The organism is Streptomyces sp. NPDC003042, assembly GCF_053591315.1.
Genome location: NZ_JBSFTP010000031.1, coordinates 1 through 53,769 on the forward strand (window position 1 = coordinate 1; position 53,769 = coordinate 53,769).

Annotated in this window: 54 protein-coding genes (1 of these 54 only partly in view); 25 read left to right on the forward strand and 29 right to left on the reverse strand. The window is 73.7% G+C overall.

The genetic code is table 11. The annotated features are described in order from the left end of the window. Positions 1-476: 476 nt before the first annotated feature. Positions 477-1,043, forward strand: coding sequence for a YdeI/OmpD-associated family protein (locus ACWDYJ_RS17410; protein ID WP_451566415.1), 567 nt, complete (start codon positions 477-479; stop codon positions 1,041-1,043). 222 nt (positions 1,044-1,265) lie between these two features. On the opposite strand, the gene ACWDYJ_RS17415 is transcribed toward ACWDYJ_RS17410, so the two are convergent. The 4 genes from ACWDYJ_RS17415 to ACWDYJ_RS17430 all read right to left on the reverse strand — a co-directional run bounded on the left by ACWDYJ_RS17415 (position 1,266) and on the right by ACWDYJ_RS17430 (position 4,528). Next, positions 1,266-1,877, reverse strand: coding sequence for a HutD/Ves family protein (locus ACWDYJ_RS17415; RefSeq protein WP_451566416.1), 612 nt, complete (start codon positions 1,875-1,877; stop codon positions 1,266-1,268). A 32-nt stretch (positions 1,878-1,909) separates the two neighbouring features. Next, positions 1,910-3,319: a VWA domain-containing protein gene (locus tag ACWDYJ_RS17420; protein WP_451566417.1), complete on the reverse strand. Its 1,410-nt coding sequence runs from the start codon at positions 3,317-3,319 to the stop codon at positions 1,910-1,912. Between the two features lie 140 nt (positions 3,320-3,459). Continuing rightward, a complete protein-coding gene (locus ACWDYJ_RS17425) occupies positions 3,460-3,663 on the reverse strand; it encodes a cold-shock protein (RefSeq protein WP_030228921.1) in 204 nt (67 codons plus the stop codon). A gap of 199 nt (positions 3,664-3,862) precedes the next feature. Then, the gene (locus tag ACWDYJ_RS17430) at positions 3,863-4,528 is read right to left on the reverse strand and encodes an NADPH-dependent F420 reductase (protein ID WP_451566418.1); all 666 of its coding nucleotides are present in this window, start codon (positions 4,526-4,528) and stop codon (positions 3,863-3,865) included. A 222-nt stretch (positions 4,529-4,750) separates the two neighbouring features. On the opposite strand from ACWDYJ_RS17430, the gene ACWDYJ_RS17435 reads away from it, so the two are divergent. Further along, the gene (locus ACWDYJ_RS17435; RefSeq protein ID WP_451566419.1) at positions 4,751-5,209 is read left to right on the forward strand and encodes a hypothetical protein; all 459 of its coding nucleotides are present in this window, start codon (positions 4,751-4,753) and stop codon (positions 5,207-5,209) included. A gap of 62 nt (positions 5,210-5,271) precedes the next feature. On the opposite strand, the gene ACWDYJ_RS17440 is transcribed toward ACWDYJ_RS17435, so the two are convergent. The 9 genes from ACWDYJ_RS17440 to ACWDYJ_RS17480 form a co-directional block, all read right to left on the reverse strand. Further along, positions 5,272-6,633: an FAD-dependent oxidoreductase gene (locus ACWDYJ_RS17440; RefSeq protein WP_451566420.1), complete on the reverse strand. Its 1,362-nt coding sequence runs from the start codon at positions 6,631-6,633 to the stop codon at positions 5,272-5,274. Between the two features lie 164 nt (positions 6,634-6,797). Further along, the gene (locus ACWDYJ_RS17445) at positions 6,798-7,910 is read right to left on the reverse strand and encodes a hypothetical protein (protein ID WP_451566421.1); all 1,113 of its coding nucleotides are present in this window, start codon (positions 7,908-7,910) and stop codon (positions 6,798-6,800) included. Continuing rightward, positions 7,907-8,530 (reverse strand): ankyrin repeat domain-containing protein, encoded by a 624-nt coding sequence (locus ACWDYJ_RS17450; RefSeq protein ID WP_451566422.1) that lies wholly within the window; start codon positions 8,528-8,530, stop codon positions 7,907-7,909. Before ACWDYJ_RS17450 ends, ACWDYJ_RS17445 begins: the two co-directional genes overlap by 4 nt. A gap of 174 nt (positions 8,531-8,704) precedes the next feature. Beyond that, positions 8,705-9,238: a GNAT family N-acetyltransferase gene (locus tag ACWDYJ_RS17455; RefSeq protein ID WP_451566423.1), complete on the reverse strand. Its 534-nt coding sequence runs from the start codon at positions 9,236-9,238 to the stop codon at positions 8,705-8,707. 162 nt (positions 9,239-9,400) lie between these two features. Beyond that, positions 9,401-11,806 carry an ATP-binding cassette domain-containing protein gene (locus ACWDYJ_RS17460; protein ID WP_451566424.1) on the reverse strand — a complete coding sequence of 802 codons (2,406 nt, stop codon included), beginning with the start codon at positions 11,804-11,806 and terminating at the stop codon, positions 9,401-9,403. A gap of 17 nt (positions 11,807-11,823) precedes the next feature. Further along, positions 11,824-12,240 carry a VOC family protein gene (locus tag ACWDYJ_RS17465; protein ID WP_451566425.1) on the reverse strand — a complete coding sequence of 139 codons (417 nt, stop codon included), beginning with the start codon at positions 12,238-12,240 and terminating at the stop codon, positions 11,824-11,826. A 10-nt stretch (positions 12,241-12,250) separates the two neighbouring features. Further along, positions 12,251-12,688, reverse strand: a complete 438-nt coding sequence (locus ACWDYJ_RS17470) for a helix-turn-helix domain-containing protein (RefSeq protein ID WP_451566426.1) — start codon at positions 12,686-12,688, stop codon at positions 12,251-12,253. Positions 12,689-12,779: 91 nt separating this feature from the next. After that, a complete protein-coding gene (locus ACWDYJ_RS17475) occupies positions 12,780-13,850 on the reverse strand; it encodes a GNAT family N-acetyltransferase (RefSeq protein ID WP_451566427.1) in 1,071 nt (356 codons plus the stop codon). A gap of 200 nt (positions 13,851-14,050) precedes the next feature. Further along, positions 14,051-14,587, reverse strand: a complete 537-nt coding sequence (locus tag ACWDYJ_RS17480) for a hypothetical protein (protein WP_451566428.1) — start codon at positions 14,585-14,587, stop codon at positions 14,051-14,053. Positions 14,588-14,799: 212 nt separating this feature from the next. Between ACWDYJ_RS17480 and ACWDYJ_RS17485 the strand changes: the two genes are divergently transcribed. Together ACWDYJ_RS17485 and ACWDYJ_RS17490 are read left to right on the forward strand one after the other, a co-directional pair. Further along, entirely contained in the window at positions 14,800-15,360 is a 561-nt protein-coding gene (locus tag ACWDYJ_RS17485) for an HPP family protein (protein WP_451566429.1), read from the forward strand. Positions 15,361-15,468: 108 nt separating this feature from the next. Continuing rightward, positions 15,469-16,266, forward strand: a complete 798-nt coding sequence (locus ACWDYJ_RS17490; protein WP_451566430.1) for a VOC family protein — start codon at positions 15,469-15,471, stop codon at positions 16,264-16,266. Positions 16,267-16,273: 7 nt separating this feature from the next. Here the strand turns inward: ACWDYJ_RS17490 and ACWDYJ_RS17495 are convergent, their stop codons facing one another. Beyond that, positions 16,274-17,113, reverse strand: coding sequence for a class II glutamine amidotransferase (locus tag ACWDYJ_RS17495; protein ID WP_451566431.1), 840 nt, complete (start codon positions 17,111-17,113; stop codon positions 16,274-16,276). A 108-nt stretch (positions 17,114-17,221) separates the two neighbouring features. Between ACWDYJ_RS17495 and ACWDYJ_RS17500 the strand changes: the two genes are divergently transcribed. After that, positions 17,222-18,265 (forward strand): PHP domain-containing protein, encoded by a 1,044-nt coding sequence (locus ACWDYJ_RS17500; protein ID WP_451566432.1) that lies wholly within the window; start codon positions 17,222-17,224, stop codon positions 18,263-18,265. Positions 18,266-18,273: 8 nt separating this feature from the next. Here ACWDYJ_RS17500 and ACWDYJ_RS17505 read toward each other — a convergent pair whose 3' ends face one another. After that, positions 18,274-19,161 carry a UbiA family prenyltransferase gene (locus ACWDYJ_RS17505; protein ID WP_451566433.1) on the reverse strand — a complete coding sequence of 296 codons (888 nt, stop codon included), beginning with the start codon at positions 19,159-19,161 and terminating at the stop codon, positions 18,274-18,276. Positions 19,162-19,249: 88 nt separating this feature from the next. Between ACWDYJ_RS17505 and ACWDYJ_RS17510 the strand changes: the two genes are divergently transcribed. The 4 genes from ACWDYJ_RS17510 (at position 19,250) to ACWDYJ_RS17525 (ending at position 22,624) form a co-directional block, all read left to right on the forward strand. Further along, the gene (locus ACWDYJ_RS17510; protein ID WP_451566434.1) at positions 19,250-20,311 is read left to right on the forward strand and encodes a type III polyketide synthase; all 1,062 of its coding nucleotides are present in this window, start codon (positions 19,250-19,252) and stop codon (positions 20,309-20,311) included. Positions 20,312-20,319: 8 nt separating this feature from the next. Next, positions 20,320-20,868: an isoprenylcysteine carboxyl methyltransferase family protein gene (locus ACWDYJ_RS17515; protein WP_451566435.1), complete on the forward strand. Its 549-nt coding sequence runs from the start codon at positions 20,320-20,322 to the stop codon at positions 20,866-20,868. Continuing rightward, positions 20,865-21,896 carry an NAD(P)/FAD-dependent oxidoreductase gene (locus ACWDYJ_RS17520; RefSeq protein ID WP_451566436.1) on the forward strand — a complete coding sequence of 344 codons (1,032 nt, stop codon included), beginning with the start codon at positions 20,865-20,867 and terminating at the stop codon, positions 21,894-21,896. The genes ACWDYJ_RS17515 and ACWDYJ_RS17520 overlap by 4 nt, the downstream gene beginning before the upstream one ends. Before the next feature lie 110 nt (positions 21,897-22,006). Beyond that, complete coding sequence (locus tag ACWDYJ_RS17525; RefSeq protein WP_451566437.1) at positions 22,007-22,624, forward strand: flavodoxin family protein; 618 nt, start codon at positions 22,007-22,009, stop codon at positions 22,622-22,624. A 60-nt stretch (positions 22,625-22,684) separates the two neighbouring features. On the opposite strand, the gene ACWDYJ_RS17530 is transcribed toward ACWDYJ_RS17525, so the two are convergent. Then, positions 22,685-23,683, reverse strand: a complete 999-nt coding sequence (locus tag ACWDYJ_RS17530) for a hypothetical protein (protein ID WP_451566438.1) — start codon at positions 23,681-23,683, stop codon at positions 22,685-22,687. Between the two features lie 235 nt (positions 23,684-23,918). On the opposite strand from ACWDYJ_RS17530, the gene ACWDYJ_RS17535 reads away from it, so the two are divergent. Continuing rightward, a complete protein-coding gene (locus ACWDYJ_RS17535; RefSeq protein WP_451566439.1) occupies positions 23,919-25,586 on the forward strand; it encodes a carboxylesterase/lipase family protein in 1,668 nt (555 codons plus the stop codon). Between the two features lie 21 nt (positions 25,587-25,607). On the opposite strand, the gene ACWDYJ_RS17540 is transcribed toward ACWDYJ_RS17535, so the two are convergent. Further along, a complete protein-coding gene (locus tag ACWDYJ_RS17540; RefSeq protein ID WP_451566440.1) occupies positions 25,608-26,951 on the reverse strand; it encodes a M64 family metallopeptidase in 1,344 nt (447 codons plus the stop codon). Positions 26,952-27,114: 163 nt separating this feature from the next. Between ACWDYJ_RS17540 and ACWDYJ_RS17545 the strand changes: the two genes are divergently transcribed. Beyond that, positions 27,115-28,551 (forward strand): tetratricopeptide repeat protein, encoded by a 1,437-nt coding sequence (locus ACWDYJ_RS17545; protein ID WP_451566441.1) that lies wholly within the window; start codon positions 27,115-27,117, stop codon positions 28,549-28,551. A gap of 24 nt (positions 28,552-28,575) precedes the next feature. Here the strand turns inward: ACWDYJ_RS17545 and ACWDYJ_RS17550 are convergent, their stop codons facing one another. Further along, positions 28,576-30,099: an MFS transporter gene (locus ACWDYJ_RS17550; protein ID WP_451566442.1), complete on the reverse strand. Its 1,524-nt coding sequence runs from the start codon at positions 30,097-30,099 to the stop codon at positions 28,576-28,578. Between the two features lie 195 nt (positions 30,100-30,294). Here ACWDYJ_RS17550 and rpmG point away from each other — a divergent pair, with 195 nt between their 5' ends. From rpmG to rpsR, 4 genes are all read left to right on the forward strand, one after another. Beyond that, entirely contained in the window at positions 30,295-30,459 is a 165-nt protein-coding gene (gene rpmG / locus ACWDYJ_RS17555; protein WP_030162346.1) for a 50S ribosomal protein L33, read from the forward strand. A 68-nt stretch (positions 30,460-30,527) separates the two neighbouring features. Further along, entirely contained in the window at positions 30,528-30,776 is a 249-nt protein-coding gene (locus tag ACWDYJ_RS17560; RefSeq protein ID WP_451566443.1) for a type B 50S ribosomal protein L31, read from the forward strand. Further along, positions 30,773-31,918: a CobW family GTP-binding protein gene (locus tag ACWDYJ_RS17565; protein WP_451566444.1), complete on the forward strand. Its 1,146-nt coding sequence runs from the start codon at positions 30,773-30,775 to the stop codon at positions 31,916-31,918. The genes ACWDYJ_RS17560 and ACWDYJ_RS17565 overlap by 4 nt, the downstream gene beginning before the upstream one ends. Before the next feature lie 54 nt (positions 31,919-31,972). Next, on the forward strand, positions 31,973-32,218 hold the full coding sequence (gene rpsR / locus ACWDYJ_RS17570; RefSeq protein WP_451566445.1) for a 30S ribosomal protein S18: 246 nt from the start codon (positions 31,973-31,975) through the stop codon (positions 32,216-32,218). Between the two features lie 149 nt (positions 32,219-32,367). Here the strand turns inward: rpsR and ACWDYJ_RS17575 are convergent, their stop codons facing one another. After that, a complete protein-coding gene (locus ACWDYJ_RS17575; RefSeq protein ID WP_451566446.1) occupies positions 32,368-32,613 on the reverse strand; it encodes a DUF6158 family protein in 246 nt (81 codons plus the stop codon). A gap of 104 nt (positions 32,614-32,717) precedes the next feature. After that, positions 32,718-33,074, reverse strand: a complete 357-nt coding sequence (locus ACWDYJ_RS17580; protein ID WP_451566447.1) for a hypothetical protein — start codon at positions 33,072-33,074, stop codon at positions 32,718-32,720. Positions 33,075-33,268: 194 nt separating this feature from the next. Here ACWDYJ_RS17580 and ligA point away from each other — a divergent pair, with 194 nt between their 5' ends. Continuing rightward, the gene (gene ligA / locus ACWDYJ_RS17585; protein ID WP_451566448.1) at positions 33,269-35,356 is read left to right on the forward strand and encodes an NAD-dependent DNA ligase LigA; all 2,088 of its coding nucleotides are present in this window, start codon (positions 33,269-33,271) and stop codon (positions 35,354-35,356) included. Here ligA and ACWDYJ_RS17590 read toward each other — a convergent pair. The 3 genes from ACWDYJ_RS17590 to ACWDYJ_RS17600 form a co-directional block, all read right to left on the reverse strand. Beyond that, positions 35,346-35,621 (reverse strand): hypothetical protein, encoded by a 276-nt coding sequence (locus tag ACWDYJ_RS17590; RefSeq protein ID WP_451566449.1) that lies wholly within the window; start codon positions 35,619-35,621, stop codon positions 35,346-35,348. The two genes, ligA and ACWDYJ_RS17590, sit on opposite strands and share 11 nt — an antisense overlap. A 142-nt stretch (positions 35,622-35,763) precedes the next feature. After that, entirely contained in the window at positions 35,764-36,432 is a 669-nt protein-coding gene (locus ACWDYJ_RS17595; protein WP_451566450.1) for a response regulator, read from the reverse strand. Next, positions 36,432-37,703, reverse strand: a complete 1,272-nt coding sequence (locus tag ACWDYJ_RS17600) for a sensor histidine kinase (RefSeq protein WP_451566451.1) — start codon at positions 37,701-37,703, stop codon at positions 36,432-36,434. The genes ACWDYJ_RS17595 and ACWDYJ_RS17600 overlap by 1 nt, the downstream gene beginning before the upstream one ends. A gap of 266 nt (positions 37,704-37,969) precedes the next feature. On the opposite strand from ACWDYJ_RS17600, the gene ACWDYJ_RS17605 reads away from it, so the two are divergent. Then, the gene (locus ACWDYJ_RS17605; protein WP_451566452.1) at positions 37,970-40,126 is read left to right on the forward strand and encodes an MMPL family transporter; all 2,157 of its coding nucleotides are present in this window, start codon (positions 37,970-37,972) and stop codon (positions 40,124-40,126) included. Positions 40,127-40,166: 40 nt separating this feature from the next. Here ACWDYJ_RS17605 and ACWDYJ_RS17610 read toward each other — a convergent pair whose 3' ends face one another. Beyond that, a complete protein-coding gene (locus ACWDYJ_RS17610) occupies positions 40,167-41,102 on the reverse strand; it encodes a SigB/SigF/SigG family RNA polymerase sigma factor (RefSeq protein WP_451566453.1) in 936 nt (311 codons plus the stop codon). A 145-nt stretch (positions 41,103-41,247) separates the two neighbouring features. Between ACWDYJ_RS17610 and ACWDYJ_RS17615 the strand changes: the two genes are divergently transcribed. Next, positions 41,248-41,634 carry a MarR family transcriptional regulator gene (locus tag ACWDYJ_RS17615; protein WP_451566454.1) on the forward strand — a complete coding sequence of 129 codons (387 nt, stop codon included), beginning with the start codon at positions 41,248-41,250 and terminating at the stop codon, positions 41,632-41,634. A gap of 5 nt (positions 41,635-41,639) precedes the next feature. On the opposite strand, the gene ACWDYJ_RS17620 is transcribed toward ACWDYJ_RS17615, so the two are convergent. Beyond that, complete coding sequence (locus ACWDYJ_RS17620; protein ID WP_451566455.1) at positions 41,640-42,431, reverse strand: GntR family transcriptional regulator; 792 nt, start codon at positions 42,429-42,431, stop codon at positions 41,640-41,642. A gap of 211 nt (positions 42,432-42,642) precedes the next feature. Here ACWDYJ_RS17620 and ACWDYJ_RS17625 point away from each other — a divergent pair, with 211 nt between their 5' ends. Continuing rightward, complete coding sequence (locus tag ACWDYJ_RS17625) at positions 42,643-43,908, forward strand: serine hydrolase domain-containing protein (RefSeq protein WP_451566456.1); 1,266 nt, start codon at positions 42,643-42,645, stop codon at positions 43,906-43,908. A gap of 215 nt (positions 43,909-44,123) precedes the next feature. Here ACWDYJ_RS17625 and ACWDYJ_RS17630 read toward each other — a convergent pair whose 3' ends face one another. Beyond that, positions 44,124-45,683: an IucA/IucC family protein gene (locus tag ACWDYJ_RS17630; RefSeq protein WP_451566457.1), complete on the reverse strand. Its 1,560-nt coding sequence runs from the start codon at positions 45,681-45,683 to the stop codon at positions 44,124-44,126. Between the two features lie 220 nt (positions 45,684-45,903). Between ACWDYJ_RS17630 and ACWDYJ_RS17635 the strand changes: the two genes are divergently transcribed. The 5 genes from ACWDYJ_RS17635 to ACWDYJ_RS17655 all read left to right on the forward strand — a co-directional run bounded on the left by ACWDYJ_RS17635 (position 45,904) and on the right by ACWDYJ_RS17655 (position 50,830). Beyond that, positions 45,904-47,382 (forward strand): IucA/IucC family protein, encoded by a 1,479-nt coding sequence (locus tag ACWDYJ_RS17635; RefSeq protein ID WP_451566481.1) that lies wholly within the window; start codon positions 45,904-45,906, stop codon positions 47,380-47,382. 31 nt (positions 47,383-47,413) lie between these two features. Next, positions 47,414-48,076: a class I SAM-dependent methyltransferase gene (locus ACWDYJ_RS17640; RefSeq protein WP_451566458.1), complete on the forward strand. Its 663-nt coding sequence runs from the start codon at positions 47,414-47,416 to the stop codon at positions 48,074-48,076. Positions 48,077-48,174: 98 nt separating this feature from the next. Further along, on the forward strand, positions 48,175-49,362 hold the full coding sequence (locus tag ACWDYJ_RS17645; RefSeq protein ID WP_451566459.1) for an FAD-binding protein: 1,188 nt from the start codon (positions 48,175-48,177) through the stop codon (positions 49,360-49,362). A 5-nt stretch (positions 49,363-49,367) separates the two neighbouring features. Further along, a complete protein-coding gene (locus tag ACWDYJ_RS17650; RefSeq protein WP_451566460.1) occupies positions 49,368-49,661 on the forward strand; it encodes a BBE domain-containing protein in 294 nt (97 codons plus the stop codon). 53 nt (positions 49,662-49,714) lie between these two features. Continuing rightward, a complete protein-coding gene (locus tag ACWDYJ_RS17655) occupies positions 49,715-50,830 on the forward strand; it encodes a trypsin-like peptidase domain-containing protein (protein ID WP_451566461.1) in 1,116 nt (371 codons plus the stop codon). Here ACWDYJ_RS17655 and ACWDYJ_RS17660 read toward each other — a convergent pair. The 3 genes from ACWDYJ_RS17660 to ACWDYJ_RS17670 form a co-directional block, all read right to left on the reverse strand. Then, positions 50,784-51,179, reverse strand: a complete 396-nt coding sequence (locus tag ACWDYJ_RS17660; RefSeq protein WP_451566462.1) for a hypothetical protein — start codon at positions 51,177-51,179, stop codon at positions 50,784-50,786. The two genes, ACWDYJ_RS17655 and ACWDYJ_RS17660, sit on opposite strands and share 47 nt — an antisense overlap. Positions 51,180-51,244: 65 nt before the next feature. Continuing rightward, positions 51,245-51,796, reverse strand: a complete 552-nt coding sequence (locus ACWDYJ_RS17665) for an HXXEE domain-containing protein (protein ID WP_451566463.1) — start codon at positions 51,794-51,796, stop codon at positions 51,245-51,247. Continuing rightward, positions 51,793-52,740 carry an AEC family transporter gene (locus tag ACWDYJ_RS17670; RefSeq protein WP_451566464.1) on the reverse strand — a complete coding sequence of 316 codons (948 nt, stop codon included), beginning with the start codon at positions 52,738-52,740 and terminating at the stop codon, positions 51,793-51,795. Before ACWDYJ_RS17670 ends, ACWDYJ_RS17665 begins: the two co-directional genes overlap by 4 nt. Positions 52,741-52,842: 102 nt before the next feature. Between ACWDYJ_RS17670 and ACWDYJ_RS17675 the strand changes: the two genes are divergently transcribed. Further along, on the forward strand, positions 52,843-53,769 hold the 5' portion of the coding sequence (locus ACWDYJ_RS17675; protein ID WP_451566465.1) for a sensor histidine kinase. The gene runs 420 nt beyond the window's last position; only the first 927 of its 1,347 coding nucleotides appear in the window; its start codon is at positions 52,843-52,845; its stop codon lies off the right edge, out of view.

Consider the following 53,769-nt stretch of genomic DNA (forward strand, 5'->3'; position numbering starts at 1 on the left):
CATCCCCCCGCCTCCGGCCGGGGGGACCCCCAGGTTGTCGTCGGTCGCCGACGCTCCGCGTCGACTCCCTCCTCCGCCTTGCGATCGCACGCACCAGGCCCCACCGGCCCCGCCCTTCGGGCGGCCGGAGCTACTTTGACGACACTCCCTAGGAACGCGTCTACCCGGCAGCCTGGGACGGCCGGTCGGTGCCGGCCGTCCCAGGACGTCATCCGGCGATCGGCGAGACCGGCGGCGCCGGCGCGCCAGGCGCCGCGTGCGACGGTCGCGCCGGTGAGCCGGAGCGGGGTCGTGCCGTAGGCGTTCGACAGCCGCACCCGCAGCTCGGACCCTTCGGCGCCGGCGCGGATCACCTGACGTACGGAGTGGTTCCGGAAGCCCTCCTGCGACCAGTTGTCGAACCAGGCGGTGTGGGTGGGCGCCTGCTGGGGCGAATTTCCCTGGGCGGTCCGTGAGGCGGCCGTTAGCCTGACGGCATGGACGAGTTGGATGGTGTGGAAGTCATCGCCTTCGCGGACGCCGAGGCGTTCGAGAACTGGCTGGCGCGGCACCACACGCGCGCCGAGGGCGTGTGGATCAAGCTGGCCAAGAAGAAGTCCGGCATCCCGACGGTCACCGATGACGAGGTGGTCGACATCGGGCTGTGCTACGGCTGGGTCTCCGGGCAACGACGGTCCCTGGACGAGCGGTACTACCTGCAGAAGTACGTGCCGCGGCGGCCCAGGAGCCTGTGGTCGCAGGTGAATGTGGACAAGGTGGCGGCGCTGACAGCGGCGGGGCGGATGCGCGAACCCGGGCTGGCGGAGGTACGCGCGGCGCAGGCGGACGGCCGGTGGGCCGCGGCGTACGAGTCCCAGAAGACGGCGACGGTGCCGCCCGATCTCGCGGCGGCGTTCGAAGCCGATCCCCGGGCCTCGAAGGCCTTCGAGGCCCTCGACAAGACCGGCCGCTACCTGCTGATCCTGCCGCTGCTCCAGGCACGCACGCCGCGGACGCGGCAGGTCCGGCTGGACAAGGTCCTCCACACCCTGACGGACGGCTGACGAACGGCTGAGGGCCGCGGGAGCGCGACGCGACCGCCGCAGGCCGCTCCTACCCGAGCGCGGGCGCCCTGTACACGGCGGGGCGGCGGCTGTTCGCCCTCGACGTGGAGGGGCCGGCTCCCGGCACCTACGGCTGTGTCCCGGACCGGCGTTCGTTGCGCGTCCGCGCGCGCTGGTCGTGGAGCTCGTACCGGGCGGCGGCCGCGGCGAGTTCACCGGCGGCTATGGCGCGCGCCCCGCACCCGCGCGCAGCCGTACGACGGCCGCCCGTCCCGTGGTGCGCAGGAGGCAGGTGAGGGGCGCCGTCGCCAGGGCGGCGTCGTACGGGGCCAGTTCGGCGGGGACAGCGGCGGCGGGTCCGCCGTCGGGGTCGAGCGTCGCCGGTCCGTCCAGCGCGACGACCAGGAGGGTCTCGCCCGGCAGGACGGTGAGCGCGAGTTCGCCGCGTACGACGGCCGTCCGCGCCTCGGTGTGCCCACGGCGGTACATCACGTTGAAGTTCACGACCGGGCCGCCCAGGAGCCGGCAGTCGGTCGGCCGGTCACCGGGGAAGTGCCGGGGCGCGTACCGCTCGTCGACGAGGCGGTCCACGCCCGCGACGGTGAGGTCCATGCCCGCGCCCTCGGCCAGGACGAGCGTGCGCTCGACGCCGGGGAAGACCGAGAAGGGGCCGTCGGCCGCCACCTCGGCGAGGCTGACCCGCCACGCGAAATCGGCGGCCCCGGCCTGCTCGGGCCACGCCGCGATCTCGCGGGTGACTCCTCCGCCGTTCTTCCAGGGCGCCGCCGTACGGTCGGTGGCGCGCAGGATCCGGATGTCGGCGGGGCCGGGCATACGGCTGTTCCTTCCCTCGGGTCCGGGCTCGTTCAGCGCAGGATCCCGGCTTGCCGGGCGGCCCGCATCCATGACGGGAACTCCGACAGCAGCCGGTCGTACAGTTCCGGGTCGGAGACCTGGTCGATGTCGTCGACGGCGAAGAAGCCCACGTTGTCGACGCGGCGTCCGGGCATGTTGTCGAAGCGTTCCAGTACGCCGAATCCGGCCCGGCCGAGTCCGACGAACTGCCAGAACACCGGCTCCTCCACGGCCGCGCGCAGTTCCCGCTCGATCTCGTTGTTGCGGTACACGCCCCCGTCGGAGAAGAACAGGACCAGCGTCGGAACGGGCACCGGCTCGGCGCGCACGAAGGCGCGCACCTCGGCGATGACCTTCTGCTCCTCGTTCTGGAAGCCGACCGCACGCATGTCGACCTGGCCCGGGAGTTGTCCCTTCGGCGGCTTCTTCCGGCCGAAGAGGCTCATCTGCCCGACGCGCACGTGCAGGCGCAGCCACTCCGGGAGGTCACCGATCGCGAGGTCGGGCAGCCGGGCCGGGTTGGTGGCGAAGGTCCAGGCCTGCATCTCGCCGTCGTCGTCGAGTTGTGCGGCGACGGCGGCCATCCGCTCCACGACGCTCGCGACCGTGCCGCGGCTGTAGAGGGTGCCCATGGACCCGGAGGCGTCGAGGACGAGGATGACGCGGGCGGTGACGCCCGCGGCACCGGCCTTGCTCAGGCTGACGGCGACCTGCTCCTTGCGCAGCGAGAGGCGCTTGCGCATGTCCACGGGCAGCCGCTCCTCACCCTTGATCAGCCGAACGGCGGACGGGGCAGAAGAGGCGGGAGAGGCCTGCGGGGCGGGCCGGGCAGCCGGAGCGGGCGGCGCGGGCGTCGGCAGCGGCGTGTAGGCGGCCGCGGGCGGCGTCGGGGGCGGTTCCTCGTCCACGGTGATGCCGAAATCGGTCGCCAGCCCCGCCAGGCCGCTCGCGTACCCCTGGCCGACCGCCCGGAACTTCCACGCGCCGGCCCGCCGGTAGAGCTCACCGCTCACGAAGGCGGTCTCCGGCCCTGCCGCCATGTCGAAACGGGCCAACTCGGCTCCCGACGCCGCGTCGAGCAGCCTCAGATGCAGCCCCGGGACCTGCCCGAAGGTGCCGCCGTCGGCGGAGGCGCACAGCGCGACCCGTTCGATGTCCGGCTCCAAGGCGGCCAGATCGACGTCGAGGGCGTCCGCTCCGGGCTGCTTCCCGAGGTGGCGTACGGCGTCGGAGGAGTGCCTCGGCTGGTTGTAGAAGACGAAGTCCCCGTCGGAGCGGACCCGTCCACTGCCGGTCAGGAGCAGCGCGGAGGCGTCCACGTCGGGCACACCCGGCCCGGCCGACCAGCCGAGCACCGCTCTGACGGAGGAAGCCGGGACCGGCAGGTTGGCGCCTTTGCTCAGTGTCGTCACGACGGTCATTCTGCCCAATGCGTCACGGTCCAGGTAGCCGTACGGATCAGGAAGCCCGGTGGGCCCGGGTCAGGTCACCGCGGCAACGAGCCGGGGCCCGCACCGATGGTGCGGGCCCCGGCCCTGTGGTCACCGCTTCGCCGACAGCGTCAGGCGGGAACGATGTTCTCGGCCTGCGGGCCCTTCTGGCCCTGCGTGACGTCGAAGTTCACCTTCTGGCCCTCCTGGAGCTCGCGGAAGCCCTGGGTGGCGATGTTCGAGTAGTGGGCGAAGACGTCAGCGCCGCCGCCGTCCTGCTCGATGAAACCGAAGCCCTTTTCGGCGTTGAACCACTTCACGGTGCCGGATGCCATGAGAAATCTCCTTCGGGTCTGAATCCGGGCCCGCACTGTGCGGACGCCGGTGTCGCCGTGATGATTGACCCGTCCGAAAAGCATCCGGAAATAAAAAGTGCACCCGTCGGGCAATCCGGCGGGAGCACTTAAATCTTTGGGAACCACACCTGCAACCGAGGTGCACCGTAGCACAGAGCAGCAGGTCAACCCCGGAAAGTCACTCGGCCCGAAAAGCCTCCGGACGCACCGGCGAAGCCGCTGCCAGCGCCTTCTCGACGGCGGCGGTGCCCGCGCGAAGTCCGTAGACCGGCGTGTCGGGCTGCTGACGCCACGAGTCGTCCAGGCCGCCCGCGTCGACGGTGTCGAAGCCCAGTTCGTCGATGAGGCCGCGCACGGCCTTCTTGGCCGCCTCGTCGTCACCCGCGACGGGCAGGGCCAAGCGGCCGGGGTCGCCGGCCGGGAGGGGCCTGTCCAGGATGTCCTCGGCGTAGGTGCCGTTGAAGGCCTTGACCACCGGGTGGCCCAGGTGTCGTTCGGTCCAGCGGCTCTCGGTCAGGCCTTCGTCCTCGATGGCGGCGATGCGGCCGTCGCGCTGGCGCGGGTAGTAGTTGCCGGTGTCGATGACGGCGAAGCCGTCGGCCGCGTGGTCGAAGAGCCCGGAGGGCAGGTCCGGCACGTTCTTCAGGGGGATGGTCACCACGACGATCTCGGCGTCCCGGGCCGCCTCGGCGACGGTGACGGGGGTGGCACCGGTCTCCTCGGCAAGGGCGGTCAAGGTCTCGGGGCCGCGGGAGTTGGCGACGGCGACCTGGTGTCCGAGGGAAGTGAGCCGGCGCGTGAGGTTCCCGCCGATGTTGCCGGCGCCGATGATGCCGATCTTCATGAGCTCTCCAGTGGGTGCGGAGTCGGATGTCGCGTCTGTCCGAACCTCGGGAGCCCGTGCCGCATTCCGCCCGGCCGCCCCAGTCGTCCACGAATCCCCCGTACGGGCGAATTTCGGCCATGTCCCGCACGCCCAGAACCGGGACATACCGCAGCCCCGTCCTCAAAGACAGTGCCACCGACCGTCATGGCACGTCATCAGCACGGCGAAAGGTACCGATCGATGCCGAAGCTCCCGACCAAGCGCGTCACCGCCATCGCCCTCGCGGCCACCGCCGGGGCGGCCGCCCTTTCCTTCGCCCTGGTCACCGGGACCTCCGCGACCGCCGCCGCGGGCCAGTCCGTATCCGGCAGCCCGGAGGGCGCGTTCACCCGGATCGCCGACTTCTACGGCTCCTACATCGACGCGGTGTACGAGGGTGACGGGGCGACGGCCGACCAGTTGCGCGCCTTCTACCTCTCCGAGCCCCTCCAGCGGGAGCTGAAGCGGTGGGAGGAGACGAACCACGCCAACGGCGTGCTGCGCGCGCAGAACGTGCCGCTCCAGTGGAAGGTGACCTCCACGGGCAGCGGGACGGGAAAGACCAACGCGACGGTCACCCTGACCTGGGGCAGTGACACCACTCAGATCCACGTCCAGGCCGACCTGGCGACGAAGAAGATCGTCTCCATCCAGGACTGACCACGAGTGGGGCCCGCCGATGACGGGCCCCACTCGTTCGTCCCCACAGGCCCTACGCGGCCCTACGCGCCGCTCGCGTCCAGCATGCCCTCGCGCTCCACGATCTTCACGCGCTCGCGGCCCTGGGGCTCGCCCAGCGCCTTCTCGGCGGCGTCCAGCCGGTACCAGCCGTCCCAGGTCGTGTACCGGACCTGCCGCTCGGCGAGGAAGGCCTCGACCGCCTCCGGCTCCGGCGTGGAGGGGGTGAGCAGACGGCCGCCCGCGTGGTCGGCCAGCAGATTCGCGACGGTCTCGTTCGCGTCGCCCTTCGTGTGGCCGATCAGGCCGATCGGGCCGCGGCGGATCCAGCCGGTCACGTACGTCGACGCCAGGTGCTCGCCGGCCTCGATGACGCGGCCGCCCTCGTCCGGCACCGTGCCGGAGTCGACGTCCCAGGGCAGCTTGGGCAGTTCGTCGGAGAGGTAGCCGACGGCCCGGTAGACGGACTGGACGTCCCAGGTGGTGAATTCGCCCGTGCCCTTGACGTTGCCCGTGCCGTCGAGTTCCGTGCGCTCGGTGCGCAGTCCGACGACCTTGCCGTCCTCGCCGACGATCTCCGACGGGGACTCGAAGAAGTGCAGGAAGAGCTTGTGCGGGCGGTCGCCGATGTCGCGGATCGCCCAGTTCTCCAGGGTCTTGGCGACCATGTCCGCCTGCTTGTTGGAGCGGCGGGTGGTGATCGAGCCCTCGTCGTAGTCGATGTCCTCGGGGTTGACGATGACCTCGATGGTGGGCGAGTGGTCGAGCTCGCGCAGCTCCATCGGGCTGAACTTGGCCTGCGCCGGGCCGCGGCGGCCGAAGACGTGGACCTCGAGCGCCTTGTTGGCCTTCAGGCCCTCGTAGACGTTCGGCGGGATCTCGGTCGCCAGCAGCTCGTCGGCGGTCTTGGCGAGGATGCGGGCGACGTCGAGGGCGACGTTGCCGACGCCGAGGACGGCGACCTTCTCGGCCTCCAGCGGCCAGGTGCGCGGCACGTCCGGGTGGCCGTCGTACCAGGAGACGAAGTCGGCGGCCCCGTACGAGCCGTCGAGCTCGACACCCGGGATGCTGAGCGCGCGGTCGGCGGTGGCGCCCGTGGAGAAGATCACGGCGTCGTAGAACGCGTGCAGTTCGTCGAGCGAGATGTCGTTCGGGTAGTCGACGTTGCCGAAGAGGCGGACCTGCGGCTTGTCGAGCACCTGGTGCAGGGCCGTGATGATGCCCTTGATGCGCGGGTGGTCGGGAGCGACCCCGTACCGGATCAGACCGAAGGGCGCGGGCATCCGCTCGAAGATGTCGATGGAGACCCCGGGCGCTACCGCTGCCTCGGACTTCAGCAGCGCGTCGGCCGCGTAGATACCGGCGGGGCCGGCACCGACGATTGCTACCCGCAGAGGGCGAGGCATGACTGAGTTCCCTTCGACCGACAATCTGACTGATCAAGGGAACTTTAAACTAAGGTCACCCTAACCCGGCACCCGCCCCCTGGTTATGACCCCATAACCGGGCCTTATGGCTTACCAAAGGCTGACTTCTGCTGACGGCCGGGCCGACACGGCCGCCGACACCGTCACAGGACGGCGATGCCCAGCGGACGGCTCCCCGCGGACAGTCTGCGGGCCGCCCCCGTGTCCAGGTCGACGATCGTGACGCCGTTCCAGTGGCCGTCGCGGGTGTAGCCGCCGGTGACGTAGGCCGTCTTCCCGTCGCGGGAAACGGCCACGTCCTCGTGGGGGCCGTCCAGCGGGTGGACCCGTTCCGTGCCGTCCGGAGAGCGGACCGTCAGGGAGGGGCCCCTGCCGTCCGAGGGGTCGACCGGGCCCGTGCCGACCACCAGCAGCCGGCCGTCCGGGGTGATCGTGACGCCGTGCTGGTGGGTGTCGGCCGTCATGGGCTCGATGGTGGTGCCGCCCGTGCGCGGATCGACGACGGCGAGCCGCTCCCCCTCGAAGGGCAGCAGCAGCATGCCGTCGGTGGGGCGGACGGCCGTGTAGTGCGGCTTCAGCCAGGAGCCGAGGCCGCCTCCAGTGCCGTACGGCGCCACCTCGACGCGTCGCGACCGCAGCGAGTCCGAGGCCACGACGGTGACGTCGAAGGAGTCGTGGTCGGTGACGTAGACCTCGCCGCCGTCCCGTGAGACGTCCACGTCGAAGGGGCGCCGTCCCACCGCAACGGCGGCCGTGATCTCGCCCTTGGCGGTGTCGACCACCTCCAGCACACCCTTCGTCCCCGGCACGTTGACGCCGACGTACGCGCGGGCCCCGTCGGGCGAGAGGGCGATGCCCATGCCGCCGCCCCGGTACTCCCCGCCGGTGGCCGGTCCGGTGGCCGTCCGGTACGGGATGAGCGACGAGCGGGTCCGGGTGCGGGTGTCGACGACCGCGACGCCCTCGGCCGTGGCCACCCAGGCCCGGCCGTCCGCCCCGACGGCCAGCCCGTACGGGGCCCTGCCGACGGGCACGGCGGCGACGGAGCCCCGTGCGGGGTCCACGAAGGTGACGGTGTCGGCGCCGAAGTCCGCGACCAGCAGGGTGCCGGCCGGGGTGGCGGCGGCCGGGTGGAGCGGCGCGGCCGGTGTGGCGGGCGCCGGGCGGGGCGCCGGACCGGTCTGGGCCGTGCAGGCGCCCAGCAGCAGGCCGACGGCGAGCACGGCCGGGGCGGTTCGGACGCGGCGGCGGCTCATCGGTCCTCCTGCGGCCGCGGCGGCAGCGCGACCGCGCCGAGCAGCCGCGCGATGCCGTGGAAGCCGCGGCGCACGGCGTGCTCGTACGCGCTCACGCCGTCGAGGTCGCCCAGCGCCAGGTCCGCGCCCGCCGCGAGCAGCAGGGCGACGATCTCCTCGTGGCGGGGTCCGCCGTCGCCGAGGATCACCGCCTCCAGCAGGGCGGTCCAGCCGAGCCGGTTGACGTGGTTCACCTCGATGCCGGTCTCCTCCAGGACGGCGCGGACGTAGCCGGTGTGGCCGCGCTCGGCGGCCGGGATGAGGGAGATCCCGCCGAAGCGGTTGACCTGTCCCAGGTCCGGTCCGGCGGTCAACAGCAGGCGCATCATCCGGACGCTGCCGGTGACCCCGGTGACCAGCCAGGGGCTGTCCGCGCGGGCGTCGGCGGCGTCGGGGTCGGCCCCGGCGGCGAGCAGCACGCCGGCGGCCTCCACGTGGTCGCCGAGCACGGCGAGCAGCAGGGCGGTGCGCAGCTGCTCGTCCCGTGCGTCCACGGCGGCTCCGGCGGCGAGCGCCGCGCTCACCCCGGCCTCGTCGCCGCGCCGGGCGGCGTCCAGCAGCGGTCGGTCGTGCGGGTTCATGGTGTCCCTCCGGTTCCGGGGCGGGCCGGGACGTCCAGTGCCCGCCGCCGCTCCCCGGTCCCATGCTGGGCCCGCGCCCCTGGCCGGACGGTCCACCCTGCGGCGGGAGCGTGCGAGCGCTCCGGTCGACCCGGGGGTCGACCGATCGGCTGATGCGCGCGCGGGGTCGGTGCCTCAGGCCTCGTACTCGGTGAGGTCGATGGTGTAGAGGGCGAGGAGGGCGCCGGTCTCGGGGTCGTTGATGGTGCCGTCCTCCGCCATGCCGAGCTTGCGGATCACGTTCTCGGAGTCCTCGTTGCCGACCCGGTTGACGCAGATGACCCGGTCGAGTCCGCGGTCCTGGAGGGCGAATTCCAACGTGGCCTGGGCCGCCTCGGAGGCGTACCCCTGGCCCCAGTAGGAGCGGCCGAGCCGCCAGGTGATCTCCACGGCGGGCATCACCTGGGGCAGGTGTTCGGGCACGGACAGGCCGACGGCGCCGATCAGTTCGCCCGAGGCGAGCAGTTCGACGGCGAACAGACCGAAGCCCTCCTCGTCCCATTCCTCCTCCCAGCGCTCGATGGTGTCGGCGGTCTCCTCCAGGTCGAGGACGGAGCCGTCGCCGATGAAGCGCATCACCTCCGGGTCGGCGTTGATCTCCGACAGGGGGACGAGGTCGTCATCGGTCCAGCGGCGCAGCATGAGGCGGGGGGTGCGGATCTCGGTCATGCCCCACATCCTGCCGAACGCGGCCGACCAGGGGTAATCGGGGCCCGGGAGCCCGCCGGGAGGTGCGTGGTGATCAGGTCCATGATGACGGTGCCGGGCACCGGCAACCCGGCCCCCGGCCGAGGACCTGGATCCGCCGCCGCTGCCGGACGGCGGCCTCGGTCAGGTGCCGACGTAGGCCGCGAGGTGCTCGCCGGTGAGGGTGGAGCGGGCGGCGACGAGGTCGGCGGGTGTGCCGTCGAAGACGATCCGGCCGCCGTCGTGGCCGGCGCCGGGGCCGAGGTCGATGATCCAGTCGGCGTGCGCCATGACCGCCAGGTGGTGCTCCACGACGACGACCGATTTGCCGGAGTCGACGAGCCGGTCGAGGAGGCCGAGCAGTTGCTCGACGTCGGCGAGGTGCAGGCCGGTGGTCGGCTCGTCGAGTACGTAGACGAGCCGGTCGCCGCCCTTCTCGCCCAGGTGGGTGGCCAGCTTGAGCCGCTGCCGCTCGCCGCCGGACAGTGTGGTGAGCGGCTGGCCGAGGCTGAGGTAGCCGAGGCCGACGTCGGCGAGCCGGTCGAGGATGCGGTGCGCGGCCGGGGTGCGCGCCTCGCCGGCGCCGAAGAACTCCGCGGCCTCGGTCACCGGCATCGCGAGCACCTCGCTGATGTCGCGCCCGCCGAGGTGGTATTCCAGTACGGACGCCTCGAACCGCTTCCCCTCGCACTCCTCGCAGGTGGTGGCGACGCCGGCCATCATCGCCAGGTCGGTGTAGATGACGCCAGCTCCGTTGCAGGTGGGGCAGGCGCCCTCGGAGTTGGCGCTGAAGAGCGCCGGCTTCACGCCGTTGGCCTTCGCGAACGCCTTGCGGATCGGGTCGAGCAGTCCGGTGTACGTCGCCGGGTTGCTCCGCCTCGAGCCGCGGATCGCGCCCTGGTCGATCGACACCACATCCGCGCCGGGCGGGATCGAGCCGTGGATCAGGGAGCTCTTGCCCGAGCCGGCGACCCCGGTGATGACGCACAGCACCCCGAGCGGGATGTCGACGTCGACGCCCCGCAGGTTGTGCGCCGTCGCGCCGCGGATCTCCAGCGCGCCGCTGGGCGTCCGTACCGTCTCCTTGAGGGCGGCCCGGTCGTCGAGATGGCGGCCGGTGACGGTGCCGCCGGCCCGCAGCCCCTCGACGGTGCCCTCGAAGCAGACGGTGCCGCCCGCCGTACCGGCGCCGGGGCCGAGGTCGACGACGTGGTCGGCGATGGCGATCGTCTGCGGCTTGTGCTCCACGACGAGCACCGTGTTGCCCTTGTCCCGCAGCCGCAGCAGCAGGTCGTTCATCCGCTGGATGTCGTGGGGGTGCAGGCCGATGGTGGGCTCGTCGAAGACGTAGGTGACGTCGGTGAGCGAGGAGCCGAGGTGGCGGATCATCTTGACGCGCTGCGCCTCGCCGCCCGAGAGCGTGCCGGACGGCCGTTCGAGCGAGAGGTAGCCCAGCCCGATCTCCACGAACGAGTCGAGGGTCCGCAGCAGCGCGGCGAGCAGCGGCGCGACCGACTGCTCGTCGAGGCCGCGGACCCATTCGGCCAGGTCGCGGATCTCCATCGCGCACGCGTCGGCGATGCTGATCCCCTTGATCTTCGAAGAGCGGGCCGCCTCGCTGAGCCGGGTGCCGTCGCACTCGGGGCAGACGGTGAAGGTGACCGCCCGGTCCACGAACGCCCGGATGTGCGGCTGCATCGCCTCCTTGTCCTTGGACAGGAACGACTTCTGGATCTTGGGGATCAGCCCCTCGTAGGTGAGGTTGACGCCTTCGACCTTGACCTTGGTCGGCTCCCGGTAGAGGAAGTCCCGCATCTCCTTCTTGGTGAACTTAGCGATCGGCTTGTCCGGATCGAGCAGGCCCGACTCGGCGTAGACGCGAACGGTCCAGAAGCTGTCCGACTTCCACCCGGGGATGGTGAACGCGCCCTCGGCGAGCGACTTGGAGTCGTCGTAGAGCTGGGTGAGGTCGATGTCGGAGACCGTGCCCCGGCCCTCGCAGCGCGTACACATGCCGCCGGTGCGGGTGAAGGTCACCTTCTGCGTCCTGGTCTTGTCGGCGCCGCGGTCGACCGTGAACCCCCCGCTCGCCCGGACCGAGGCGACGTTGAAGGAGAAAGCGCCCGGCGAGCCGATGTGCGGCTGCCCGAGCCGGCTGAAGAGGATGCGCAGCATCGCGTGGGCGTCGGTGGCGGTGCCGACCGTGGAGCGGGGGTCGCCGCTCATCCGCTGCTGGTCGACGATGATCGCGGTGGTCAGCCCGTCGAGTACGTCGACCTCGGGCCGGGCCGGCGTCGGCATGAAGCCCTGCACGAAGGCGCTGTAGGTCTCGTTGATCAGCCGCTGCGACTCGGCGGCGATGGTGCCGAACACCAGCGAGCTCTTGCCCGAGCCGGAGACGCCGGTGAACACGGTCAGCCGGCGCTTGGGGATCTCGACGCTGACGTCCTTGAGATTGTTCACGCGCGCGCCGTGCACGCGGATCAGATCGTGCCGGTCGGCGACGTGCGGCGCGGGCGGCTGCGTGGCCGGCCTCGTGGCCGTGCTCATCGTGTCTCCCTCTCGGCTCACTTGGCGGGACGCTGGGTGAAGCGCAGCATGTTGCCCGCGGGATCGCGGAAGGCGCAGTCGCGGACCCCGTACGGCTGGTCGACCGGCTCCTGCAGCACCTCGCCACCCGCGGCGCGGATGCGCTCGAAGGCGGCGTCGCAGTCGTCGGTCGAGAAGATCACGCCGCGCAGCATGCCCTTGGCCAGCAGCTCCGCCATGGCCTGCCGGTCGGCGGGCGAGGCGTTCGGGTCGGCGAGGGGCGGTTCCAGCACGATCTCCACGTCGGGCTGTGACGGCGAGCCGACCGTCACCCAGCGCATCCCCTCGAACCCGACGTCGTTGCGCACTTCGAGTCCGAGCACGTCCCGGTAGAAGGCGAGCGCCTTGTCGTGGTCGTCGACGGCGATGAAGACTTGCGAAAGTGTGATGTCCATGCGGTTCACGCTACGGGCGAGCCGTGTGCTTCGCTTCTCCGTTCCTGACCGGTTCCGCGTTCCTCACCGGTCGCGTGAAGATCTTGGCGACGCAGGCCGGTACGGCCGCGCCCTCCTCGTGCCGGCGCGCCCGGTACGCGCTCGGGCTCTCGCCCACCAGCTCGGTGAACCGCGAGCTGAACGACCCCAGCGACGTACATCCGACCGCGAAGCAGACCTCCGTCACCGACAGGTCGCCGCGCCGCAGCAGCGCCTTGGCCCGCTCGATCCGGCGCGTCATCAGGTAGCTGTACGGCGTCTCCCCGAACGCGGCGCGGAAGCTGCGGGAGAAGTGGCCGGCCGACATGTGGGCCCCGCGTGCCAGGGCGGGGACATCGAGCGGCTCCGCGTAGTCGCGGTCCATCAGGTCGCGGGCCCGGCGGAGCCGAACCAGGTCCGGTAGCGTCACCCGGCCAGCATCGCACGGCCGCCGTGCGGTCCGCTCCGTCAGGACCGGATCTCCTCCCACGGTGGGTCAGGCAGCCACCGTCCCGCGGCCGTCAGCCGCCGGGGCGCAGCAGGTACCGGACGCCGCCCGGGACGGAGCCGTCCTTCTGGAACCCGGCCCGCCGCAGCACCGCGTGGGAGGCCGGGTTGCCGTCGTCGACCGTCGCGCGCAGCTGGGTCAGTCCCGGCTGTTCGAATCCCCAGCGGGCCAGGGCGCGCACCGCCCGCGTGGCGTACCCGTGGCCCCTGGCGGACGGTACGAGGTCGTAGCCGATGTCCGCGTGGCCGTCGGCGGCGGGCGCGGCGTGGAAGCCGATCTCGCCGATCGCCCGCCGGTCGCCGGCGCGGATGATCGCGTACGGTCCCCAGCCCGGCCGGTACGTGCCCTCGTCCCGCGCACGCAGCACCAGCGCGGCGGCGACGCGCGTCCCCTCCACGGGCCCGTCCTCGGTCCAGGTGAACCCGCCGGTGCCCCCGTCCCGCAGGTCCTCGGCGAGCGAGGGGGAGATCTCGCACAGCACGACGCCCGCGCCCCGGATCGGGTCGTTGTACCAGCGCCACGTGCGCTGTCGGGGCAGGCCCGGCAGGTCCGCCCGGCCGGTGGCCGCCAGCAGCGCGTCCCAGGGGTCGCCCGCCGCCGGGCGCGGGACGTGGGGGAAGAGCCGGTCGAGGACCTGGACGGTGGTGCGGCCGGACGGCCGCCAGTGCGTGATCCCCAGACCGCCGAGGATGTCGTGCGTGTGGAGCAGGATTTCCGCGGCGCCCATCGCGGCGAAGCCGTCGGCTCCGGCGACTCCGGCCGGATGCCAGGCCCGGTCGTCCTGGCGGGCGGCGTAGACGGCGGCGGACAGCAGGCGCCCGCTCGCCTCGACGAGGCCGACCAGTGCCGTGGGCGGGGTGCCGGGCGCGGCGACGACCTCCATCGGGAGCCAGGAACCGGCCACCCGGCCCGCGAGCTGGGCGGCGAATCCGGTCAGGTCGTCGGCCACGTGGACAGCGGTGTCGTGGCAGCTCCACTCGAGTCCCGCCGCGGGGACGGACCAGTCGAGGCGCACGGCGTCGCGCAGCGCCCGTACGGCGGACGCCAGGGCGAGGGTGAGGTCGTGGGGGCCCATGGTCGTCATGACGGCGACCCTACGGCGCGTCGGCGGGGCCGGGGCTTAGGGGGTGTTTCCCGGATCTCCGCGGCGTCGCGGGCCCTGGCACGCACGCTCGCCGCGTTGCCGAAATGCCCGAGTAGCTCCGCTACTAGGACACTCCGGCGCCTTGCGATCGCACGCGCCAGACCCCGCTCCTTCTCCCACGGAGATCCGGGAAACACCCCCTAATCCGCGAGTTCGTTGCCGCAGCGGGAGCAGTAGCGTGCGGCGGATTCGGTGGCGAGGCGGCCACAGCCGGGGCAGACCCGGTGGAGCAGGCAGGCCGTTTCGCCGCCTTCGGCCGGGGCGGGAGGCGCGGGCGCCGGGGCGGGGGCGCTGCCGCGGCCGAGGCCGGGCCGGATGCCGATGCCGAGGCCGGGCCGCCGTGCATGGACGGTCAGGTACGTCAGCCCGTCCGGGCCGGCGGTCAGCGAGCGCCTCGCGTTCCTCGCCAGCCAGACCGCCGAGTGGGGCCGCAGCGGGTGCGGTCCGTCCTCGGTGTCGATCCGGCCGGTGCCCTCGACGACGACGAGCAGCACGTCGAGCACCGGTTCGGCGTGTTCCGCGACGACCGCGCCGGGGCGCAGCCGGATGAGGTTGGAGTCCAGGCCGCGTTCGGCTCCGGTCAGCCGCCACAGCGCGCCGCTCGCGTCGGCGGGGGCGTCGGCGATCACCGCGTCGAGGTCCGTCAGGACCCCGGCGGAGTGGGGGTGCGTCATCATGTCGGTCCTTCCGGTGCCTTCAGCGCGTGCCCCGCAGTCATACACGATCGGCGCCGGGCCGCTGCGGCCGATTCACCCTGTGCGCACCCGTCCGCCTCACCCCGCCCACCGGCTTCGCACGGGTGAACGATAAAATCCTGCCCGGACTGCCCTGCCCCCGCGCCACCCGCCACCCGCCACCCGCCACCCGCCCCTGGAGAATCCCGCCCCGCATGAGCACCCGCACCACCACCGTCCCGCATCCGCGACCCGCCGCCGAACCCGAACCGTCCCCCCGCCCCCGCCTGGTGACCGTCAAGGCCCCCGCCCGTCCGAGCGCGATCGCGGCCTTCCACAGCGTCAGCGCGGCGACCACGGTGCTCCTGGGCCTCGTGGCGATCGGCGCGATGCTCCACGAACCGGTGCTGATACCGCCGCTGGCCGCCAGCGCCGCCCTGGTCCACAGCGCCCCCACCCTGCCCCTCGCCCAGCCGCGTGGCGTCATCGTCGGCCACCTGCTGGGCGCCGTCGTCGGCTACGGCGCCCTGGCGGTGGCGGGCAGCAGCGCCTGGACGGCGGCGGTGGCGGCCGGGCTCACCCTGGCGCTGGTGACGGCGGCGCGCACCCCGCACTCGCCCGCCTGCGCCACCGCCGTCGTGATCGTGCTCCAGACCCCGGCGCCCGCCCGGTTCGTCCCCCTGCTGTTCGGCTCCACGGTGCTCCTCGTCCTGACGGGGTACGCCGGCTCCCGCATCCGCCGCAAGGCACCGAGGTACCCCGCCTACTGGTGGTGACCCGCGGGGCGGCGCGCCTGCGCCTCGCACCGGGGCTGGGGGCGCTACTTCTTGTCCTCGGATCGTCCTCGGACGGGACGGCGCGGTGGCGGACGAGAGGCGGCAGGCATGGTGGAGGTTTCGACGAGGGACGTGTTCGGGGCACCGTGCTGGGTCAGCCTGATGGCCCGCGACCTGCCGGCGGCCCAGCGCTTCTACGGTGCGGTCGCGGGCTGGACCTTCCGTCCCGGCCGTCTCGGCGAGGCTTTCTCGGTGGCCGTACTGGACGGCGCACCGGTGGCGGGCATCGGGGCGCTGGCCTCCGACCTGGCGATGGCGGTGGCCTGGACCCCGTACTTCGCCGTCGAGGACGCCGACGTGGCGGCGGGCAGGATCCGCGAGCGCAGCGGCACGGTCGCGGTCGGTCCGGTCTCCTTCCCGTCGGGCGGCCGCGCGGCGCTGGTCGCGGACGTCGAAGGGGCCGTCTTCGGGATCTGGGAGGGGGCCGTCTCCTCCGGCTGGCGCGTGGGCGTGACCCCGGCTCCGGCCTGGCTGGAACTGCGTACGCGCAACGCCTTCGACGCGGCGCTCTTCTACGGCGAGGTGCTGGAGTGGGCCACCGGCCGCGCCGGGTGCTGCGAGGTCTCGTACGAGGAGGAGCAGGTCGTCCTGCGGCAGGCCGGGGAGCCCGTCGCCCGGCTGCGCGGCGGTCCCGTCGAATCGGCGGCCTACAACCCGCACATCCGGCCCCGCTGGCACGTCCACTTCCGCGTCCCGCGCCTGGAGCCGGCCGTGGAGGCCGCGACCGCGCTCGGCGGGAGCGCCGTCTCGGACATCGCCTCGACCCACGCCGAACGCTCGGTCACGCTCCGCGACCCGGACGGGGCGCTGTTCACCCTCACCACCCCTCTCGAGCTACCGGCGTAGCCGGCCGTCAGGGCAGTTCGGGGATGAACGGGAAGTATTCCTGCCCCGGCGCCGACGGGATCACCGTGTAGCTCGCCTCGGGCACCTCGTTCCAGACACCGGGCAGGTTCCCGAGCGGCTCGGACACCACCAGCCGGGACGCGTCGGAGACCTCGCTGAGGAAGTCCAGATCCGGGTGGAGCTCCCGAATGGTCTCGGCCCTGCTGCTGTAGAAGAGCGAGCGGGACCGCCCCTTGCTGGAGTAGCGGAACGCCCACACGGTCGTACCGTCGCTCACCGCGATCGTCATCTGGAGCGGATCGGGCACGCCGTGCTCCTTGCCGAGGCGTTCCACCAGGCCCGCCATCCGGGCCACCGCGCCCGGAGGGTCCTGGTCGAGGCCGTAGGTGACGGCCAGGTAGAACATCACCTCGGAGTCGGTCGATCCCTCGATGCAGGGGAACAGCGCCGGGTCGACGGCCATGCAGAGATCGCGCTGCAACCGGCGGAAGTCGGTGATCGCACCGTTGTGCATCCACAGCCAGCGGCCGTGCCGGAACGGGTGGCAGTTGGTCTGCTGTATCGCCGAGCCCGTCGAGGCGCGTACGTGTGCGAAGAACAGGGAGGAGCGGACGTGGCTGGCCAGTTCCCGCAGGTTGCGGTTGTTCCAGGCGGGTGCGACGTCACGGAAGACCGCCGGTGTGCCGTCTCCTTCCCGGCTGTACCAGCCGAGGCCGAAGCCGTCGCCGTTCGTGGATTCGACGCCCATGCGGGCGTACAGGCTCTGGTTGATGAGCGAGTGCTCGGGACGGTAGAGCACCGCGTCGAGCAGCATTGACGAGCCCGAGTAGGCCAGCCAGCGGCACATGGACACCATCCCCTTTTTCCCGCCGTATCCGGCTCGTTACCGAGCCTAACTCGGCCGCGGTCGCCGGGCCCCGGCGGCGTTGCGACACTGGGCGCGGAGGAGGTGCGCATGGACCCGGTGGCGGCGCTGGACCGGATCGCCTTCCTGCTGGAGCGGGCGCAGGCGCCGACGTACCGGGTGCGGGCCTTTCGTACGGCGTCGGCCGCGCTCGTACGACTGGGTGAGCGCGAGGTGGCCGAGCGCGTCCGGGCCGGTTCGCTGGAGGCGGTGAAGGGCATCGGCCCCACCACCGCCCAGGTGGTCCGGGAGGCGCTCGCCGATACGGTGCCGGAGTATCTGCGCACGCTGGAGGACAGGGCCGCCGCGCCCGCCGGGGGGCCGCCGCCCGCGCCCGCCGCGACCGCGCTGCGCGCGGCCCTGCGCGGCGACTGTCATCTGCACTCGGACTGGTCCGACGGGGGCAGTCCGATCGAGGAGATGGGGCGGGCCGCCGCCGAGCTGGGGCACGAGTGGGCGGTGCTCACGGACCATTCGCCGCGTCTGACGGTCGCCCGGGGGCTGTCCCCTGAGCGGCTGCGCGAGCAGTTGGAGGTGGTCGCGGAGTTGAACGCCACGTGGGCGCCGTTCCGGCTGCTGACGGGCATCGAGTGCGACATCCTGCTCGACGGCTCGCTCGACCAGGAACCGGAGCTGCTGGAGCGGCTGGACGTCGTCGTGGCCTCCGTCCATTCGAAACTGCGGATGGAGTCGCCCGCCATGACGCGGCGGCTGCTGGAGGCCGTACGCAACCCGCTGATGGACGTCCTCGGGCACTGTACGGGGCGCCTGTTGACGGGCCGGGGCCGACCTGAGTCGCAGTTCGACGCCGAGGCCGTCTTCGCCGCGTGCGCGGAGTCGGGCACGGCCGTGGAGGTCAACAGCAGGCCGGAGCGGCTGGATCCGCCCCGGCGGCTGCTACGGCAGGCCCTGGCGGCCGGCACCCTCTTCGCCATCGACACCGACGCGCACGCGCCGGGTCAGCTGGACTGGCAGATCCTGGGTTGCGCACGGGCCGCGGAATGCGGCGTACCGGCCGAGCGGGTGGTCAACACCTGGCCGGCGGACGACCTCCTCGACTGGACCCGTACCCGCCGCCCGCCCTCCCCCGCGTAGGCGTGTCGTCACAGGCCCGCGCCGCGTACCAGGAGCAGCGCCACGTCGGCCCCAGCCACCACCATCGTGGCCAGGAAGGGGATCCGGCCGGGCGCCCGGGTCGCGGCGAGCAGCAGGACGCAGGTCAGCCCCGGCAGCACCCAGGCGTACGGGGTGAGGGGCCCCCGCGGTCCGACGGTCAGGCTCAGCGTCGACCCGAGCACCAGCAGTCCGGCCAGCGCGGTCGACCACCGGGCGCCGAGCCGCTGCGGCAGGCCCCGTACACCGGTGGCCAGGTCGTCCGCGATGTCGGGCAGGACGTTGGCGAAGTGCGCGCCCGCACCCACCAGCGCGGCGGCGCCGGTCAGCCAGAGCGGCGGCCAGGGCGCGCCGGGCAGGCCGAGCGTGACGAAGGCCGGGAGCAGGCCGAAGGCGAGGGCGTACGGGAGCCAGGAGGCGACCGTGCGCTTCAGCCACAGGTTGTACGCCCAGGCGGCCGCCACCCCGGCGAGGTGCGCGGCCCCGGCCACAGCACCGCAGGCCAGGGACAGCGGGACGCACAGCAGGAGCGCCGTGAGCGCGGCGGCGGTCACGGTGGCCGGCCGGACAGCGCCCGCCACCAGGGGTTTGTCCCGGCGGCCGGTGGCGAGGTCGCGCCGCAGGTCGGCGCGGTCGTTGCACCAGCCCACCGAAAGCTGTCCCGCCGCCACCGCGCCGGCGGTGAGGGCGGCGCCGGCGGGTCCGCGCCCCGCGGCCGCCGCCAGGGCGGCGGAGAACAGGGTCACGGCGGTCGCCGGGAGGGGGTGGCAGGCCCCCAGCAGGCCCGCCGCGGCGGCGAGAAGGGGACTCGGGCCCCGGCTGGGGCTGTGGGTCGCGACGGGCACGGGGAGGGAGGCGGGACCGGAGCGGGCGGGCACGGCCTCACGCTACGCCGTGACGGCATGTCCGCTTCGCACCCTTCGCGTCCTTCGCGATCCGGCGCCGGATGTTCCCTATGTTGGGCCAATGACACGTGTCCTGGCAGTGAGCAGCGTGTTCCCGCCCCACCTGTACCGGCAGCCGCAGATCACGGAGGCGCTCGCCCGCTGTCTGCCTCCGGGCTCCGACAGGAGCCTGCTGCGCCGGGTCCACGCCTCGGTGCGGGTCGACTCCCGCCATCTCGCGCTCCCTCTCGAACGCTACGGTCCGGGCGTCGACTTCGGCGCCACCAACGCCCTCTTCGTCAGCACCGCGCTGGACCTCGCCGTCCAGGCGGTCGAGCGCGTCCTCGCCGGGGCAGAACTGACCGCCCGTGATGTCGACCTGGTGATGTCGACGACGGTGACCGGGCTCGCGACGCCCTCGCTGGAGGCCCGGATCGCCGCCCGTACCGGGCTGCGGCCCGATGTCCGCCGGGTGCCGCTCTTCGGTCTCGGCTGCGCGGCCGGCGCCGCCGGCCTCGGGCGGGTGCACGACCACCTGACCGGCCGCCCCGAGCACGCGGCCCTGCTGCTGTCGACGGAGCTGTGCTCGCTCACGCTCCAGCCCACCGACACCTCGATGGCGAACCTGGTGGCCGGGGCGCTCTTCGGGGACGGGGCCGGGGCGCTGCTGGCCGTGGGGGCGGGCCATCGACTCCACGGCACCGGCGCCGGCCCGTCCGTGGTGGCCTCGCTCAGCCGCCTGTACCCGGGCACGGAGCACCTGCTCGGCTGGGACATCGGCCACTGGGGCTTTCGTATGGTGCTCGGCCGTGAACTGCCCGAGCTGATCCGGCTGCACGTGGTGGAGGAGATCGAGTCCTTCCTCGCCGCGCACGACCTCAAGCCCGCGGACGTCGACGCGTGGATCTGCCACCCGGGCGGCCCGAAGATCCTCGACGTCCTGTCCCAGACCCTGGGGCTGGCGGAGGACGCCTTCGCGGCGAGCCGCCGTTCCCTGGCGGCGGTGGGCAACCTGTCCTCCGCCTCGGTCCTGCACATCCTCGGCGCCGTCCAGGCCGCCGGGCCGCCCGCGCCCGGATCCGTCGGGCTGATGCTCGCCTTCGGGCCGGGCTTCGCCTCCGAACTCGTCCTTCTGCGCTGGTGACGACGCTCATGCCGACGACCCTGTACCCGTACCTGCTGATCATCGGCCTCGTGGCGGCCGAGCGGCTGGCCGAGCTCGCCACCGCCCGGCGCAACGCCGCCTGGAGCCTGGCACGCGGCGCGCGGGAGTACGGCCGCGGCCACTACCCGGCCATGGTCGCCCTGCACGCCGCCCTGCTCGTGGGCTGCGTCGTGGAACCCTGGGCCGCCCACCGGCCGTTCCTGCCCCTGCTCGGCTGGTCGGCGCTCGGGCTGGCCGTGGCGGCGCAGGCACTGCGCTGGTGGTGCGTGACCTCGCTCGGACGCCGCTGGAACACCCGGGTGCTGGTCATTCCCGGCCTCGCGCCGGTGGCCGTGGGGCCCTACCGGCTGCTGCGCCACCCCAACTACGTGGCGGTGGTGGTGGAGGGGATCGCACTGCCCCTGGTGCACACGGCGTGGGTGACCGCGATCGGCTTCACGGTGCTCAACGCCCTGCTGCTGCGGGTGCGGATCCGCTGCGAGGACGGGGCGCTCGCGCCCTCCCGTACGGCCCCGCTCGTGGGCACCGCGCCGTGATCGACCTGCTCGTCGCGGGCGGCGGCCCGGCCGGACTGGCAACCGCGATCCACGGGGCGCTGGCGGGGCTGGAGGTGGTGGTGGTCGAGCCGCGCGCCACCCCGATCGACAAGGCGTGCGGTGAGGGGCTGATGCCGGGCGCGGTACGCCGGTTCGAGGAGCTGGGCGTGCCGGTGACGGGGCGTCCGTTCCTGGGGATCAGCTACGTCGACGGCGCGACGGGGCTGCGCGCGGAAGGGCTGTTCCGCTCCGGCCCCGGGCGCGGCACCCGCCGTACCGACCTCCAGGCGGCGCTGGCCGCGCGCGCCGCCGGACTCGGCGTACGCACGCTCGCGCGGCGCGTCGGCGAGGTCCGCCAGGACGCCGACGGGGTCAGCGCCGCCGGGCTCAGCGCCCGCCACCTCGTGGCGGCGGACGGCCTGCACTCGCCGATCCGGCGCGGGCTCGGCCTGGCCGTACCGGCCGCGCCGGAGCGGCTCGCGCGCTACGGGCTGCGCCGCCACTACGCCGTGGAGCCGTGGAGCGACCTGGTCGAGGTGCACTGGTCGCGCGGGTGCGAGGCGTACGTGACCCCGCTGGCGCCCGACCGGATCGGCGTGGCGATCCTGACCTCGCAGCAGGCTCCGTTCGACGTCCAGCTGGCCCGTTTCCCCCTGCTGGCCGCCCGGCTGCCGGCGCCCGGTCCCGACGCGGCGGTGCGCGGCGCCGGCCCGCTGCGCCAGGGGGCGCGGACCAGGGTGGCGGGGCGGGTGCTGTTCGTGGGAGACGCCGCCGGGTACGTCGACGCCCTGACCGGTGAGGGACTCACGCTGGCGGTGGCGGCGGCGGGTGAACTCGTACGGTGCGTACGCGCGGGCCGGCCGCAGGAGTACGAACGGGCCTGGCGGGACCTGTCGCGCGGCTACCGCACGCTGACCGCGTCCCTGCTCTGGGCGCGCCGCCGGCCTCCCCTGTCCCGCCGGATCGTCCCGCTCGCCGCCCGGCTCCCCCGGGTGTTCACGGGAGCGGTGAACCTGCTGGCGGGGTGAGGGGCGCCGGCCGTCCGCATCGGGCGGGGAATCGCTCACGGGTCGAAATATCCGTCGTGGCAAACGAGTTGCATGGAGAGAACTCACCCGTCCACTGACCGGAGCAGACATTGACCACCGACACACCGCCCGGCGCGGACCGTTCGTTCCTTTTCGTCCTCGGCAGCTCGCGTCCCGACGGCAACACCGAGATCCTCGCGCGGGCGGCCGCCGAGCAGTTGCCCGCCGATGTGCCGCAGCGCTGGGTGGACCTGGCGCAGCTGCCGCTGCCCGACTTCCAGGACGGACGGCACGACAGCGACACCTGGCGGGCCGGAGAGAACGAAGAAGCACTGCTGCGGGCGACGTTGGAGGCCACCGACATCGTCATCGCCTCTCCCCTGTACTGGTACACCGTCTCCGCGCAGACCAAGCGCTACCTCGACTACTGGTCGGGCTGGCTGTCGCTGGCCGACTCGGACTTCAAGGGCCGGATGGCCGGCCGGACCCTGTGGGGGGTGACCGTCATGGCGGAGGAGGACGAAGGCGTCGCCGACGCACTGGTGACCACCCTCAACCACACGGCGGCGTACCTGGGGATGCGCTTCGGCGGGGTGCTGCTCGGCAACGGCTCCCGGCCGGGGCAGGTGCGCGACGACGAGCGGGCGGCACTGCGCGCCAAGACCTTCTTCGAGGGCGAGGCCCCGCTCGCCCGGTTCTCCTACGAGGAGGGGGCCGGGAAGCGGTAAGGGCGTCCGCCACCGCCGAGGGCCCGGCCGCGTGGTGCGGCCGGGGCCCCTCGGGTCGGGTCAGGCGTCGCCGCCCGGACCGCCGGCCCGTGGTGGCCGGTACTTCAGTGCCACACCGGCGAGGACCGCTCCCGCGCCGGCGCAGAGCACCGCCGTGACCCCGGCCCACGCGTGGGGACCGCCGAGCGCGCCCTCCAGCGGGTCGAAGAAGACGACGCCGCCCACCACGTGCAAGGTGACGACGGTCAGGGCCGTCACCGCCGCGGCCCGCCACACCAGCGTGGTGTCGCGCACCGCCAGCAGTGCGCCCAGCACCAGGCAGAGCAGCGCGGCGGCCAGTGGCAGCAGGTCGCCCGGCGTCGGCGCGGGCAGGGCCGCCAGGTCCTCGGGCAGGTGCAGGACCCCGCAGAGCAACAGCGCGGCGGCCGTGGGCCAGCGCAGCAGGTGGTGCGGCGCGCCCTGGGGGCGGACCGGCCGCGCGGCGGGGGCCCGGACCCGCGCCCGGACCGGCGTGGGCGCCGTGCGCTCGGCCGGCGGCGGCGCGGCGGCCGGGGGCGCCTCGGTGGGTGCTGCGGCCGGTGCTGGGGCCGTCCCGGCGGGGCCGAGGATGCTGACCAGCAGGGCCACGTCCTCGATGGGCCGGCCGACGGCCGCCGCGCGCAGGGCGATGTCGGTCTCGACCTCCTCGTGCGGGTACTCGCCGAGCAGGGCGATCAGCCGCATCACCTCATCGACGGGCCGGGAGACGGCCGCCGCGCGGATCGCCTCGTGCCCGGGGTTGGGGAGTTGGCCGGTCTCCTTCAGCAGGCTCACCAGTGCGGTGACCTCTTCGAGGGGGCGGCAGGTCGCCGCCGTCTCCAGGAGCGTGCGTATCGACTCGATGCTCGGCTCGTCGCCCGGCGCGGCCGGTGGCGCCGGAGGTTCCGGGGCCGAGGCCGCCACGGGCTCGGGCTCGGCCGCGGGCTCGGGCTCGTGCGGTTCGGTGGTCGGGTCAGGGGTGGCGGGAGGCCAGTCGCGGTCGTCGTGTTCCGTCGCCGCGAGAGTGCTGCGGTCATTCATCAAAAGCTCCGTTCGCCGACACACGGGTCTACGCGTCGCGCGCCGGTCATCGTGCGTCATGGGCAGCGCACGCTTGGTCACCTTCATTCAGCGACACGTCGCGGCGCTGCGCCATTCGGGGCGCGCAAACGGGGGGCTGCCCGGTGGCCGGAAGGACACGCCGCCCGGTAATGCGGGCCCGGCCGGGCGGTCGCGGCACAGTGACGGTTCACCTGCTCATGAGGGGTCGTCAGCCGTGCCGGAGTCCAGGATCGCGAGCAGCCCCAGCCCCGGTTCCAGCCTCACGCGCGGGCTGTCGGCGGCGCTCGTGTGCGCGCTGTTCCTGATCTGCGCCGCCGGGACGGGGAAGTCCACCGCGGTCGCCTCCCCGCCCCGGAGCGAGCGTCCCGTCGTGGACACCGACGGGGGGCCCGTACGTGGCCGCGCGCACGGCGCGTACGACACCTTCGAGGGGATCCCGTACGCCGCCGCGCCGACCGGTCCGCTGCGCTGGCGACTGCCCCGGCCCCCGCCGCGACGCAGCGGCGTACTCGACGCCGGAGCGCCGGGCGCCCGGTGTGTACAGCTGCCGCCGCTCGGGCCGGGCGGGCCGACCGGCGCGGAGGACTGCCTGTACCTGAACGTCACCGCGCCGAGCGGCGGGGTGCGGGCCGGGCGGGCGCGACCCGTCATGGTGTGGTTCCACGGCGGCGGCTTCCGCAACGGCGCCGGTGACCCGTACCGGCCGGAGCCGCTGACCGTGGCGGGCGACGTCGTGGTCGTCACGGTCAACTACCGCCTCGGGATCTTCGGTCTCTTCGGTCATCCGGCGCTCGGCGGGGCGCCCGGCTTCGCGCTCGCCGACCAGCAGGCCGCGCTGCGCTGGGTACGGGTGAACGCGGGCCGCTTCGGCGGCGATCCGGACCGGGTCACCGTGTTCGGGGAGTCGGCGGGCGGCCTCAGCGTCTGCGCGCACCTGGTGTCCCCCGCCTCGGCCGGTCTCTTCCAGCGGGCGATCGTGCAGAGCGGATCCTGCTCGACCACCGTGCCGCCGTACGCCCTGCTGCCGTGGCTCGGCGCCTACGAGCCCTTCGTGCCCGAGGCGCGCACGGTGTCGGACGGTGTGGCCGCGGCGGCCCGGCTCGGCTGCGGCGACGGGCCGTCCGGCGCGGTGCTCGACTGCCTGCGCGCGCTGGACGCCGCCCGGCTGGCGACGCCCGAGCTGATGGAGCGGTTCTCCCTGCTCCCGTACGGCGGCGCCGCACTGCCCGTCGAACCGCGCCGGGCGCTGCTGTCCGGCCGCTTCCATCGGGTGCCGGTGATGCAGGGCACGACGCTGGACGAGATGCGGATCTTCGTCGGCCAGACCCTGGCGGCGTATCCGGTGGACGGCGAACGGGCCTACCGGCAACGGCTCCTGGCCTCCTTCGGCGCGTCCGCCACCGCTGTCGAGGCGGCCTACCCCGCGGCCGGCCATCCGAGCGCCGCCCTCGCCTGGGCGACCGCGCTCTCCGACGCCTCGTTCATCTGCCCGGCGCTGCGCGACAGCCGCGCGCTGGCCCGGCACGTGCCCACCTACGCCTACCGGTTCAGCGATCGCGGCGCGCCGGACTTCACCGGCCTGCCGGAGCCGGCCGGCTTTCCGTACGGCGCGTCGCACGGCTTCGAACTGCCCTATCTCTTCACGCTCTTCACGACGGGTACCCTGGCCGCGCCGCAGCGCGCGCTGTCCGCCCGGATGACCGGCTACTGGACCCGCTTCGCCCGTACCGGCTCTCCGAACGGCCAAGAGGCCGCCTGGTGGCCCCGGTTCGGCTCCTCGCCCGCCCCGGTGCTGTCGCTGGCACCGGGAGCGGGCGGGATCCGGCCGGTGGACGCGGAAGCGGCCCACCACTGCGCGCTGTGGGACGCGGTGCGGCCGTAGGGGGCCGTGGTGCGTTCGCCGTTACAGGCGGACGTCCCAGGTCACGGTCGAGGTCAGGGCGCGGGCGAGCTCCGGGTCGCGGACCGAGGTCGTGCGGTCCTCGGCGGTCACCGACAGCTTGTGGGTGCGCAGGTCGAACAGCCACAGGTCGGCGACGGCCACCTGGCCGCGGCCTGCGAAGCGCTTCAGCTCCCGGCCGTCGAGGTACCAGCGGAGCACGGGCTGGTGTCCGTCCGCCGCGGCCAGCCCGGTGACACCCGCGACCGCCGTGTGGCGCGAGCGCAGCGCGCGGTCGGTGGGGGTGAGCGGGGTGACGAGGTTGGCGTGCCGGTGGAACCCGGCGATCATCGCTTCGACGCCGGGGAGGTTGAAGGGCTTGCCCAGGACCCTCATCAGCGAGTTGTCGGTGGGCCGGTTCAGACCGGTGACGTAGTAGCCGCCGCCCTCGTACGCGCCGACCGTGCCGCCGTCGGGTGAGGTCTCGCCGAGCCAGCGGTACCACTTGGCCCGCTGCGCGGTCATCCGGTCGGCGCTCAGTTTGGAGATGTTGACGTCGGCGGGCTCGCGGCCGGTGTACTTCTCGTAGCCGGGCACGTCGGGGTAGAAGTACTCGTCGGCGAGTTTGCCGAGGGAGTGGCCGGTCTCGTGGATGGCGACCTGGCCGGACTTGGGGTGGCCGGAGGAGGCGGTCGAGATGCCCTCGTAACCGAGTGTGGCGCTGGGCTCGTTGTAGCCCGCCCCGCCGTACTTGGCGCTGTTGGCGAGGACGATGACCAGGTCCGCCTCCGGCGCCCTGGCCACGTACGCGTCCACCTTGGGCTGGTCGACGCAGAGCAGCCGCTCGATGTCCGCGCACCAGAAGTACGAGCCGAGCGCGGTGTCGCGGACGGTGGCCGGGTCGGGGTCGCCGGAGACGCCGGACTGGGCGGACACGGCGTCCACCGTCCAGACGTTGAAGAGATCGCGGTACGTCGTGTAGGGCTCGACGGCCGCGACCTCGGCCCACTTCGCCCGCACGTCGGTGTGGAACTGCGCGAGCTGCTCGGCGGTGTAGCCGTCGCCGACGAAGACGACGTCGAGGCGGTCGGCGGTGGGGCCGTTGTCGACGATCTTGGTGACCTGGCCGTCGGCTGCCCGGGCCGTGTCGGAGAGGCGGGACGGGTTGTGCGCCCGTCCGGCGGCGGGGACCAGGGTGTGGCCGGATCCGGCCTCGCGGCCGTGTTCCGGGCCGGGTATCTCGACCTCGACGCGGTGGGGCCCGGTCGGGCCGGCCGCTCCCGCCTGCGCCGGCGCGGCCAGGAGCGCGGCGCCGGCGCAGGCTGCCGCGAGCGCGGCGCCCAGAGCCGATCGGATGGCTGGTCTCATGAAGTCCTCCGCTGCACAGGGGAGTTAAGTGGGGAAGTAAGTCTGCTGAATCGATTGCTTAAATTAGGTGGCGCGCGGGAGCTGCGCAATGGGCCGTTCGCGCTGAATACTTGGGCTGAACACTTGGGAGGCGGGAACAACCGTGTCCGCAGCAGGGGGATTCATGGACGAACCGGCCGAGATCGGCCGCAGGGTGCAACGCCTGCGCAGCGAACGTGGCCTGACGCAGAGGCAGCTGGCAGAGCCGTCGTACACCCCGGCGTACGTGTCGACCCTCGAGGCGGGCAAGGTCCGGCCCTCCGAGACGGCGCTGCGCTTCCTCGCGGGGCGGCTCGGCACCTCGTACGAGGAACTGGCCACGGGGCGTCCCGCCCATCTGGCCACCGAACTGCGCCTCGCCCTGACCGACGCCCAGCGCACCCTCGCCACCGGCTCCGCCGAGGAGGCCGCCGTCCACTACCGGCGGCTGCTCCACGAGGCGGAGCGGCTCGGCCTCGCCGACGAGCGGGTGGAGGCACTGCTCGGGCTCGGCGACTGCGCCCTTGAGTCGGGTGAACTGGCGGATGCAGCGGGGCACTTCGAGGCGGCGGAGCTGCTGCTGGCCGACGCGCCGCTCCCCCGCCGGGCGCGGCCGATCCGGGGCCGCGCCGTCGCGCACCTGCTCGCCGGGGAGCTGCGGTACGCCTGCTACCTGCTGGAGTCGGCCATCGACGCCCTGAACGCGGGCGGGCTCGCCGATCCCGAGGCGCTGATGCTGCTCTACGCGGCCGTCATCGGTCCGTACGTGGACATGGGCGCCCATGCCCGCGCGGCGCACGCGGCCGAGCTCGCACTGGCGCTGGCCCCGCAGGTGGGTGATCCGGCGCTGGTGGCGGGCATGCACCGGCAGGTCGCGCGGACCTTCCTCACCGAGGGCCGGGTGGCCGAGGCGGACGCCTCGATCGCCAAGGCCCAGGCGGTCTACCGGCAACTGCGGCTGCGGACCGATCTGGCGCACTGCCACTGGATGCGCGGTTACATCCAGGCACAGAACGGCGAACTCGATTCCGCCGAGCGGGAGTTGCGGATCGCGCGGGGGATGCTCACGGCCAAGCGGGCAGCCCTGTACACCGCGCAGGTGGAGGTGGAGCTCGCCGATGTGCTGCGGCGGCTCGGCCGGTACGCGGAGGCGGCCGAGCTCGTCTCGCCGCTGCTGGAGCCGGGCTCCGGGCCGGGCTCGCGGCCCGGCGGCGGACCCGGCACCGACCCCGGCGCCCTGCACGCGGGCGGTGCGCACCGGCTGCTCGGACTCATCGCGCAGGAGCGCGGGGACACGGAATGCGCCGAGGAGCACTACGTACGGGCGCTGGCGCTGCTGGAGCGCAGCGGAGCCGGTGGCGACCTCGCCGACCTGTGCCGGCTGCTGGGCGATCTGCTGCGGCGCACCGGGCGGACCGAGGCGGCGCTGGACGCCTACCGCACCGGGCTCGGGCACCGCGCGGCGGCGGGCACGACCACCCTGGGGCCGGCGCCTGCCGCCCCGGCGTTCCGGCCGGCCGCGACCCCGTCCACGACACCACTTCCGACACCGCTTGCGACACCGCTCCCGGCGCCGCGGTGAGGGCGGCGCCGGGAGCGGGGGCGGTCAGTGGTTCTCGGTGGGCTCGAGGTCGTGCGGGATCAGCGCCCACGTCGTGGCCGCGGCGGCGACCGCCAGGGCTCCGGCCATGAGGAAGGCCGGGGTGATCGCCAGGGTGAAGGCCTGTGAGGCCGTGTCGAGGAGGGCCTGGCCGACAGCGCCGCCGAGGCGCTCCGCGGTGTGCGCCGCCTCGCCCACGGAGTCCCGTACGGCGGCGGCGGTGGGGCCGTCGAGGTCGAGCGCCGGCAGGTTGCCCCGGTAGAGCGCGGCGGCGGTGCTGCCGAGGATGGCGACACCCATGGCGGAGCCCAGCTCGTAGCAGGTCTCCTCGATCGCGGCCGCGCTGGAGACCTCGTCGGCCGGAGCGGCGGAGACCAGGGTGACGGAGGCGACGGTGGTCGCGAGGCCCGTACCGAGGCCCATGACGGTCAGCGCCACCGCGAAGGCCGGGTAGCCGAGGCCGGCGAACTGCTGGACGGTCCAGGGCAGGGCCATGCCGGCGGCCAGCACCACCAGTCCGGCGCCCAGGACGTGCCGGATCGCGAAGCGCTGCATCAGCGTGGGCGCCACCATCGAGGCGCCGATCAGCGCGAGCGGGGCGGGCAGCAGTCGCAGGCCGGCCTCCAGGGGGGTGTAGCCCTGGCCGTACTGGAACCACTGGGTGACCAGGAACAGGATCGCGCCCATGCCCACCATCGGCAGGAAGATCGCGGTCGCGGCGACGCTGAAGGCGGGCTTCAGGAACAGCCGTACCTGGAGCAACGGGTTGTCCAGGCGCAGTTGGCGGCGGACGAACACGGTGAGGGCGACGGCGGCGAGGATCAGCAGGGCCCAGGGCAGCGGATCGGCGATGCCGCTCTTGCCGAGCTGCTTGATTCCGCCCGCGAGGGCGAGCATGCCGACGATCGACTGGCCGACACCCCACCAGTCCCACTTTCCGGTGGCGCGCGGGGAGCGCGACTCGGGCAGGTAGCGCAGGCCGGCCGCGACGATCAGGGCGGCGACGGGGAGGTTGAGGAGGAAGGCCGAGTGCCAGCCGTAGTCCTGGACCAGGAGGCCGCCGACGACCGGGCCGAAGGCCATGCCGCCGCCGAACACGGCGGCCCACACGGCGAGGGCGAAGGCGCGTTCCTTCGCGTCGGTGAAGACGCTGCGCAGGATCGACAGGGTGGACGGCATGATCGCCGCGCCGCCGATGCCGAGCAGGGCGCGTGCCGCGATCACGTGCCAGGCCTCGGTGGAGAACACCGCGATCAGCGAGGCCAGGGCGAAGATGCCGAAGCCCGCCATGAGCAGCCTCTTGCGGCCCCAGCGGTCGCCGAGGGCCCCGGCGGTGACCAGCAGGCCGGACAGGGCGAGCGCGTAGACGTCGATGATCCACAACTGCTGTACGGCGCCCGGCTGGAGGTCGGCGACGAGCGAGGGGAAGGCCACGTTGAGGATCGTGGTGTCCATCGAGATGAGCAGGAGGCTGCCGGAGAGGATCGCCAGGACGACCCAGCGTCGCGGGTCCAGCGTGGGGGTGTGCATGGGATTCCGTTCTCGGTGGTGCACAGGGGCCGCCTGGGGTCGGCGGATCAGGGGACATGGGCGGGAGGAGGACTCTTCGGGCCTCGCGATGAGCCTTCTCCGCCTCGAATGATACAAACATGTCTCACTAGGCGCAAGAATGCCTCACGGCGGGGCTGTTGTTGATAATGGAAACCATTGCCATATACTCGGGACATGGCTCGCAACGAAGTACGCCCGATCGTCAAGCTCCGCTCCACCGCGGGGACCGGCTACACCTACGTCACCCGCAAGAACCGGCGGAACGACCCCGACCGGATGGTGCTGCGCAAGTTCGACCCGGTGGTGCGCCGACACGTCGACTTCCGCGAGGAACGCTGACCCGGACCGCGACCGCGACCGCGGCGCAGGCACGCGACTCACCACCCACGGCACAGAAGGACACCGCCATGAAGCCCGGAATCCACCCCGCCTACGGCCCCGTCGTCTTCCGCGACAAGGCCGCCGACTTCGCCTTCCTCACCCGCTCCACGGCGACCAGTGAGAAGACCGTCGTCTGGGACGACGGCAACACCTACCCCGTCATCGACGTCGAGATCTCCTCGCAGAGCCACCCCTTCTACACGGGCACGGCCCGCGTACTGGACACCGCCGGGCGCGTCGAGCGCTTCCAGCGCCGGTACGGGAGCACGTCGTGAGCCTGCCCGTCGTCATCGTCGGCGGGCTGCACGCCGACGCCCGCAGAGCCGCCGTGGACGGGCTGCTCGCCACCGTTCCCGGCAGTGTCGCGCTGCACCACGACCTCTCGACGGCGGCTGAGGGCGGAACCCTACGGCGCACCGTGCGCGACGTGTCGGGCCCGCTCGACTCGGGCGAGGCCCCGCTCGTCAACGACTGCGCCTGCTGCGCGCTGCGCGAGGACCTCGTCCCGGAACTGCGGCGCCTCGCACAGGACGGGACGGCCGCGCTCGCCGTCGTCGAACTGTGGGACTCGGTGGAGCCCCGGGCCATGGCCGAGGTGATCGACGCGCACGGCGGCGAACTCCTGGAGCTGTCCAACGTGGTCACCGCGGTCGACCCCGCCCTGGTGCTCCCCTACCTCGCCAACGGTGACGACCTGGCGGAGGTCGGCCTGGCCTCGGCCGCGACCGACCAGCGCACGGTCGGCGACGCCTGGGCGCGGCAGTTGGAGTACGCGGCCGTCCTGGCGCTCGTCGACAGCCCGGAGGCCGACGACACCGACCTCGCGCTGCTGGACCAGCTCCATCCCACCGCCCGCCGGGCGGCCGCCGGATCCGCGGAGCTGGCCCGGCTCGCCTTCGCCGGCTTCGACACCGAGGCCGCCGCGGCCGCTCAGCACCCGGCGTGCGCGCTGCTGCCGCAGGAGGCGGACGAGGCGGGGGTCACCACCCTCGTCTGGCACCGCTGCCGCCCCTTCCACCCGGAGCGGCTGTACGCGGCGCTGGAGGACCTCACCTGTGCGGCGGCCCGCAGCCGCGGCCGGTTCTGGCTCGCCGACCGGCCCGACACCCTGCTGTCCTGGGACGCCGCGGGCGGCGCGCTCTGCGTGGAGGACAACGGGCCCTGGCTCGCCTCCCTCCCGGACGCCGCTTGGGAGTTGGTGCCTCCCGTCCGCCGGGCGGCGGCCGCCCTGGGCTGGCATCCGGAGCACGGCGACTGCTGCCAGCACCTCGTCTTCACCTCGCCCGGCCTCGACGGCGAGGGCCTGCGGGAACTCCTCGAATCGTGCCTGCTGACCGACGACGAGTTCACCGCCGGGCGGGAGGGCTGGAAGCGGCTGCCGGCCGCCTTCGACGCCCTGCTCGACCCCGTCGCGTAGACGACCCGCTCAACCCCTCACCCCCCTGCTTCGCCCGAACCCTGGAGGCATCCCATGGCCCGACGCCAGACCCCGCTCCGCGGCGCCAAGCCCGCCAAGTCCCGCCCCAATCCGCTGGACGCGGCGAAGATCACTCACATCGACTACAAGGACACCGACCTGCTGAGGAAGTTCATCTCCGACCGCGGCAAGATCCGCAGCCGCCGGGTCACCCGGGTCAGCGCACAGCAGCAGCGGCGCCTCGCGGCGGCGATCAAGAACGCCCGCGAGATGGCCCTGCTGCCGTACGCCTCCCGCTGAGCCCGGCCCGCCTCAGGAGGGACCACCACGTACCGTTCGGGTCACGTCACCGTCCGGAACGGGTTTCACGGCCACTCCGCCGGGCAGAAGCCGTCTGCCGCCCCGCGCACTCGCGGGGCGGACCAGTACTCAAGGAGATCGCCGTCCGGTCAGTCCGTGTCCGCCGTGCGGGCACGGGCTCCCGCCCGGGTGCGGCCCGCGACCGGGGCCCGCTGCGGGTGGCGGCGTACGTACTCCTCCTCCAACTCCCGCATGCGCTTCGTATGCGTCGCCAGCGCGTCGTCCGACCCGTACAGCAGCGTCTCGTGGCGCGTGCGGTGAATGGTCTCCAGCTCCTTGAGCAGCCGGCCGTCCTCCAGCAGCCGCGCCTCCGGTCCGCCCGACTGGTCTTCCATCGCCACCACCTCCGCGTTCCGTGGACGCTCTCGTTCCTCGTCTCACGGTAGCCCGCCGTCCCCGACCGCGCGGGGTGAGCGCGGCCGGTCGGCGAGCGGGGCGGTCAGACTCCGGTCACGGCCGCGGCGGCGGGGGCCTCGTCGAGCTCCCACGCGTGACGCTTGAACTCCCGGCGGAAGTCGGCGTGGTCCTCCCACTGCCGGGCGATGCCGCGCAGGACGTCCCAGTGGTGCTCCACCGACTGGTCGATGACGTTGCGCGTCCTCGCGTCCGCCGCCGCCCGCTTCTCGATGAGTCCCTTGACCGCCGAAGCCTCCAGGACGCTGTTGCGCAGGGCGCGCAACGCCCGGGAGGTGTCGTCCATCGCGAAGCCGTGCTCACTTCCGGTCTCCGCGTCGAACAGCGGGGTGAGCCTCGCCTCGATGAACGCGGTGATCCGCTCGAAGTGCCGCACGTCCATCAGGGGTCTCCCTCTTCCGCCGCACCGACGCGCGGTGCGGCCTCTCGTAGCTGCTGACGTACAAGATACGAGGCGCCGCCTGCCCGCGGCCGACCGGGCGCGCGAATGCCGGCATCACCGTGGCCGCGCGCCGGGGGAGGCGAGGCCGGGCACGCGGAAGGCCCGTTGTCAGACCCCCGCGTCACCATCGAAGCATGACGATCACCACCGCTTCCGCACTGGCCGACCGGGACGAGTACGCCGACGCCATCGCCACCGCGATCAAGGCTTCCGCCGCCTACTACGGCTCCGGTCGATCCCCTCTGGACGACGCCTCGTTCGACCTGCTCGTCTCCCTGATCCAGGCGTACGAGGCCTCCTACCCGGAGCACACCGACCCGGCCTCGCCCACCGGGAAGGTGGCGGGCGGGGCCGTGCCGGCCGGGGACGTGGCTCATACGGCGGCGATGCTTTCACTGGCCAACGCCTTCCGCCCGCAGGACCTGCTCGACTGGGAGGCCTCTCTGGTCCGGCGGCTCGGCGGCCCCGTCACCGGCGGGTTCGCCGTGGAGCCGAAGCTCGACGGGGCCTCGCTGGCCGCCCGTTACCGCGCGGGGCGGCTGGTGCAGCTGGTCACCCGGGGCGACGGGACGGGGGGCGAGGACGTCTCGCACGCCATCGGCGCCATCGTGGGCCTGCCGCGTGAGCTGGCCACGGACGCCTCGTTCGAGGTGCGCGGCGAAGTGCTGCTGACGAAAGCCCAGTTCGAGCGGGCGAACGAGATACGCGCCGCGCACGGAGCGGCCCCGTTCTCCAACGCGCGCAATGGCGCGGCCGGCACGCTGCGGGCCAAGGGGCGCCCGTACACCGTGGAGATGACCTTCTGGGCGTTCGGGGCGGTGGAGCTCGACGGCGGTGAGGTGCTGCCGCGCACGACCCACGCCGAGGTGATGGCGTACGTCGCGGCGGCGGGCGTCCGGACGGCCGCCGCCACCCCGGCCGGGCTGACGGTGGCGGCGACGGTCACCGAGGTCCAGGAGCACGTCGATCGGATCGCGAAGCTCCGCACCGCGCTGCCCTTCGGGATCGACGGGGTCGTCGTCAAGCTGGACTCGCTGGCCGAACAGGCGGCGGCGGGAACCGGCTCGCGTCATCCGCACTGGGCGACGGCGTACAAGCTGGCGGCCGTCGAACGGCGGACGCGGTTGCTGGACGTGACGTGGGCGGTGGGCCGCACCGGGGTGCTGGCTCCGACGGCCGTGCTGGAGCCGGTGGAGATAGACGGCTCGGTGGTGCGGCACGCCACGCTCCACAACCCCGCCGACATCGAGCGCCGCGGCCTGCGTCTGGGCGACACCGTGACGGTGTACAAGGCGGGTGACATCATCCCGCGGGTCGAGGCACCCGTCGTGGAGTTGCGGACCGGCGCCGAGCGACCGGTCGAGCTGCCGGCCGTCTGCCCGGGCTGCCAGGGCGAGATCGACCGGTCGCAGGAGCGGTGGCGCTGCGCGCAGCCCGCCGACTGCGGGCGGATCGCCGCGATCCTGTACGCCGCCGGGCGCGATCAGCTCGACATCGACGGGCTGGGTGAGCGGTACGTCCGGGCCCTGGTCGAGGACGGGAAGGTGCGTGACGTCGCGGACCTGTTCGGCCTGGACCGGGCGGCGCTCGCGCGGGCCGCGGGGAGCGAGAAGCGGGCGGTGAAGCTGGAGGAGCAGATCGGGGCCGCGAAGGACCGGCCGCTGTCGCGGGTGTTCTGCGCGCTCGGGGTCGTCGGTACCGGGCGGGGCATGTCCCGGCGGATTGCCCGCCACTTCGGGACGATGGAGGCGATCCGGGCGGCCGACGCCACCGCCATGACGGCGGTGGAGCTGATCGGCGAGACCAAGGCGGCCGGGATCGTCGCCCAGGTCGCGGAGTTGGGACCGGTCATCGACAAGCTCGTGGCGGCCGGGGTCAACCTCACCGAGCCGCAGCCGCAGCCGCAGCCGCAGTCACATTCACAGTCACCGGCACGGGAAGGGGCGGAGGACGGAGCGGAGGCGGGACCGCTGGCCGGTCAGACCGTGGTGGTCACGGGGAAGATGACGGGCGCGCTGGCGGCGTACGAGACCCGCGACCAGGTGCGTGAGCTGATCGAGCGGGCGGGCGGCAGGTCCGCGAGCGGGATATCCGGCAGGACGACGTTGCTCGTCGCGGGTGAGAAGGCCGGCGGCAAGGTCGCCAAGGCCGAGGCGGCCGGGATCGAGATCCTCGGCGAGGAGGCGTTCGCTCAGCGGATCGCCGCGCTCCTCACCTCCTGAGGGGGTCCGGCCCGGACGGGTCCGCCGGGGTCACGGCCAGGAGGGGCGGGGCCGGTGAGGTGAAGCGGTGGCCGCAGGGGTCGAAGACCAGGACCACGGCCTCGCTCGGACGCTGACGCCAGGAGATCCGCTCCGGCGGCCCGGCGCACACCGGACAGGCGGGCAGTGGGCAGACGGGTAGGGCGAAGACGGGCTGCGGGCTCGGCTCCGTCCGGCACTCGGGCGCGGCCGCGCGCGCCGACTGCATGGGGTGCGGATCACGCATGGGGGCTCCCTGGTCCGGCGGTTGTGCTGCTGGAACTGTGCCATGCCGGGCCTCGCGTACGCATGGGCGAATCATCCAGTGTTGTGGCTGGTCACAGGTGCGTGCGGCAGAGGGAATCCGGGCCTCTGGGGGCACTTGGTGATCAACTGCTCCTCCGTTCGGCCTCGACCAGGCCCGATTCGTAGGCCGCGATCACCGCCTGCGCGCGATCGCGTACGCCCAACTTGCCGAAGATGCCGGTGATGTGGTTCTTGACCGTGGAGATGCTGATGTCCAGGTCCCGGGCGATTTCGGCGTTGTCGAGGCCGGCGGCCAGCAGCCGCCAGATCTCCAGCTCGCGCGGGGTGAGTCCGGCGGGCGCCTCCGGGGCCGGCCGCGGTTCGCGCGGGACGGCACGGACGTACGTGGAGATCAGCCGGGTCAGCAGCCTCGGGGCGACGGCGGCCTCACCGGTGTGGACGGTACGGACGGCGGCGATCAGCTCCTCCGGGGAGACGTCCTTGGGCAGGAACCCGTAGGCGCCCGCGCGCAGGGCGGCGACCACGTACTCGTCCATGTCGAAGGTGCTCAGCGCCAACACCCGGGATCCGGGCGACGTCCGGGCGAGTTCCGCGGTGGCCTGCACTCCGTCGAGGACCGGCATCCGGATGTCCATCACCACCACGTCGGGGCCGAGCCGCTGGGCGAGCCGCACCGCGTCGGCTCCGTCGCAGGCCTCGCCGACGACTTCGACGTCCGGGTGGGGCGCTAGGATCAGGGCCAGGCCGCGCCGTACCAGCGGCTGGTCGTCGGCGATGAGCACGCGGATCATCAGCGGTGTTCCCCTCTGTCTCCCCCGGGCGTTCCCCCGCCGGCAGCCGCACCCGGTGCGACCGGGAGGCGGGCCGCGACCCTGAATCCGCCGTCCTCGAGCGGGGCGGCCTCCAGGGTGCCGCCCTGCAGGGCGACGCGTTCACGCATTCCGATCAGACCGTACCCGCCGCGGCCCGGAGGCCTGAAGGGCACCCCTCGGCCGGACGGCCCGCCGGACGGCCCGCCGGACGGCCCGTCGTCGCGGACCTCCACGGTGACCGCGTCCGGACGATACGTCAGCTGTACGCGGGCCCGCGTGTCCCCGGCGTGCTTGCGGGCGTTGGTCAGGGCCTCCTGCACGACCCGGAACACGGTGAGTCCGACGGTGGGCGGCAGCGGGCGGACCGGTCCGCGCACGCTCAGCTCGGTGTCCATCCCGGCCAGCCGGGATTCGGTGACGATCCGGTCGATGTCCTCGGCGCCGGGCTGCGGCGGGGGCGGGGTGGTCCGCTCGGGTTCCCGCTCCCCCGCGCGCAGCACGTCCAGCAGTTGGCGCATTTCGCCCAGCGCCATCCGGCCGGATCCCTCCAGGGTCATCAGGGCCTCGCGGGCGGCCTCGGGGTCGTGCGTCAGGTTGGCCCGGGCTCCGCCGGCCATCAGCTGCATGGTGGTGATGTGGTGGGCCACGATGTCGTGCAGCTCGCGGGCGATCCGGCGGCGCTCGTCGGCGACCGCCCGTTCGGCGAGCAGTGTGCGGTGTGCCTCGGCCTCGCGCTGCCGGCGGTTCATCACCAGCCCGGCGCCGACGACGAGGGCCGAGGCGAGCGCGTTGCCGACGAGGACCGAGCCGAGGGGGAGCAGTGTGCCGCCCTGGCACACGGCGGGCAGGGGCACCGCCGCGAGCGCCCCGGCGGCGATCACGACCGGTCGGCAGTACCGGGCCGTCGTGAACAGGGCGACCGCCAGGGTGACGCTGAAGTGCGGTGAGAGCGAAGTGACGAGATTGAATGCCACGCCCAGGACCAGCACGGCCGTGAGGACCGCCACCGGGTGGCGGCGCCGGGCGAGCAGGGTCATGGCCGAGGCCACCAGCAGGAGGGACGCGCTCACGCTGATGGGCTCGCCCTCGGCCTGACCGCCGATCGCCAAGCCCATCAGGTCCGTGGCGGCGCCCCCGACCGCCACGAGTCCGTCGTTGCGCGTCCATGCCGGCCTGTCGGCGCGCATGCCCATGGTGCGGTCCTCCCCCGCCGGACCTGTCGCCGCCCGGCTGGTGCCAGGGCGTTTCACAGCCGGTCTCCGTTGATCCATTCTGGCATCGCGTCCGGCCCCGGTCACGGGCCCGCAGGCGGGCCCCGGACCAGGACTCCGGTCCTGGTCGCGAGCGGTTCGCGGACCCTGGTCCCGGGGGCCGGCTCCTCCTGTGCCCCGACGTTTCCCGGCCCGGCGCCTGATGGTCTGGAGACAGGCCGGGCACCCCCGGCCGGTGTCGCACAGACCGGAGAAGACGAGTGATCCGCGACCTGACCGGGTTTTCGACGAGGCATCCGTGGAAGGTGATCGCTCTCTGGGCGGTGGTCGGCCTCGCGCTCAGCCTCCTGGGGCAGGTGTTCGTCCACCGCGCGACCCAGGCCGGCGACGGCGGGTTCCTTCCGGCGTCCTACGATTCGGCCGCCGCTCTGAAGGTCGCCGAGGAACGGTTCGGCGTACGGCCGGACGCCAGCCCGCTGATCCTCCTGGTGGCCCGGACGGACGGGGCCTCCCTCTCCGACGCCGACGAGCGGCGGATCGACGAGGAGGCCGCCCGGCTGGCCGCGCACCGGATCACCATGCCGCCCTCCGAGGACGACCTGTTCCTGGTCCAGGACCATTCCCAGCGCCCCCGGATCGAGCCGGCCATGACGGCGCCGGACCGTGGCTTCCGGCTGCTGTCCGTCGAGTTGAAGGGCAATCCGACCGACCCCCGGTTCCAGGACACCTACCGGGCCTTCCGCGACCACGCCCGGGCCGAGTTCCAGAAGGCGGGCCTGCGCACGGGGTTCACCGGCGGGCTCGCCGACACGGTGGACGCCACCGATGCGGAGGAGACCCGGGCGATGATCGTGGGCATCGTGGTCACACTCGTGATCGTGCTCCTGCACGTCCTGGTCTTCCGGAGCGTGCTGGCCGCGCTGCTGCCGCTGCTGGCCGTCGCCGTCGTCGGTGGCGCGGCAGCGGGGACGGTGGTCTGCGCGGCGCTGCTGAGCGGTGTCGAGCTGGCGCCGTCCACCCCGAGTCTGATCAACGTGGTGCTCGTCGGTATCGGGATCGACTACTTCCTCTTCCTGCTCTTCCGCTTCCGCGAGCAATTGCGCCTGTATCCCGGGCAGTCGGGCCGCGCGGCGGCCGCGGAGGTCGCGGGCCGGGTGGGTACGGCGATCACCTCGGCGGCGCTGACCATCGTCGCCGCCTTCGCCACCCTCGGGATCGCCTCCTTCGGACAGTTCCGGGTGCTGGGCCCGGCGATCGCGGTCTCCGTGCTGGTGATGCTGCTGGGCAGCCTGACCCTGATACCCGCGCTGCTCGCGGTCAGCGGCCGCAAGATGTTCTGGCCTTCCCGGGCCCTGAAGCGGGAGTCGCGGGCGGGTGTGTCCGGCCGCCTCGCCGAGTCCGTGGCCAGGCGCCCCCTGGTCCTGGTCCTCGCCACGGTGGCGCTGCTCGGCGCGCTGGCCGGTGGCCTGGCCGGCATGCGCATGGATTACGGACAGGGCGGGGCGGGCGGGGAGCGCACCGCCGCCGCGCGCACGGCGGCGGAGATCTCCCGCGCCCTGCCCGCCGGAGTGTCGGATCCCGCCACGGTGTTCGTCACCGCCACCGACGGCAGTGCGCTGACCGCCGAGCGGCTGGCCGGGCTGGCGGGCGCGCTGGGCCGCGTGGAGGGGGTGGGCCAGGTCTCCCCGACCGTGCTGAGCGAGGACCGCGGCGCGGCCCGGATCGACCTGCTCCTGACGGCCGACCCCGGGCGGCAGGAGGCACGCGACCTGGTCTCGGGTCCGGTCCGGGAGACGGTCGGCGCCTTCCGCCCCGCCGGTACCGAAGCCCACGTCGGCGGCACGGCGGCGGTGTTCGCCGACATCGCGGTGGCCGTGGAGAAGGACCTGAAGGTGATCTTCCCGGTCGCGGCGGTGCTGATCGGGCTGATCCTGCTCGTGCTGCTGCGCAGCCTGCTCGCTCCGGTGGTGCTGATGCTCGCGGTCGGGCTGGGTTTCGCCGCCACCCTGGGGGCCTCGACGCTGCTCTTCCAGCACGGGCTGGGACGGCCCGGCGTGGACTTCTCGCTCCCGCTGGTGCTGTTCCTGTTCGTGGTGGCGCTGGGCACCGACTACAACATCCTGATCAGCGACCGGATCCGGGAGGAGATGGAGAAGCCCGGGTCGGCCCGCGCGGCCGTGGGCCGGGCCGTACGCCACACCGCGCCGGCCATCGCGGCCGCGGGGCTGGTGCTGGCCGCCTCCTTCGGGAGCCTGGCCGTCAACCCCGCCCCGTCCACCCAGCAGGTCGGCTTCGCGACGGCGGTCGGGATCCTGCTCTCCGCCTTCGTCCTGTCGATCGTCCTGGTGCCGGCGCTGGCGGCGCTCCTGGGCCGTTCGCTCTGGTGGCCGCTGCGGCCGCGTGGCCGCGCCGAGCACCGGACGCCGAGGCCGGACACCGACCGGGTGCCGGTCGGCCAGTAGGGCTTGGTCAGGACCTGGGGGGCGGACGAGGTGACCCGGCTCAGGGCCGCTCGGACTCCGGGGTCTCCAGCATGGAGGCCCGCAGGTGGGCGAGGAGCCGGGTCAGCAGCCGCGAGACCTGCATCTGGGAGATGCCGAGGGCGGCGCCGATCTGGGCCTGGGTCAGCTCCTCGCCGAAGCGCATCCGCAGCATGCGGCGCTCGCGGTCGGTGAGCTGGTCGAGCAGCGGGGCCAGGGTCTGGATGTCCTCGACGAGTTCCATGGCCGGCTCCTCCTCGCCGATGACGTCGGCGAGGGTGTGGCCGTCGGCGGGTCCTTCGTCGTGCTCGCCGTGCGGGGCGTCGAGGGAGCCGCTGGTGTGACCGTTGGCGGCGACCAGCCCCTCGATGACCTGCTCGTCGGTGAGGTGGAGGTAGGCGGCGAGATCGGCGACGGTCGGCGAGCGGTCCAGCCGTACGGTCAGCTCCTCCTTCGCCTTGGCGATCTCGATGCGCAGCTCCTGGAGCCGGCGCGGGACGCGGACGGCCCAGGTGGTGTCGCGGAAGTGCCGCTTGATCTCACCGGTGATGTACGGCATGGCCAGGGTGGAGAACTCGTTCTCGCGCTCCGGGTCGAACCGGTCGATGGCCTTGATCAGGCCGATGGTGCCGACCTGGACGATGTCCTCGATGTCCCCGCCGTCGGCGTGGTTGCGGAAGCGCCGGACGGCGTACTGGACGAGCGAGGCGTTCATCTCGATGAGCGTGTTGCGGACGTACTGGTACTCCGGGGTGCCCTCGGTCAGCTCGCGGAGCCGCTGGAAGAAGACCTTCGACATCTCCCGTGCGTCCGCCGGGGCGACCTCGCGGGGCTCGTCGATCCGGGGCAGGCCCGCCGTGCGGGCGGCGGCCTCGGCGCCGCTCCGGCGGGAGCCGGGCAGGACGACCGCGCGGGTGTCGGTGTCGGCGGTATGGGAGAACGGGGCAGGGACCGGCATGGGGTTCGCTCCTTGGGCTGGTCGGCTTGCGGCGCGGGACCTTGACTGCCGTCGATGCTGGACCGGATCCGCTCGTACGTCAAGAAATACCGGAAATCTATTTCGCGTCTTGCATCACAGGAATCGCATCGCGCATCATGACCCGATGGGCAATCCGACGCGTCGGCAGAACTGGACGTTCCTCACGAATCACGCACGTGTCCTGGTGAGCATCGCCCGAGACCCGGCCGTGCGACTGAAGGACGTCGCCATGGCGTGCGGGCTGACCGAGCGCACGGTACAGACGATCGTGGCCGACCTGGAGTCGGACGGGTATCTGCGGCGCGTGCGGGACGGCCGGCGCAACCGCTACGAGATCTCCGCGGGCGCGGTCTTCCGCCACCCCGCCGAGGCCGGAGTCCAGGTGGCCGGCCTGCTGGCCCTGCTGACCGGGGCCCCGGCCGCCGCCCCCGCCACATCGGACGCCCCCGCGGTCCCCGTCGCGCCGGACGCGCCGGAGCCGGCCGGGCCATCCGTGATCACCGCCTACTAGGTGCGCTAGGTCACACGGAATCCGACGGCCACCGGGTCACGGTGGAAGGTGAGCCGGTCCCACGTGGGGAAGGCCAGGTCCGTGACGGCGAGCAGCCTGCCGGAGGTGTCGTGCAGGGTGCGGCGTACGGTCAGCCCGCAGGCAGGGGTCCGGGTCGCGGGGTGGCTGGTGCGGGTCATGGTGATCGTCTCGGCGGTCCGGCCGTGCGCCGCGGCCCGCTCCAGCCAGCGGTGCAGGGGCCGCAGGTCCTCGTCGCGGGCAGCAGCCTCGCGGTCGAGGTAGCCGGCCAGCTCCGGGGCACCGGCGACGGTGCGCGGGCAGAGGTAGGTCACGGAGTGCCGCATCGCGTCTCCGGCCGGGCCGTACGCCCGGTGGTGGTGGACCAGGGTGCGCTCCCCGCCCCGCATGCCGAGCAGCGCGGCGAGCGAGGGCGGCACGGTGACCAGGGTGAGCCGGGTCCGGGTGGGCGCCGAGCCGGACGGTCGGGCCGGGGCCGCGTACGGAGGGGCGGACGCCGGGGGCCGGCCGGCCGGGTCCGGCGGATCCTGCCGCGCCTCGGCGTCCGCGGCGCGGGTGCCCCGGCGTCCGGTGACGATGAGCCCGTCGGCGCGCAGCTCCTGGAGGGCGGCGCGGATGGTCTGGCGGTTGACCTCGTAGCGGGCGGCCAGGCTGCGTTCGGAGGGCAGTCTGGCCCCGGACGCGTGGGCGGCACGGTCGAGTTCGTCCCGTAGCGCTGCGGCGATCCGCTGATACTTGGGCAGGGCGGCCGGGCCGCCGCCCCGCGAAGGGGAGGGCATGGCTTCTCCTCTGACGGGTGGTCAAGGACTGCGGTCTGCTCGACCAACGTAGCATTGGTCTATACCTTTCGGAACGCGGGTGCGCGGGACGGAGCGCACCTTGGCCAAATGTCGCCGGAATACCGGCGCGAGGGCTCGCCGCGCGGGTGGTTCGGCAGTGTGCCTACGCTGGTCGTGTTGCCTCGATCCCCGTGTGACAGGAGGCATGACCGTGAACTCCAGGCGCCTACGGATACGCAGGGCCTGCGTGGCGGCCGCCGCAACGGGCCTGTTGGTCACCCCGGCCCTCGCCGGCTCCGCCTACGGAGCGCCGGCCGGCCCCATGGATCCGGGCCGGACCGTCGCCGCGGCCCCCTCGCCCTCCCCCTCCCCCTCCCCCGACGGCGAGGCGGAGTTCTCGCAGCTCACCCCGGCCGTCGCGGCGCGACTGGACGCGGCCATCCGGCAGGTCCAGCGCGAGGCGGGGGTACCGGGCGTGGTCGTGGGCCTGTGGGCCCCTGGCAAGGGAAGCTACGTCAAGGCCTTCGGTGTCGCGGACAAGGCCACGGGCGCGCCCATGAGGACCGACCTCTACGTACGCATCGGCAGCGAGACCAAGACGTTCACGGTCACCGCGCTCCTCAAACTGGTCGACCAGGGCAAAGTCGGCCTGGACGACCCCATCGGCACGTACATCAGCGGCGTCCCGAACGGCGACCGCATCACCCTGCGTCAACTGGCGGGCATGCGCAGCGGGCTCTTCAACTACAGCGAGGACGACGCCTTCGCGAAGGAACTCCTCGACCACCCCGAGCGGCGGCTCACGCCCCGGCAGCTGCTCGACTACGCCTTCGAGCACCCGGTGCAGTTCCAGCCGGGCGAGAAGTTCGAGTACTCCAACACCAACTTGATCCTGCTGGGACTGGTGGTGGAGAAGGTCACCGGCCGGCCCCTTGCCGATGTCATCCGTCAAGAGGTGCTGGAGCCGGCCGGGCTGCGCCGTACGTTCTTCCCTACAGGCGCGCAGTTCCCGGAACCCCACCCGCACGGCTACACGACGGGCTCGGGCGGGAAGACCGTGGACGCGACCGACTGGAACCCGTCCTGGGCCTGGGCCGCGGGAGCGATGGTCTCCAACCTCGAGGACCTGCGCAGTTGGGCCCGCACCCTCGCCACCGGCACACTGCTGACGCCCGCGACCCAGGCCGAGCGCCTGAAGACCACCTCGATCGGCATTCCGGGCGCCGGCTACGGTCTGGGCATCTTCAACGTCCAGGGCTGGATCGGCCACAACGGTTCACTGCCCGGGTACGAGTCGCTGACGATCTACCTGCCGCAGGCGCAGGCGACCATGGTCGTCCTCCTCAACACCGACGTCCTGCACGACGGCCAGGAGCCCAGCACCCTCTTCGGCGAAGCCATCACCCGCATCGTGAGCCCCGGGCACGTGTACCCCGGCCACAAGCCGATCCAGCCGAAGGCCGACTCGACCGGCTAGTGCTGTGGCCGGAAAGGTTTGCCGGGTCGCGGCGTCCGGCGCACCGCACTCGCTGCGCTCGCTCCGTCTCGGCTCTTCGATCCATCCTCCGGATGCCGAGCTGCATCGCAAGGTGGAGGGGCCGCAGCTCGTACTGGGCGTACTCGCGCGGTCCGACAACGCAGGGAGGTGCCCTGCCAGGCAGCGCGGGCCCGCGAAGATCACCCGGACAGGACCTAGCGGCGCAGCGGGTTGGGGAGCGGGACGTAGCGGGCGGCCGCGCCGTCCGCCCGCGTCCATCGCAGGAGCAGGTTCGTCTTGGCCGGAAGCGTGGGGGCGGTGAGGAGTCCGGCGATCTCCGGCAGGCCGTGTTCGGCGTCGTAGCGCAGCAGTTCCTCGCGGACCGCCGGCCAGACCTGCCCGGCGAGTTCGGGGTGCCGCTCGGCCACGGCTCCCGCGACCTCCGCCAGGTGGTTGACCACCAGGCAGTACACGAGCCGCTCCCAGGCGCCCGCGCGCGGCATGTCATCGGGGAGTTTCACGCCCTCGGCATCGCGGTAGAGCGCCTGCACCGGCATGCCCTGCGCATCGACGGCGACCAGGCAGTTCTGGAGGTGGGCCTCCAGCACGATCCCGTGCCGGGCGAACAGGTGGAGCACCGGGGGCACGACATGGCGCAGATACGCCCGCCACCACGCGCCCGGGTCGACCGCGCCCGTCGGCGGGGCGTGGGGGAAGCCCTCCGCGAGCGCGGCGGCCAGCAGCGGCGTGGCCCCCTCGGCCACCCGGGTGCGCAGGCCGTCGCGGACCAGGACGGCGAGTTCCTCGAAGGCGAAGGCGGCGGTGCGATAGCCCAGGTCGCGCAGCCACACGGCGTTCGAGCCCGTACGGCGGCGCAGCGCGGCGAATCCGGCCTCCACGGCGGCGTCGGTACGGCGCAGCCGCAGGAGGTCGTGCCGCCACAGTCGGCGTATGTCGTTGGTGATCCGGACGTCGAGGCTGAATTTCGCGAAGAGGTCGGCGTCCGGGCCCGGCGCGTAGAGGGTCCGGACGGAGGCGGTGGGCCACACCGGCAGCCGGGTCGGGCCGAGCCGCAGCAGGCGCCCGTCGGCGAAGGCCTCGCGCACCTGCGGCCGGCCGGCGACCAGATCGAGCTGCCAGGGGTGCGCGGGCAGCGCCCGGTATCCGGCGGGCGGTCGGGGGCCGTCGAGGATCGCGGCGAGCGTGTCGAACGCGTCGGCGGTGTCCGGGCCGCCCTCCTCGACGACGTGGTCCTCGCGCAGCCCGAGCAGGACCAGGGGGAAGCGGGCGTGGGCCTCGGGGGCGTACGGCAGCCAGCTCGCGGCGGGCGCGCCGCCCCGGGCCTTGGGGGCGGGGTGGTACGGATGGCCCATCACCAGGTGCTGCTCGGAGCGGAGGAACGGGTCCCGCGGCGCCGCGTCGGCGGCGCGCGCGGCCAGCAGGGAGGCGACGGCGTCCCGGCTGTCGGTGAGTTCGCCCGGCAGTTCGTCGTTGGAGACCCCGGTGCAGCGGCGCAGCTCCTCGCACGTCAGCTTGACCAGTTCCGCGTGGCCGAGCGGAGCCCAGCCCTCCGCCATGCGCAGGGCCGGATCCCGGGGGCGGCGCCCGCCGTGCACCCGCAGCAGCCGTCCGCTGCCCCGCAGCCGGTGGACCTGCCCGCCCTCGTCACTACCGCTCTCCACGTCGGCCACCTCCCGCAGCAGGCAGTTCAGGAGGGGAGTGGAGGCGTATGCGTCGGCGGCGGCGTTGAGGTCCACTGGTTCCATTCGGTCCATCCGGTGCGCCGGAGGTTCGCGAGGCGCACCACCGGCCGTGATCTTCAGTATCCGCAGTATCCGCGATGATGACTGATCATCAGGCAAAGCGACCGAAAGGAACGGGGCCCTGGACCGCAGCACGCACCTCCCCGGCTCACCCGGCTCACCCGCCTCCGCCGGATCCCCCGACTCGCCCGCCTCCGCCTCCTCTGCCGCCGAGGAGGCGGTCGCCGCCGCGCTGGCGGGCGTACGGCCCGGGCTCGGGCCGGCGTACGAGGCAGCGCTGGGCGGCGCGCGGGCGGCCGTGCTCACCCGGCTGTGGCGGGCGCTGGCCCACGAGCCGCTGCCGTGGGTGGTGCGCCGGGAGCACCGGCCGGACGGGCTGACGCTGCTGCTGGCCGGGGGCGGCCGACTGGAGGGGCCGCCCGCGGATCCGTACGCGACCGGGGCCTACGTGAGCGAGGTGCGGCTCGACGGACGCCCGTACCGGCAGGCCGCGCGGCTGACGGCGGCGCTGGGGGTGGCGCACGGGGCCGCCTTCGCCGCCGAGCTGGACGACAGCACCGCCTCCCTCGCGTTGTCGCGGGCGGGCCAGCCCGGCGGGGCGCAGGAGGCCCCGGGCAGCACCTGGGAGTGGGAGCAGCGCGTGGTCGACGGGCATCCGTACCACCCCAACTGCCGTTCCCGGCCCGGTTTCTCGGTGGCCGAGCAGCTCGCGTACGCGCCGGAGCACCGGCCGCTGGTCGAGCTGCGGCTGATCCCCGTACGGGCCGAGGAGTGCCTGGTGACGGGCGACTGGCCGGAGTCGTTGCGGGACGGGGGCCGGATCCTGGTCCCGGTGCACCCGTGGCAGGCCGAGCACGTCTTGAAGGGCGACGGGTGGGGCCGTGACGGCGTACGGGCCGGGACGGCGGCGCATCCGCTCATGTCGCTGCGTACGCTCGCCCCGGCCGGGGGCGGCGCCCATGTGAAGACGGCGCTGAGCACCCGCCTGACCTCCTCCGTCCGGGACATCTCCGGCTATTCCGTCGAGACGGCGGCCGTGCTCTCCGCCTTCGCCCACGCCCTGTCCGAGCGGCTCGACGGGCGCCTACACGTCACCCGCACGCTGAGCGCGGCCACCGCGCACAGTCCGGATCTGGCGGCGGTGCTGCGCGAGCCGCCGGAGGTGTACGCGCGGCCCGGTGAGCGGGTCGTGCCGGTGGCGGCGCTGGCGGGTACCTCCCTCGCGCGCTCCGCCGTCTGGCGGGCCGCGTTCGCCCGCCTCGCGCTCTCGGTGTGTCTGCGGCTGCTGGACCTCGGGGTGGCCCTGGAGGCCCACGGCCAGAATCTCCTGGTCGTGCTCTCCCCGGCCGGCGACCCGCTGCGGCTGGTCTACCGCGACCTCGCGGACATCCGGGTCAGCCCGGCCCGGCTCGCCCGGCACGGTCTGCCGGCGCCGCCCCTGTCGGGCCGGCTGGTCACGGACGACGAGACGGCGCTGCGGCGCAAGGTGTTCGGCTCGCTCGTGGGCGGGGCGCTCGCGGCCACGGCCGGTTCGGCGCGGGCCTTCGGCGAGGACCTGGCCGCAGCGCTGGACGGCACGGCATCCACCGCCGACACCGAGGCCCTGCGGTCGGGGCCGCTGCCGGTGAAGGCGCTGACGCTGATGCGGCTGAGTCCCGGTGTGCCGGGCGACCAGTGGGCAGAGCTGCCGAATCCGCTGGACGGGGAGTAGCGACGCGACGGATCCGGCTACGTTCGGGGGCATGACCGAGACCTCGTACCTCCATGCCGTACGGGCGTCCTACGACGCCGTCGCCGTCGATTACGCCCGGCTGCTCGCCGCCGCGGAGGCGGGCAGGCCCCTGGACCGGGGCATGCTGGCCGCCTTCGCCGAGTACGTACGCGCCGAGGGCGGGGGCGCGGGCGGGGGCGCGGGCGGGGCCGTCGCCGACCTGGGCTGCGGCCCCGGCCGGGTGACGGCCCACCTGGACGGGCTCGGCTTACGGGCCTTCGGCGTCGACCTGTCCCCCGCGATGGTGGCGGTGGCCCGCCGCACCTATCCGGGGCTGCGGTTCGAGGTGGGCTCGATGGCCGCGCTGGACGTGGCGGACGGGGTGCTGGGCGGGGTCGTGGCCTGGTACTCGACCGTGCACACCCCGCCGGAGGAACTGCCCGCGGTGTTCGCGGAGTTCGCCCGCGTGCTGGCGCCCGGCGGGTACGCGCTGGTCGCGTTCAAGGCGGGGGACGAGCGGATCCGGCTGGAGCACGCGTACGGCCATCCGGTCGACCTCGACGTGTACTGGACCCCGCCCGACCTGATCGCGGAACTGCTGGCCGGCGCCGGGCTGGCCGAGGTGGCCCGGCTGGTGCGGGAGCCGGACGCGCGGGAGCGGTCCCCGCAGGCCTTCCTGCTGGCCCGCAGGTGACGGCCCGCCCGCCGGGCAGGTGAGCCGATCGGGGGACAGCCCGCGCTCCTCGGGCCCGCCTTCGCCCCGATCGGGCCGCTCGGTGGCAGGAAGGAGGGATGAGTCTCCATCGCCGCCGGGTCCTCGCGGGAGCGGCCTCCGCCGTCCTGGCCACCGTCGGGGCGCGCCGGCGGGAAGGGGCGGCGCCCGCGCGGGTTGCCGACTTCGGGGCGCTGGCCCGCGCGATGGACGGGCGGGTCGTACGGCCGGGTGACGGGGACTACGCCGAGGCCCGGCAGCTGTTCCAGCCCCGCTACGATGCCGTCCGGCCCGGCGCGGTGGCCTACCCGGCGCATGCCGGGGACGTGGCCGTCTGCCTGGACTTCGCCCGCCGCTCCGCCGTCCCGGTGGTGCCGCGCGGCGGCGGCCACAGCTACCCGGGGTGGTCGACGCGGGCCGCCGGGCTCGTGGTCGACGCCGGGTCCATGGCCACCGTGGCGGTCGAGGGGGACGAGGTGCGGACCGGCGCGGGCGCCCGGCTCGCCGACGTGCAGGGCGCCCTCGCCGCGCGCGGCCTGGGCATCCCGGCCGGGCTGTGTCCCTCCGTCGGGATCGCGGGGCTCACCCTCGGCGGCGGCCTGGGGCTCGCCTCCCGGGCCTACGGAACCACCTGCGACCGGCTGCTCGGCGCCCGGGTGGTGACCCCGGACGGGGTGGTGCGCGAGGCCGACGCCGACAGCGACCCCTCGCTGTTCTGGGCCCTGCGCGGAGGCGGGGGCGGTAATTTCGGGGTGGTCACGGAGTTCCGCTTCCGGACCCACCGGGTCGCCGATGCCGCCTTCGCGGAACTGCACTGGCCCGGCGCCGACTCCCCGGCGGTGCTGGGCGGCTGGCAGCGCTGGCTGGCCGGGCTGCCCGATCCGTTCTGGAGCCAGGTGGAGTTCACCGTGGAGTTGGGGCCGGCCGCGGCTCCGGCCGTGCGGGTGGTCTGCCTCGACGGGCGCGGCGAGCTAGAGCGGCAGCTCACCCGGCTCTCGGACCTGGTCGGGCGCGGTCCGGCGGACAGTTGGATCGTCGTACGCGGCTACGCGGACACCGTACGGGCCCTGTCTGGCTGCCCGGCCGGGACCCCCGGGGGCGCCTGGAGCGGGAGTCCTACGCCGCCCGCTCGGACTTCTGGGGCCCCGCCGGACTCCCGGAGGCGGCGGTCGCCGCCGTGCTGGACGCCGTCCGGCGGTACGGGAGGGAGGCGCCGGGCGGCGGGCGCGGGGTGGTCCAGTTCGACGGGGTGTGCGGCGGGGCCGTGAACCGGGTGGCCGCTGCCGACACCGCCTTCGTGCACCGCGGCAGCGCCTTCCTGGCCCAGTACCTCGTCCACTGGCCGCAGGCCGCGACCGCCGCCGAGGTGGCCGGGCACCGGGCCTGGCTCGACCGGCTCTGGCAGGACCTGCGCCCGTGGGCCGGCGGGAGGGCGTACCAGAACTACGCGGATCCCCGGCTCGCCGGCTGGCGCGAGGCCTACTACGGGCCGAACCTGCCGCGGCTGGAGGAGGTACGGCGGGCCTACGACCCCGACCGGCTGTTCCGTTTTCCCCACGCCCTCTAGTCCGTCAGTCCGTCAGTCCGTCAGTCCGTCAGGAACAGGAACAGGAGCACGACATGCGACGTACGTTGACGGTGGCGGCGGCCGTGGCCGCGGCCGCCCTGCTGCTGCCGGGCGGTTCGCTGCCCTTCGCGGAGACGGCCGGCGCCGAGACCGCCGCCGGGCGCTGGTCCGCGCGGGAGGCCGCCGCCTTCTGGACTCCGGAACGGATGGCCTCGGCCGTCCCGGTGCCCGGTCCCCCGGGGACGGCCGACGCGGAGCCCGGCGCCGCGACGGGCTCCCCCGGCCCGGCCCTGTCGTCCGGACCGGCCGCCCCCGCCACGCCGTCCCCCTCCGCCGTCCCGTCCCTCCCTGTGGCCCGGTCCGCCGTCCCCGCCCCGCTGCCGGGACAGCCCGCCCCGGGGCCCCGGCCGCTCCCCCTCACCGTCCCGGCCCTCGCACCCGCCCCGGCGGGTGTGGGGCGGGACTTCGGCGGGGTCCCGGTCGTCGGCAGGATGTTCGTCATGAAGGGCGGCGGCGCGTACTTCTGCACCGCCAGCGTGGTCTCCTCGCCCGGCCGCAACCTGGTGCTCAGCGCGGCGCACTGCCTGCTCGGCACGGACTCCCGCCAGGTGGCCTTCGTACCTCGGTACACGCGCGCGAAGCCCCGGCCGTACGGGCTGTTCCCGGTGCTGCGCGACGCCCGGGGGCGCTCGAAGGTGTGGATCGATCCGCGCTACCGGCGTGAGGGATCCGAGCGGGCGGCCACGCTCGACGTGGCCTTCGCCCAGGTCGGCCCGGGCGCCGGCGGACGGCGGGTGGAGGACGTGGTCGGCGGGAACCGGCTCGTCACCGGAGCGGCGTTCACGCACCCGAGCGTCACCCTGATCGGCCATCCGGCGTCGGCCGCGCGGCCGCGCGTGTGCGTCAACCGGACGACGAAGTTCACCAGCCGCGACGCGAGGAGCCCCGGATCGTTCCTGCGGATCCGCTGCACCGGATATCCCGGCGGAACCAGCGGCGGCCCGTTCCTCACGCGCTACGACGCGCGCACCGGGACCGGTGACGTGGTCGGGGTCATCGGCGGCTGGAAGACCGGCGGGACCACGCCCGACGTCTCGTACAGCTCCTACTTCGGCGCGCAGATCAGGAAGCTGTACCAGGCGGCGGTCGCCGGGGCGCGGGCGGCGTGACCACCCGCACCCAGCGGGTGCGGCGCGGGTTGCCGACCGTACGCGGGGTGGCCGGCAGGTCCTCGACGGTCAGCAGGTCGGCCGGGGCCAGCGCGAGGCGGCGGCGCAGGTCGGCGAGGGCCTCGTGGACCGGCGCGAGGATGACCTCGGCGCGCGGGTCGATGAACGCGAGGGCGCGGGCGGTGGTCTCGATCGTCTCGGCGGCGTCCTCGGCGGCGGTCCGGCTCCAGCCGCCGGGCTCGCCGGTGCCCCAGGGCGCGACGGCGTCGTAGAGGTGACAGGCGGCATCGGCCGCGGCGTCGGCCCGTTCACCGACGCCCGGCGCCGCGATGGTCGGCAGCAGCTCCATGCCCGGTCAACGAGCGTGGCCCGCCGGGGGAACGAGCCGGGGCCGACCCGATCGGCCGGACGCGGCTACCGGATCCGCCGGGCCACGGCGTGCGCCCCGGCGGTGGCCGCCGCGGCCAGGCCGAGCCCGCGCGCCAGGTCCCGCGCGCGGGCGGGCCGCAGCACCCCGGCGCGCCGCAGCCGGCCGCGGGCCCAGAGGGTGAAGGGGACGACCACGAGCGGAGAGGTGACCACGCCGGGGGTGTAGCCGCGCGTCGCGGCGGCCTGGGCGAGGTGGACGAGGCCGTGCAGGCCGAAGCCGTCGAGCGCGGCCCGGTAGAAGGCGGAGCGCCCGCCGGTGCGGTATCCGTCGGCGGCGGCCGTCGCGACGACCAGGCCCATGAGACCGACGGCGGTGGCGAACTCGCGGCTGTCGACGTCGGTGACGCCGCGCCATATCCGGTCGGGGACGCGGGGATGGCGCGAGCGCAGGACGGGGACTCTGGAGCGCGACCAGCGGGCCATCGTGGCGACCTCTTCCAGGTCGTGCACGGTCCAGGCGGCGAGCAGTCCGAAGGTGGCGAGGGCGAGGGACCGGTCGGGGGCGCCGCAACGGCGGGGTTTTGTCGTCTCGTTCACGAGACGACAGTCTGCAGCCAGAACGGCAGCAGCAGGAGCGAGACCACCGAACTCTTGATCACGAGCGAGGCGGAGAGGTCGACCCCGATGTCGTAGCGCTGGGCGAAGACGAAGAGGTTCTGCGGGGTCGGCATCGCGGCGATCAGCACGAGGTACGCGAGCCACTCGCCCCGTACGCCGAACAACGCCCCGCACACGACCCAGGCCAGAAGGGGGAAGGCGAGGCATTTGAAGGCGATCAGGGCCAACTCCTCGCGGCTGGTGCCCCGGATGTCCAGGCCCAGGCCGCCGAGGTGCAGGCCGAGGGCGAACAGGGCCACCGGCGAGGCGCTGTCGCCGACGAAGGCGGCCCCGTCGAGCACCACCGCCGGGACGCGCACGGACAGCAGGTTGAGCAGGATCCCGGCGTTGCAGGCGAGGACGAGCGGGGTGGCGAGGGACGCGAGGACGGCCCGCGTCAGACGGGTGGCGGGGCCGGTGTCCGCCGCGCCCTCCCGGCCCAGCTCCATGACGGAGATGACGACGAGGGAGAGCACGCAGACCTGGAACAGCAGCACCGGGAAGATCGGCGCGGCCGTCCCGAACACGGTGATGAAGACGGGCACGGCGAAGTAGGCGGTGTTCACCTGGACGCCCGCCATCACCCGCAGCGCGACGGCGCGGGGCTCCCGTATGCCGTACGCGGCGGCGCCCAGCGCCACGGCGAGCACCGCGAGGGCGGCGGCCGCGGCGTAGCCTCCGATCGCCCGCCAGTCGAACAGGGCGCCGAGGTCGGAGGCGTAGATGTTGCCGAAGAGGTAGCAGGGGACGGCGAAGAGGAAGGCGTAGTCGGCGAAGGCCTTGGAGGCCTCGGCCGGGACGGTCTTGCGGCGGGCGAGCAGCACTCCGCCGCCGAAGGCCAGCAGTACCGGCACGAGCTTCTCCAGCGCGGCTGCCCCGCCCATGCGTACCGCTCCCCCAGGCCGTCTCTTTCGGATCTCGCCTCGGCCGCGGGCAGCCTACCCGTACGCCGTTTCCGCGCCCCGGGCGCATACGCTGGTCCGATCATGCGCCTCAAAGCCCGAATCCCGGTCCCCGCCCGCGCCGGTTCCCGTGAGCGCCGCGGGAACCGGAGGCCCGGCGCGCTGGCCCAGCTCGCCGTGGTGCTGCGCACTCCCGCGCGGGCGGCCGAGCCGCTGTTCGCGCGGGCGCCCAAGGCCTGGCAGCGGATGCTGCCGTTCGCCGTCGTGGCCGTCTTCGTGGTGACGCTGCTTCCGGTGACCATCGCGGTGCTGGCCGACGACTACCAGGCGGCCGGCGGGTGGGCGGGGGCACTGGGGGTGGCGCAGACCGTGCCGCTGCTGCTGGCGGTGACCCGGCCCCTGTCGGCCTGGGGCATGGTGCTGCTCGCCGACGTCGTCGGGGCCGTGCTGCTGGTCGGCGCCGACAAGGTGGCCGGGCACGCCTGGCCGTGGCCGCCCATGACCATCGTCGGGTACCTCGTGGTGATGATCTGCCTGGGGCTGCGCGAGTCGATCCGGACCCTGGTCCAGGTGTGGCTGGTGACGGGCGCGGCCGGGGTGGTGCTCGGTTTCTTCCAGCCCGCCGGGGTGACGAACACCGTCGCCCTGCTGTTCGTGCTGAGCGGGGCCTTCCTGGCGGTGACGGGCGCACTGCGCGGTCTGGGCGATGCCCAGCAGCGGATCGCCGAGCAGGAGAGCATCAGCGAGGCCGAGCGGGCGCGGCGGACGCTCCTGGAGGAACGGGCCAGGATCGCACGGGAGTTGCACGACGTGGTGGCCCACCACATGTCGGTGATCACGGTGCAGGCCGACTCGGCGCCGTACCGGCTGCCCGGCATGGCGGAGCCCGTGCGGGAGGAGTTCGCGGCGATCGCGGCGAGCGCGCGCGAATCGCTGGGCGAGATGCGGCGGTTGCTGACGGTGCTGCGCGGGGACGGCGCGGGCGGGGTGGACGGCGCGGACGGCGAACGG

Coding starts and splice junctions, on each gene's coding strand:
- ACWDYJ_RS17410 (WP_451566415.1), top strand. CDS start 477: ATGGACGAGTTGGATGGTGTGGAAGTCATCGCCTTCGCGGACGCCGAG.
- ACWDYJ_RS17415 (WP_451566416.1), bottom strand. CDS start 1,877: ATGCCCGGCCCCGCCGACATCCGGATCCTGCGCGCCACCGACCGTACG.
- ACWDYJ_RS17420 (WP_451566417.1), bottom strand. CDS start 3,319: ATGACCGTCGTGACGACACTGAGCAAAGGCGCCAACCTGCCGGTCCCG.
- ACWDYJ_RS17425 (WP_030228921.1), bottom strand. CDS start 3,663: ATGGCATCCGGCACCGTGAAGTGGTTCAACGCCGAAAAGGGCTTCGGT.
- ACWDYJ_RS17430 (WP_451566418.1), bottom strand. CDS start 4,528: ATGAAGATCGGCATCATCGGCGCCGGCAACATCGGCGGGAACCTCACG.
- ACWDYJ_RS17435 (WP_451566419.1), top strand. CDS start 4,751: ATGCCGAAGCTCCCGACCAAGCGCGTCACCGCCATCGCCCTCGCGGCC.
- ACWDYJ_RS17440 (WP_451566420.1), bottom strand. CDS start 6,633: ATGCCTCGCCCTCTGCGGGTAGCAATCGTCGGTGCCGGCCCCGCCGGT.
- ACWDYJ_RS17445 (WP_451566421.1), bottom strand. CDS start 7,910: ATGAGCCGCCGCCGCGTCCGAACCGCCCCGGCCGTGCTCGCCGTCGGC.
- ACWDYJ_RS17450 (WP_451566422.1), bottom strand. CDS start 8,530: ATGAACCCGCACGACCGACCGCTGCTGGACGCCGCCCGGCGCGGCGAC.
- ACWDYJ_RS17455 (WP_451566423.1), bottom strand. CDS start 9,238: ATGACCGAGATCCGCACCCCCCGCCTCATGCTGCGCCGCTGGACCGAT.
- ACWDYJ_RS17460 (WP_451566424.1), bottom strand. CDS start 11,806: ATGAGCACGGCCACGAGGCCGGCCACGCAGCCGCCCGCGCCGCACGTC.
- ACWDYJ_RS17465 (WP_451566425.1), bottom strand. CDS start 12,240: ATGGACATCACACTTTCGCAAGTCTTCATCGCCGTCGACGACCACGAC.
- ACWDYJ_RS17475 (WP_451566427.1), bottom strand. CDS start 13,850: ATGACGACCATGGGCCCCCACGACCTCACCCTCGCCCTGGCGTCCGCC.
- ACWDYJ_RS17480 (WP_451566428.1), bottom strand. CDS start 14,587: ATGATGACGCACCCCCACTCCGCCGGGGTCCTGACGGACCTCGACGCG.
- ACWDYJ_RS17485 (WP_451566429.1), top strand. CDS start 14,800: ATGAGCACCCGCACCACCACCGTCCCGCATCCGCGACCCGCCGCCGAA.
- ACWDYJ_RS17490 (WP_451566430.1), top strand. CDS start 15,469: ATGGTGGAGGTTTCGACGAGGGACGTGTTCGGGGCACCGTGCTGGGTC.
- ACWDYJ_RS17495 (WP_451566431.1), bottom strand. CDS start 17,113: ATGTGCCGCTGGCTGGCCTACTCGGGCTCGTCAATGCTGCTCGACGCG.
- ACWDYJ_RS17500 (WP_451566432.1), top strand. CDS start 17,222: ATGGACCCGGTGGCGGCGCTGGACCGGATCGCCTTCCTGCTGGAGCGG.
- ACWDYJ_RS17510 (WP_451566434.1), top strand. CDS start 19,250: ATGACACGTGTCCTGGCAGTGAGCAGCGTGTTCCCGCCCCACCTGTAC.
- ACWDYJ_RS17515 (WP_451566435.1), top strand. CDS start 20,320: ATGCCGACGACCCTGTACCCGTACCTGCTGATCATCGGCCTCGTGGCG.
- ACWDYJ_RS17530 (WP_451566438.1), bottom strand. CDS start 23,683: ATGAATGACCGCAGCACTCTCGCGGCGACGGAACACGACGACCGCGAC.
- ACWDYJ_RS17540 (WP_451566440.1), bottom strand. CDS start 26,951: ATGAGACCAGCCATCCGATCGGCTCTGGGCGCCGCGCTCGCGGCAGCC.
- ACWDYJ_RS17545 (WP_451566441.1), top strand. CDS start 27,115: ATGGACGAACCGGCCGAGATCGGCCGCAGGGTGCAACGCCTGCGCAGC.
- ACWDYJ_RS17550 (WP_451566442.1), bottom strand. CDS start 30,099: ATGCACACCCCCACGCTGGACCCGCGACGCTGGGTCGTCCTGGCGATC.
- rpmG (WP_030162346.1), top strand. CDS start 30,295: ATGGCTCGCAACGAAGTACGCCCGATCGTCAAGCTCCGCTCCACCGCG.
- ACWDYJ_RS17560 (WP_451566443.1), top strand. CDS start 30,528: ATGAAGCCCGGAATCCACCCCGCCTACGGCCCCGTCGTCTTCCGCGAC.
- rpsR (WP_451566445.1), top strand. CDS start 31,973: ATGGCCCGACGCCAGACCCCGCTCCGCGGCGCCAAGCCCGCCAAGTCC.
- ACWDYJ_RS17575 (WP_451566446.1), bottom strand. CDS start 32,613: ATGGAAGACCAGTCGGGCGGACCGGAGGCGCGGCTGCTGGAGGACGGC.
- ACWDYJ_RS17580 (WP_451566447.1), bottom strand. CDS start 33,074: ATGGACGTGCGGCACTTCGAGCGGATCACCGCGTTCATCGAGGCGAGG.
- ligA (WP_451566448.1), top strand. CDS start 33,269: ATGACGATCACCACCGCTTCCGCACTGGCCGACCGGGACGAGTACGCC.
- ACWDYJ_RS17590 (WP_451566449.1), bottom strand. CDS start 35,621: ATGCGTGATCCGCACCCCATGCAGTCGGCGCGCGCGGCCGCGCCCGAG.
- ACWDYJ_RS17595 (WP_451566450.1), bottom strand. CDS start 36,432: ATGATCCGCGTGCTCATCGCCGACGACCAGCCGCTGGTACGGCGCGGC.
- ACWDYJ_RS17610 (WP_451566453.1), bottom strand. CDS start 41,102: ATGCCGGTCCCTGCCCCGTTCTCCCATACCGCCGACACCGACACCCGC.
- ACWDYJ_RS17615 (WP_451566454.1), top strand. CDS start 41,248: ATGGGCAATCCGACGCGTCGGCAGAACTGGACGTTCCTCACGAATCAC.
- ACWDYJ_RS17620 (WP_451566455.1), bottom strand. CDS start 42,431: ATGCCCTCCCCTTCGCGGGGCGGCGGCCCGGCCGCCCTGCCCAAGTAT.
- ACWDYJ_RS17630 (WP_451566457.1), bottom strand. CDS start 45,683: ATGGACCGAATGGAACCAGTGGACCTCAACGCCGCCGCCGACGCATAC.
- ACWDYJ_RS17640 (WP_451566458.1), top strand. CDS start 47,414: ATGACCGAGACCTCGTACCTCCATGCCGTACGGGCGTCCTACGACGCC.
- ACWDYJ_RS17645 (WP_451566459.1), top strand. CDS start 48,175: ATGAGTCTCCATCGCCGCCGGGTCCTCGCGGGAGCGGCCTCCGCCGTC.
- ACWDYJ_RS17655 (WP_451566461.1), top strand. CDS start 49,715: ATGCGACGTACGTTGACGGTGGCGGCGGCCGTGGCCGCGGCCGCCCTG.
- ACWDYJ_RS17660 (WP_451566462.1), bottom strand. CDS start 51,179: ATGGAGCTGCTGCCGACCATCGCGGCGCCGGGCGTCGGTGAACGGGCC.
- ACWDYJ_RS17670 (WP_451566464.1), bottom strand. CDS start 52,740: ATGGGCGGGGCAGCCGCGCTGGAGAAGCTCGTGCCGGTACTGCTGGCC.